Origin of the sequence: Streptomyces sp. TSRI0281 (assembly GCF_001905125.1) — a bacterium.
Lineage (GTDB): Bacteria > Actinomycetota > Actinomycetes > Streptomycetales > Streptomycetaceae > Streptomyces.
On record NZ_LWLE01000001.1, the window covers coordinates 294,826 to 352,496 of the forward strand.

The 57,671-nt window shown below is 70.3% G+C and carries 46 protein-coding genes and 3 pseudogenes (1 of these 49 running past the window's edge); 26 read left to right on the top strand and 23 right to left on the bottom strand.

Annotation, left to right across the window (positions count from 1 at the left end):
- The 6 genes from A6A29_RS01345 to A6A29_RS01370 form a co-directional block, all read right to left on the bottom strand.
- A partial coding sequence (locus tag A6A29_RS01345) for an ABC transporter ATP-binding protein (RefSeq protein ID WP_241838284.1) occupies positions 1-849 on the bottom strand: 849 nt, incomplete at its 3' end.
- A gap of 11 nt (positions 850-860) precedes the next feature.
- Positions 861-1,808: an ABC transporter permease gene (locus tag A6A29_RS01350; RefSeq protein ID WP_073718048.1), complete on the bottom strand. Its 948-nt coding sequence runs from the start codon at positions 1,806-1,808 to the stop codon at positions 861-863.
- Positions 1,801-2,733 (bottom strand): ABC transporter permease, encoded by a 933-nt coding sequence (locus A6A29_RS01355; protein ID WP_073718049.1) that lies wholly within the window; start codon positions 2,731-2,733, stop codon positions 1,801-1,803. Before A6A29_RS01355 ends, A6A29_RS01350 begins: the two co-directional genes overlap by 8 nt.
- 166 nt (positions 2,734-2,899) lie before the next feature.
- Complete coding sequence (locus A6A29_RS01360; protein WP_073718050.1) at positions 2,900-4,537, bottom strand: peptide ABC transporter substrate-binding protein; 1,638 nt, start codon at positions 4,535-4,537, stop codon at positions 2,900-2,902.
- Between the two features lie 439 nt (positions 4,538-4,976).
- Positions 4,977-6,851 (bottom strand): translational GTPase TypA, encoded by a 1,875-nt coding sequence (typA, locus tag A6A29_RS01365; RefSeq protein WP_073718051.1) that lies wholly within the window; start codon positions 6,849-6,851, stop codon positions 4,977-4,979.
- 345 nt (positions 6,852-7,196) lie between these two features.
- A complete protein-coding gene (locus A6A29_RS01370; RefSeq protein WP_073718052.1) occupies positions 7,197-9,668 on the bottom strand; it encodes an ABC transporter family substrate-binding protein in 2,472 nt (823 codons plus the stop codon).
- Between the two features lie 288 nt (positions 9,669-9,956).
- On the opposite strand from A6A29_RS01370, the gene A6A29_RS01375 reads away from it, so the two are divergent.
- From A6A29_RS01375 to A6A29_RS01395, 5 genes are all read left to right on the top strand, one after another.
- A complete protein-coding gene (locus A6A29_RS01375; protein WP_073718053.1) occupies positions 9,957-10,193 on the top strand; it encodes a hypothetical protein in 237 nt (78 codons plus the stop codon).
- A 192-nt stretch (positions 10,194-10,385) separates the two neighbouring features.
- Complete coding sequence (locus A6A29_RS01380) at positions 10,386-11,144, top strand: hypothetical protein (protein ID WP_073718931.1); 759 nt, start codon at positions 10,386-10,388, stop codon at positions 11,142-11,144.
- A 79-nt stretch (positions 11,145-11,223) separates the two neighbouring features.
- Positions 11,224-13,182 carry a fumarate reductase/succinate dehydrogenase flavoprotein subunit gene (locus A6A29_RS01385; protein WP_073718054.1) on the top strand — a complete coding sequence of 653 codons (1,959 nt, stop codon included), beginning with the start codon at positions 11,224-11,226 and terminating at the stop codon, positions 13,180-13,182.
- Positions 13,179-13,955, top strand: a complete 777-nt coding sequence (locus A6A29_RS01390; protein WP_073718055.1) for a succinate dehydrogenase/fumarate reductase iron-sulfur subunit — start codon at positions 13,179-13,181, stop codon at positions 13,953-13,955. Before A6A29_RS01385 ends, A6A29_RS01390 begins: the two co-directional genes overlap by 4 nt.
- A 30-nt stretch (positions 13,956-13,985) precedes the next feature.
- On the top strand, positions 13,986-14,780 hold the full coding sequence (locus A6A29_RS01395; RefSeq protein ID WP_073718056.1) for an SDR family NAD(P)-dependent oxidoreductase: 795 nt from the start codon (positions 13,986-13,988) through the stop codon (positions 14,778-14,780).
- Positions 14,781-14,891: 111 nt separating this feature from the next.
- Here A6A29_RS01395 and A6A29_RS01400 read toward each other — a convergent pair.
- Positions 14,892-15,245: pseudogene (locus tag A6A29_RS01400) on the bottom strand (isochorismatase family protein); the annotation flags it as partial.
- A 157-nt stretch (positions 15,246-15,402) separates the two neighbouring features.
- On the opposite strand from A6A29_RS01400, the gene A6A29_RS01405 reads away from it, so the two are divergent.
- The gene (locus A6A29_RS01405) at positions 15,403-16,497 is read left to right on the top strand and encodes a LacI family DNA-binding transcriptional regulator (protein ID WP_073718057.1); all 1,095 of its coding nucleotides are present in this window, start codon (positions 15,403-15,405) and stop codon (positions 16,495-16,497) included.
- Positions 16,498-16,613: 116 nt separating this feature from the next.
- On the opposite strand, the gene A6A29_RS01410 is transcribed toward A6A29_RS01405, so the two are convergent.
- Complete coding sequence (locus A6A29_RS01410; RefSeq protein ID WP_073718932.1) at positions 16,614-17,621, bottom strand: acetylxylan esterase; 1,008 nt, start codon at positions 17,619-17,621, stop codon at positions 16,614-16,616.
- Positions 17,622-17,877: 256 nt separating this feature from the next.
- On the opposite strand from A6A29_RS01410, the gene A6A29_RS01415 reads away from it, so the two are divergent.
- The 7 genes from A6A29_RS01415 to A6A29_RS01445 all read left to right on the top strand — a co-directional run bounded on the left by A6A29_RS01415 (position 17,878) and on the right by A6A29_RS01445 (position 27,271).
- Positions 17,878-19,122, top strand: coding sequence for a sugar ABC transporter substrate-binding protein (locus A6A29_RS01415; RefSeq protein ID WP_073718058.1), 1,245 nt, complete (start codon positions 17,878-17,880; stop codon positions 19,120-19,122).
- Positions 19,123-19,127: 5 nt separating this feature from the next.
- A complete protein-coding gene (locus A6A29_RS01420; RefSeq protein ID WP_073718059.1) occupies positions 19,128-20,120 on the top strand; it encodes a carbohydrate ABC transporter permease in 993 nt (330 codons plus the stop codon).
- Positions 20,117-21,019, top strand: a complete 903-nt coding sequence (locus tag A6A29_RS01425) for a carbohydrate ABC transporter permease (RefSeq protein ID WP_073718060.1) — start codon at positions 20,117-20,119, stop codon at positions 21,017-21,019. Before A6A29_RS01420 ends, A6A29_RS01425 begins: the two co-directional genes overlap by 4 nt.
- Positions 21,020-21,127: 108 nt before the next feature.
- The gene (locus tag A6A29_RS01430) at positions 21,128-22,330 is read left to right on the top strand and encodes a glycoside hydrolase family 1 protein (protein WP_073718061.1); all 1,203 of its coding nucleotides are present in this window, start codon (positions 21,128-21,130) and stop codon (positions 22,328-22,330) included.
- Positions 22,331-22,680: 350 nt separating this feature from the next.
- The gene (locus tag A6A29_RS01435) at positions 22,681-24,201 is read left to right on the top strand and encodes a glucoamylase family protein (RefSeq protein ID WP_073718062.1); all 1,521 of its coding nucleotides are present in this window, start codon (positions 22,681-22,683) and stop codon (positions 24,199-24,201) included.
- Positions 24,202-24,345: 144 nt separating this feature from the next.
- Complete coding sequence (locus tag A6A29_RS01440) at positions 24,346-26,448, top strand: TPM domain-containing protein (RefSeq protein WP_107468117.1); 2,103 nt, start codon at positions 24,346-24,348, stop codon at positions 26,446-26,448.
- Positions 26,449-26,557: 109 nt separating this feature from the next.
- Positions 26,558-27,271: a PspA/IM30 family protein gene (locus A6A29_RS01445; RefSeq protein ID WP_073718064.1), complete on the top strand. Its 714-nt coding sequence runs from the start codon at positions 26,558-26,560 to the stop codon at positions 27,269-27,271.
- Positions 27,272-27,335: 64 nt separating this feature from the next.
- Here the strand turns inward: A6A29_RS01445 and A6A29_RS01450 are convergent, their stop codons facing one another.
- From A6A29_RS01450 to A6A29_RS01475, 6 genes and pseudogenes are all read right to left on the bottom strand, one after another.
- Positions 27,336-29,891, bottom strand: a complete 2,556-nt coding sequence (locus A6A29_RS01450) for a SpoIIE family protein phosphatase (RefSeq protein ID WP_198952994.1) — start codon at positions 29,889-29,891, stop codon at positions 27,336-27,338.
- Between the two features lie 192 nt (positions 29,892-30,083).
- Positions 30,084-30,620, bottom strand: coding sequence for an ATP-binding protein (locus A6A29_RS01455; protein ID WP_073718066.1), 537 nt, complete (start codon positions 30,618-30,620; stop codon positions 30,084-30,086).
- A gap of 194 nt (positions 30,621-30,814) precedes the next feature.
- Positions 30,815-31,213, bottom strand: a complete 399-nt coding sequence (locus A6A29_RS01460; protein WP_073718067.1) for a (deoxy)nucleoside triphosphate pyrophosphohydrolase — start codon at positions 31,211-31,213, stop codon at positions 30,815-30,817.
- A 61-nt stretch (positions 31,214-31,274) separates the two neighbouring features.
- Positions 31,275-31,475: a hypothetical protein gene (locus tag A6A29_RS01465; protein ID WP_073718068.1), complete on the bottom strand. Its 201-nt coding sequence runs from the start codon at positions 31,473-31,475 to the stop codon at positions 31,275-31,277.
- A gap of 183 nt (positions 31,476-31,658) precedes the next feature.
- A pseudogene (locus A6A29_RS01470) lies at positions 31,659-32,533 on the bottom strand (hypothetical protein).
- 233 nt (positions 32,534-32,766) lie between these two features.
- The gene (locus tag A6A29_RS01475; protein ID WP_073718069.1) at positions 32,767-33,519 is read right to left on the bottom strand and encodes a GntR family transcriptional regulator; all 753 of its coding nucleotides are present in this window, start codon (positions 33,517-33,519) and stop codon (positions 32,767-32,769) included.
- Positions 33,520-33,842: 323 nt separating this feature from the next.
- On the opposite strand from A6A29_RS01475, the gene A6A29_RS01480 reads away from it, so the two are divergent.
- On the top strand, positions 33,843-35,276 hold the full coding sequence (locus tag A6A29_RS01480; RefSeq protein ID WP_073718070.1) for a glycoside hydrolase family 18 protein: 1,434 nt from the start codon (positions 33,843-33,845) through the stop codon (positions 35,274-35,276).
- A 158-nt stretch (positions 35,277-35,434) separates the two neighbouring features.
- Here A6A29_RS01480 and A6A29_RS01485 read toward each other — a convergent pair whose 3' ends face one another.
- Entirely contained in the window at positions 35,435-37,018 is a 1,584-nt protein-coding gene (locus A6A29_RS01485; RefSeq protein ID WP_073718071.1) for a S8 family peptidase, read from the bottom strand.
- Positions 37,019-37,253: 235 nt separating this feature from the next.
- Here A6A29_RS01485 and A6A29_RS01490 point away from each other — a divergent pair, with 235 nt between their 5' ends.
- From A6A29_RS01490 to A6A29_RS47425, 3 genes and pseudogenes are all read left to right on the top strand, one after another.
- Positions 37,254-38,366: a threonine synthase gene (locus A6A29_RS01490; protein WP_073718933.1), complete on the top strand. Its 1,113-nt coding sequence runs from the start codon at positions 37,254-37,256 to the stop codon at positions 38,364-38,366.
- Positions 38,367-38,638: 272 nt separating this feature from the next.
- Positions 38,639-41,275 (top strand): discoidin domain-containing protein, encoded by a 2,637-nt coding sequence (locus A6A29_RS01495; protein ID WP_073718072.1) that lies wholly within the window; start codon positions 38,639-38,641, stop codon positions 41,273-41,275.
- Positions 41,276-41,392: 117 nt separating this feature from the next.
- Positions 41,393-41,476, top strand: a pseudogene (locus tag A6A29_RS47425) (CPCC family cysteine-rich protein); the annotation flags it as partial.
- Between the two features lie 40 nt (positions 41,477-41,516).
- Here A6A29_RS47425 and A6A29_RS01505 read toward each other — a convergent pair.
- Positions 41,517-43,697 (bottom strand): M48 family metallopeptidase, encoded by a 2,181-nt coding sequence (locus A6A29_RS01505; protein WP_073718073.1) that lies wholly within the window; start codon positions 43,695-43,697, stop codon positions 41,517-41,519.
- Positions 43,694-44,560: a hypothetical protein gene (locus tag A6A29_RS01510; protein ID WP_073718074.1), complete on the bottom strand. Its 867-nt coding sequence runs from the start codon at positions 44,558-44,560 to the stop codon at positions 43,694-43,696. The genes A6A29_RS01505 and A6A29_RS01510 overlap by 4 nt, the downstream gene beginning before the upstream one ends.
- Before the next feature lie 372 nt (positions 44,561-44,932).
- On the opposite strand from A6A29_RS01510, the gene A6A29_RS01515 reads away from it, so the two are divergent.
- On the top strand, positions 44,933-45,142 hold the full coding sequence (locus tag A6A29_RS01515; protein ID WP_241838285.1) for an SflA family class IV lanthipeptide: 210 nt from the start codon (positions 44,933-44,935) through the stop codon (positions 45,140-45,142).
- A 2-nt stretch (positions 45,143-45,144) separates the two neighbouring features.
- Complete coding sequence (gene lanL, locus A6A29_RS01520) at positions 45,145-47,712, top strand: class IV lanthionine synthetase LanL (protein WP_073718076.1); 2,568 nt, start codon at positions 45,145-45,147, stop codon at positions 47,710-47,712.
- Between the two features lie 32 nt (positions 47,713-47,744).
- On the opposite strand, the gene A6A29_RS01525 is transcribed toward lanL, so the two are convergent.
- Positions 47,745-47,999 (bottom strand): Txe/YoeB family addiction module toxin, encoded by a 255-nt coding sequence (locus A6A29_RS01525; protein WP_073718077.1) that lies wholly within the window; start codon positions 47,997-47,999, stop codon positions 47,745-47,747.
- Positions 47,996-48,277 carry a type II toxin-antitoxin system Phd/YefM family antitoxin gene (locus A6A29_RS01530; RefSeq protein WP_073718078.1) on the bottom strand — a complete coding sequence of 94 codons (282 nt, stop codon included), beginning with the start codon at positions 48,275-48,277 and terminating at the stop codon, positions 47,996-47,998. The genes A6A29_RS01525 and A6A29_RS01530 overlap by 4 nt, the downstream gene beginning before the upstream one ends.
- 359 nt (positions 48,278-48,636) lie before the next feature.
- On the opposite strand from A6A29_RS01530, the gene A6A29_RS01535 reads away from it, so the two are divergent.
- Both A6A29_RS01535 and A6A29_RS01540 read left to right on the top strand, forming a co-directional pair.
- On the top strand, positions 48,637-48,903 hold the full coding sequence (locus tag A6A29_RS01535; protein WP_073718079.1) for a type II toxin-antitoxin system Phd/YefM family antitoxin: 267 nt from the start codon (positions 48,637-48,639) through the stop codon (positions 48,901-48,903).
- Positions 48,896-49,159 (top strand): type II toxin-antitoxin system RelE family toxin, encoded by a 264-nt coding sequence (locus A6A29_RS01540; RefSeq protein WP_073718080.1) that lies wholly within the window; start codon positions 48,896-48,898, stop codon positions 49,157-49,159. The genes A6A29_RS01535 and A6A29_RS01540 overlap by 8 nt, the downstream gene beginning before the upstream one ends.
- A gap of 132 nt (positions 49,160-49,291) precedes the next feature.
- On the opposite strand, the gene ychF is transcribed toward A6A29_RS01540, so the two are convergent.
- Complete coding sequence (gene ychF / locus A6A29_RS01545; protein WP_073718081.1) at positions 49,292-50,380, bottom strand: redox-regulated ATPase YchF; 1,089 nt, start codon at positions 50,378-50,380, stop codon at positions 49,292-49,294.
- Between the two features lie 301 nt (positions 50,381-50,681).
- Here ychF and A6A29_RS01550 point away from each other — a divergent pair, with 301 nt between their 5' ends.
- Positions 50,682-51,323, top strand: a complete 642-nt coding sequence (locus A6A29_RS01550; RefSeq protein WP_073718082.1) for a DUF6542 domain-containing protein — start codon at positions 50,682-50,684, stop codon at positions 51,321-51,323.
- 22 nt (positions 51,324-51,345) lie between these two features.
- On the opposite strand, the gene ppgK is transcribed toward A6A29_RS01550, so the two are convergent.
- Entirely contained in the window at positions 51,346-52,083 is a 738-nt protein-coding gene (gene ppgK / locus A6A29_RS01555; RefSeq protein ID WP_073718083.1) for a polyphosphate--glucose phosphotransferase, read from the bottom strand.
- Between the two features lie 38 nt (positions 52,084-52,121).
- A complete protein-coding gene (locus tag A6A29_RS01560) occupies positions 52,122-53,111 on the bottom strand; it encodes a 4-hydroxy-3-methylbut-2-enyl diphosphate reductase (RefSeq protein ID WP_073718084.1) in 990 nt (329 codons plus the stop codon).
- 87 nt (positions 53,112-53,198) lie between these two features.
- On the opposite strand from A6A29_RS01560, the gene A6A29_RS01565 reads away from it, so the two are divergent.
- The 4 genes from A6A29_RS01565 (at position 53,199) to A6A29_RS01580 (ending at position 57,208) form a co-directional block, all read left to right on the top strand.
- Positions 53,199-54,599, top strand: a complete 1,401-nt coding sequence (locus A6A29_RS01565; protein ID WP_073718085.1) for an APC family permease — start codon at positions 53,199-53,201, stop codon at positions 54,597-54,599.
- Between the two features lie 184 nt (positions 54,600-54,783).
- Positions 54,784-55,995 carry an exodeoxyribonuclease VII large subunit gene (gene xseA / locus A6A29_RS01570; RefSeq protein ID WP_073718086.1) on the top strand — a complete coding sequence of 404 codons (1,212 nt, stop codon included), beginning with the start codon at positions 54,784-54,786 and terminating at the stop codon, positions 55,993-55,995.
- Positions 55,996-56,163: 168 nt separating this feature from the next.
- Positions 56,164-56,418, top strand: coding sequence for an exodeoxyribonuclease VII small subunit (locus A6A29_RS01575; protein ID WP_073718087.1), 255 nt, complete (start codon positions 56,164-56,166; stop codon positions 56,416-56,418).
- A gap of 199 nt (positions 56,419-56,617) precedes the next feature.
- Positions 56,618-57,208: a malonic semialdehyde reductase gene (locus A6A29_RS01580; protein WP_073718088.1), complete on the top strand. Its 591-nt coding sequence runs from the start codon at positions 56,618-56,620 to the stop codon at positions 57,206-57,208.
- A gap of 319 nt (positions 57,209-57,527) precedes the next feature.
- Here A6A29_RS01580 and A6A29_RS01585 read toward each other — a convergent pair whose 3' ends face one another.
- Positions 57,528-57,671, bottom strand: partial view of a DUF4245 domain-containing protein gene (locus A6A29_RS01585; protein ID WP_073718934.1) — the end only. The gene runs 378 nt beyond the window's last position; the window shows 144 of its 522 coding nt (coding positions 379-522); its start codon lies off the right edge, out of view; its stop codon occupies positions 57,528-57,530.

The window sequence follows — 57,671 nt, forward strand, 5'->3', positions numbered from 1 at the left end:
CTGGTCCAGGCGCGGGATCGACTCCAGCAGACCCTTGGTGTACGGGTGCGCCGGGCGCTTGTAGATCTCGTGGACCGGGGCGGTCTCGACGATCCGGCCCGCGTACATCACGGCGATCTTGTCGGCGACGTCCGCGACCACACCGAGGTCGTGGGTGATCAGGATCAGGCCCATGTTGTACTCGCGCTGAAGCTCCGCGAGCAGGTCCATCACCTGGGCCTGCACCGTCACGTCGAGCGCGGTGGTCGGCTCGTCGGCGATGATCAGGTCCGGCTCCAGGGCCAGCGCCATGGCGATCATGATGCGCTGGCGCATCCCGCCGGAGAACTGGTGCGGGTAGTCCGAGACACGGGCCGCGGCGGCCGGGATCTTGACCTGGTCCATCAGCTCGATGGCCTTGGCCTTGGCCGCCTTCTTGGACAGGCCCTGGTGGACCCGGAACATCTCGCCGAGCTGGTAGCCGACGGTGAGGACCGGGTTCAGCGAGGACAGCGCGTCCTGGAAGATCATCGCGATCTTCTGGCCACGGATCTTGCGGCGCTCCTCGTAGGACATCTTCAGCATGTCCTGGCCGCGGAAGAAGATCTCGCCCTGCGGGATCCTGCCGGGCGGCATGTCGAGGATGCCCATGATGGCCTGCGCCGTCACGGACTTGCCGGAACCCGACTCACCGAGGACGGCGAGCGTCTCGCCGGCGTCCACGCTGTAGTTGACGCCGTTGACGGCCTTGGCCACGCCGTCACGGGTGTGGAACTCCACGTGCAGGTCGCGGACTTCGAGCAGCGGGCCGACATGGTCGTCACCCGAGCGCGCGGACGGGATCTCTGCGGTCTTGCTGACGGTGGTCACGTGCGCCCTCCTTATCGCGTCTTCGGGTCGAGGGCGTTGCGGACGGCTTCGCCGAGCATGATGAACGCCAGAACAGTGAGGCTGAGCATGATCGACGGGTAGATCAGGATGTGCTGGGCCACCCGGATCTGGCTCGAACCGCCGGAGATGTCCATACCCCACGAGACGGTCGGCGGAGCCAGACCGAGACCCAGGTAGGACAGGGTCGCCTCGGCCGAGATGTACACACCGAGCGAGATGGTCGCCACGACGATCACCGGGGCCAGGACGTTCGGCAGGATGTGCCGGAACAGGATCCGGGTCGTACCGGCTCCCAGCGCTCTGGCCGCCTGGACGAAGTCCGCCTGCTTGATCGTGATCACCGCACCGCGCATGACACGCGCGATCTGGGTCCAGCCGAGGAACGCCAGGGCGAAGACGACCACCCAGATCGTCCGCTCGGTGAACGCCTGGAGGACGACCATCGCGCCGAGCAGGAAGGGCAGGCCCAGGAAGATGTTGGTGAAGCCGGAGAGGAGCGCGTCGACCCAGCCGCCGAAGTAACCGGCCAGCATGCCGACCAGACCGCCGAACAGGGTCACGACGAGCGTCACCGAGACACCGACGATGACCGAGGCGCGGGTGCCGTAGATGACACGCGCGTAGACACTGCGGCCCTGGCCGTCGAAGCCGAACCACTCGGGCGAACCGATCTTGCTCAGCTCGGGCTTGCCCAGGAAGTGGTGCACCAGGTCACCCGTGGTGGGCGAGGCGCTGGTGAACAGGCTCGGGAAGATCGTGATCACGAGCAGCAGCAGGATCAGGACGGCCGAGATGATGAAGTACCAGTTGCGGCGCAGGTCCTGCCAGGCGTCGCCCCAGAGGCTGCGCGCCTTCTCGGCCTTGACGACGGCCGACGGGTCGGCGAGGGGAGCCTTGGCGTCGTCGGGCGCGGGAGCGGTCTTGGTCAGGTCAGGCATACCGGATCCTCGGGTCCAGGACCGCGTACAGCAGGTCGACGATAAGGCTCATGAAGAGGTAGACGAGCACCAGGATGGTGACCAGTCCGACCAGGGTCGTGCCCTCGCGGCGGACGATCGACTCGAAGATGGTGCCGCCGATGCCCTTCACGTTGAACAGGCCCTCGGTGACGACCGCTCCACCCATCAGAGCGCCGAGGTCGGTGCCGAGGAAGGTGATGACCGGGATCAGCGAGTTGCGCATCAGGTGCACACCCACGATGCGGCGCTTGGGAAGTCCCTTGGCCACGGCCGTACGCATGTAGTCCGAGCGCAGGTTCTCCGCCATGGTCGTACGGGTCAGCCGGGCGACGTACGCCAGTGACAGTGACCCGAGAACGACAGCGGGGGCGATCAGCTCGCCCCAGGTGGCGTCGTTCGAGACGTTCGGTGAGATCCAGTCGAGCTGGAAGGCGAACACCGACTTGACGATGAAGCCGAGAACGAAGACCGGGATCGAGATGATCAGCAGCGTCAGGACCAGCACGACGTTGTCGGTCAGCCGTCCGGCGCGCAGACCGGCGGCCATGCCGAGGCCGAGACCGAGGACGATCTCGATCACGAACGCCATGGCGGCGAGCCGCAGGGTGACCGGGAACGCGTCGCCGAGCACGTCGGTGACGGGGCGTCCACTGGCGATCTGGGTACCGAAGTCGAAGTGAAGGACGATGCCCTTCATGTACTCCCAGTACTGCACCAGGATCGGCTGGTCGAGCCCGAGCTTGTGCCGCATCGCTTCGAGGGTCGCCGGGTCGGCCCCCTTGTCCCCGAAGAGTCCCCGCACGGGATCACCGGGCAGTGTGTAGACCATCAGGAAGATCAGCAGAGTTGTCCCGATGAACACCGGGATCATCTGGAGCAGTCGTCGTGCGACATAGCGCCCCATCGTGCCTCCATGTAAATAGGCAAGCGGCAGCCGACGGGCCCTCCCCCGCCGCAGGCACCCAGTGGGTGGTCTGCGGCGCGGAAGGGCCCCCCGGCCACGGCGTGCAGGCGGGTGCGGGACCGATGTCAGTTTCGGTCCGGCACCGGCCCGCGGACTACGTCGGTGGTTACTTCTTGACCTGGACTTCGGTCAGGATCGGGTCGCCGTCCTGGGCGTACTGGACGTTCTGGACCTTCTCCGAGTAGCCGGCGTTGACCTTGTAGTACCAGAGCGGGATGGAGGGCATGTAGTTCACCAGCTCCTTCTCGATGGTCTGGTAGGCCTTCACCGAATCGTCGAGCGAAGCGGCCGAGTCAGCCTTCTTGATCTCGGCGTCGAGCGCCTTGTTCGAGAAGTCGCCCTGGTTACCGGCAGCACCGGTACGGAACAGGTCGCTGATGAAGTTGGCGTTCACCGGGTAGTCGAGCACCCAGCCGGAGCGGTACAGGGACTTGACCTGCTTGGCGTCACGGGCGTTCGTGTCGGCCTGGAAGTCGGCCTTCGAGTCGCCGGTGCACTTGACGCCGGTCGCCTGGGTGATGCTGTTGCAGACAGCCTCGACCCATTCCTTGTGACCGCCATCGGCGTTGAACTGGATGGAGATGGCGTTCTTGGGGACGCCACCACCCTCCGCGATCAGCTTCTTGGCCTTCGCCGGGTCGTACTTGGTGACGTCACCGGTGGCGTTCGGCTGGAAGCCGAGAACACCCTTGGCGACCCAGCCCGTGGCCGGCTCACGCGTGCCCTGCAGCACCGTCTTGGTGATGGTGTCGCGGTCGATCGCCATCGACAGACCCTGGACAACCTTGGGGTTGATGCCCTTGAACTGGTCCGTGTAGTACGCGACGGCGATCGTCTGGATGGCGGAGTACGCCTTGTCCACCGCGCGGTCACCGAGGTCGGCACGGTAGACCGGAAGGTCCTTCGGGCCGATCTGGCGCAGCACGTCGACGTTGCCGGACTTGAGGTCCTCGTAGGCGGTTTCGAGGGTGGTGTAGTTCTTGAAGGTCACACCACCGTTCTTCGCCTTGTCGAGACCCTTGTAGTCGTCGTTGCGGACGACCTTGATCTGCTTCTTGTGGTCCCAGCTGACGAACTTGTACGCGCCGTTGCCGACCGGCTTCTCGCCGGCGGCCTTCGGGTCCGCGTAGAAGGACTCGGGCAGCGGGGAGAAGACCGTGTAGCCGAGCTTGTACGAGAAGTACGGCAGCGCGCCGTTCAGCTCGATGGTGAAGGTGTAGTCGTCGACGACCTTCAGGCCCGACATGGCGTCGGACTTCGGCTTGGCCTTCTTGCCCTCGGGGTGGACGTCGGCGTAGCCCTTGATGTCGCCGAACCACGACGCGTTGGTCTGCGCGTTGTTGATGTTCGCGGCCCAGTTCCACGCCTTGACGTAGGAATTGGCCGTGACCGGGGTCCCGTCGTGGAACTTCCAGTCCTTCTTGAGCTTGACCGTCCACAGCTTCGAGTCGGTGGTCTCCACCGACTCGGCGTTGATCATCTCAAGCTTGCCGTCGGGGTCGTAGTCGACGAGCTGCGAGAAGACGGCGTCGGTGACGATGCTGCCGTTCGACTCCATCGTGTTCGCCGGCTGCAGCGGGTTCTGCGGCTCACCGACCTCGACGGAAAAGATGCCGTTGGCGTCAACAGCGCCCTTCGCGCTCTTGCCGCCGTCCTTGCTGTCGTCGCCGCCGCCACAGGCGGTCGCGGCCAGGGCGATGATTGCCGCTCCCGCGACCCACTTGGCGCTCTTGGCACCGCGCATGGGTTTCCTCCTCATGAGTCCACTTTTGACTACAAGAGGGGCACTGGAGAGATCTACCGACACCCCTGACGGCGATCGTTTCCGTGCCCCGAGTGTGCTCGTGAGTCGGCACTCCCCACAGTGCGTGACCCATTGACCCGAGCTCAATGGAGCCAACTATTAAGTACGCCCGGGCTGTAAACCACACTTAAAGGGTCTCGGTTTGACAACATCAGTAGGGGCCGTGTGCCCGAAATCCGGACAAAGTGATCCCAGACAGACACGCCCGAAACGGACCGTTAACACATGTTCCGGAGAGCGACGTCCGATATCCGGACACCCGGGGCAGAAAAACTCATTGACGAAAGGCCCGGCCTCCCACAATCTCTGCGGGGACCGGGCCTCATATTCGGCCTCGGATCGGACTCCTGCTGACGGATCGTCCGCCGGAGTGCTCGGCTCAGCCGTTCTTGGCGCGCGAAGCCGTACGGCCACGCTGCTTGGCGTCCAGGACGACCTTGCGGATGCGCACGGTCTCCGGGGTCACCTCGATGCACTCGTCGTCGCGGCAGAACTCCAGGGACTGCTCCAGCGAGAGCTTGCGGGCCGGCACCACGTTCTCCGTGGTGTCGGCGGAAGCCGCACGCATGTTGGTGAGCTTCTTCTCCTTGGTGATGTTCACGTCCATGTCGTCGGCGCGGGAGTTCTCGCCGATGATCATGCCCTCGTAGACCTCGGTGCCGGCCTCGGTGAAGATGACACCGCGCTCCTGGAGGTTGACCATCGCGAACGGCGTCACCGTGCCCGAACGGTCCGCGACCAGCGAGCCGTTGTGACGGGTGCGCAGCTCCCCGAACCACGGCTCGTGGCCCTCGAAGATGGAGTGCGCGATGCCGGTACCGCGGGTCTGGGTCAGGAACTCCGTACGGAAGCCGATGAGGCCGCGGGACGGGACGATCCACTCCATGCGGACCCAGCCCGAACCGTGGTTCGTCATGGTCTCCATGCGGCCCTTGCGGCTCGCCATCAGCTGCGTGATGGCGCCGAGGTGCTCCTCGGGCGAGTCGATCGTCATGCGCTCGATCGGCTCGTGGGTCTTGCCGTCGATCTGCTTGGTGACGACCTCGGGCTTGCCGACGGTCAGCTCGAAGCCCTCGCGGCGCATCTGCTCGACGAGGATCGCCAGCGCGAGCTCACCGCGGCCCTGGACCTCCCAGGCGTCAGGGCGCTCGGTGTCCAGGACGCGCAGCGAGACGTTACCGACCAGCTCGCGGTCCAGGCGGTCCTTGATCTGGCGGGCGGTGACCTTGTGGCCCTTGCCGCCCTTGCCGACCAGCGGCGAGGTGTTCGCACCGATGGTCATCGAGATGGCCGGCTCGTCGACCGTGATCAGCGGCAGCGCGATCGGGTTCTCGGGGTCGGCCAGGGTCTCGCCGATCATGATGTCCGGGATACCGGCGATGGCGCAGATGTCGCCCGGACCGGCCATCTCGGCCGGCTTGCGGGTGAGCGCCTCGGTCATCAGCAGCTCGGTGATGCGGACGTTGGACATCGTGCCGTCGCGCTTGATCCAGGTGACCGTCTGGCCCTTGCGCAGCTCGCCCTGCTCGACGCGGCAGAGCGCGATACGGCCGAGGAAGTTGTCGGCGTCCAGGTTGGTGACGTGAGCCTGCAGCGGGGCGTCCGCGTCGTACTCCGGGGCCGGGACCGTGGAGAGGATCGTGTTGAAGAACGGCTCCAGGTTCTCGCTGTCCGGCGGGACGGTGCCGTCCTCCGGCTTGGTCAGCGAGGCGACGCCGTCACGGGCGCAGGCGTAGACGATCGGGAACTCGATCTGGTCCTCGTCGGCGTCCAGGTCCAGGAAGAGGTCGTACGTCTCATCGATGACCTCGGCGATCCGGGAGTCCGGACGGTCGGTCTTGTTGATGCAGAGGATGACCGGCAGCTTGGCGGTCAGCGCCTTGCGCAGCACGAACCGGGTCTGCGGGAGCGGTCCCTCGGAGGCATCGACGAGCAGCACGACCGCGTCGACCATCGACAGACCGCGCTCGACCTCGCCGCCGAAGTCGGCGTGGCCGGGGGTGTCGATGATGTTGATCGTGATCGGGTCCCCGCCGGACTTGGGGTGATACTTCACCGCCGTGTTCTTGGCGAGGATCGTGATGCCCTTCTCACGCTCCAGGTCGTTCGAGTCCATCATGCGATCGTCGAGGTGCTCGGCGGCGTGCGCGGCGAACGCGCCGGCCTGCTTGAGCATGGCGTCGACCAGCGTGGTCTTGCCGTGGTCGACGTGGGCGACAATGGCTACGTTACGGATGTCGTGGCGCGTGGGCATGGGTGGCTTGCGCTTCTCTCGGATCGTGGGATCAGGCGTCTCAGTCGGTCTCGAGTCCTCGTACGCCCGCCGGGCGGACACGCCACGGCTCGTCCAATGGTACGGGCCCGGCGCGTCCCGGGCTTCCCGGCCCGATCCGCGAGACCGTTCTTCCGCTGGCATTCAGCCGATATTCAGCCCGTATTACGTCACCGAACAGCTGCTCGGCAGCCGGGTGACAGCGGGAAATCCGGGGGTGTGGGGAGAATCGAACAGCCCGGGTCGGGGCGGAAACCACCTTGCCCGCCGGGCATCCGGCGGGCAAGGGAATTGAGCTGCTTCTGAGCTTTGGCAGGGCTTGACCTGCTACTTCTTACGATTCGCGGGGGAACCTGCCGCTTGCGGCTTCTTGAATCCGATGTCCTGGTAGCGGGGAGCGGCGAAGCCGAAGGCGCCGACGTTCGCGAGCTTCCTGTCGACCGCCACGAGCTGTGGGCGCTGATAGAGGGGAATGGATCCGGCGGCCGCCCAGATCCGGGCGTCGGCCTGCTTCATCAGGTCCCGGGCGGCGCCCTCGTCCAGCTCGGAGGCCGCCTGGTCGAAGAGCTGGTCGATGTGGTCGGTGCCGACCCGGGTGTAGTTCTGCTCGACGAGCAGCGATCCGTCGGTGGCCGGCTCCGGCTTCGCGTAGATCGGGCGTCCGTCGGTCGCCGGGTAGGCGGTGGCGGGCCAGGAGTACAGCGCCAGGTCGTAGTCCCCCGAGGCGATGTGGTCCTTGAAGTAGCTGTCGTCGGCGACCTTCGTGATCTCCGTGCCGATGCCGATGGACTCCAGCATCGCCGCGATCTTGTCGCCGACGGTGCGCAGCGACTGGGAGCCGGGTCCGGAAGGGAGGACGAAGCGCAGGGTCAGCGGCTTGCCCTCCTTGCCGAGCGGTCCGCGCACCGAGGCGGGGGCCGGTGCGGCGGTGCCCGCGGGGGCGTACGCGCCCGCGGCGCCGCCGGGCTGCTTGTCCTGTGCGCTGACCTTGGCGGGCGTCTCGTCGGTGGCGCTGTCGGCCTTGGCCTCCGTGCCGGTCACGGGCCTCGCGTCCGCGAGGGCGCCGGCCTGGCGCAGCAGGGCGGCGCTCTGGGCGGCGGCTGCCGGGGCGAGGACGTGGACGGCGGTGGTGCCGTCGGTGAGGAGGGGGCCGTCGTTCAGGGCGGGGGCACGGCCGGGTCCCTGACCCGGCTTGTTGTCCTCGCCGACGATGTACGTGCCGTCGTCGGCCTTCTTCTCGTCCTTCTTCTCGTCCTTCTTCGCGGCATCGTCCTTCTCCGCCGCGGCGGCCTTCTCCTGCTCCGCCGTCCTCTCCTCCGCCTTCCCCGCGTCGGCATCCTCCTCGGCGGCCGAGCTGTCCCCCGCCGCGGCCTTCTTCTCCGCCGCCGCCTTCTCCGCCTCGCTGCCGGCCTTGGTGTCCTTGGGCTTCTGGGCCGCGCCGCCCCTCGTCCAGCCCGCGTCGGCCAGCAGCGCCTGGGCCTCCTTGGTGTTCTGGTCGCCGAGTGCGCCGCTGCCGTCCTTGTATCCCGGCTGCCCGGCGAGGCTCAGGTGGCTGCCGAGCGGAGTCGCGGGAAGCCCCAGCGGCCCGAGTACGGTGTCGGCGAGCTCCTGACGGTCCAGGGCGCGGGCCACGGCCCGGCGTACCCGGTCGTCCGCGAGCGGCCCGGACTCCCCGTTCAGCGCGAGCTGGGTGTAGGCGGGCTCCAGGGACTTGCGTACGACGTAGCCGCGCAGGGCCTTCTGCTCGGCGCTGTACGCCGCGACGGCCGCCGTGTTCCTGTCGCGGGCCGCCTGGGCGCTCTCCGCCTCGTCCTCGTCCGAGCCGTGGGCCAGCGCCCAGGAGCGCAGGGCGGCGGCGGGCGTGATGTCGGATCCCGGGCCGTGGGCGGGCGGCTGTCCGGCCGCGCCCCTGTCACGCGCGGCCAGGGCGATACGGTTCGCCGCGGAGGCGTCGACGTCCGCGATGTCGACGGTGCCCGCGGCGAGGGCCTCGGTGCGGTCCTGGGGCTTGACCGCGTGGAAGACGAGCGTTTCGAGCTTGGCCTCGTCGCCCCACCAGCGGGGGTCGCGCACCAGGGTGACGGTGCCCTCGTCCTTGCTCACGCTGCGCAGCCGAAACGGTCCCGCCGAGGTCTTGAGCGTGGTGCGCGCGCCGTCGTTGAAGGCGTCCGGGGAGCCGGTGATCTCCTTCGGGTACAGCGGCGAGAAGAGCGCGCGCCAGTCCGCGTACGGCTTGGAGAAGGTGACCCGGACCTGGAGGTCGTCGGAGCCGCGCTCGATCTTCTCGATCCGCTCGTAGCCCGCGTTGCGGGCGGTCCAGAACGCCGAGTCCTTGCCGCTCAGCGCCCGCCACTGGGCGACGAAGTCGGGAGCTCCGATCTCCCGTCCGTTGCTCCACACGGCCCGCTGGTTGAGCTTGTAGAGCACGACCTGCTTGGGTTCGCGCCCGATGACCTTCGCGGACTCCAGGAAGTCCGGGTTGAGCCGCGGCTTCCCGGTCGCGTCCAGGGGGAAGAGGGTCGGCAGCACGGCTCCGGTGACGCGTGCCGTGGAGCTGTCGGCATCCGCCTGGAAGGCGTTGAAGGTGGCGGGCACCGTGTCGATCGCCCAGTTCACCGAGGAGCCGTCGGCGACCCGGTCGCGGGCGGCGCGGGCGATGTCCTGCGGGAAGGGCCGCGCGCTGTCGTCGGCGCCCGAGCTGCAGCCGGCCAGCACCGGGATCGTGAGCACACCCGTCGTGAGGAGCGCGAGTGAGCGGCGCTTGCGGACCGTCCCGCGCGGGACGCCGACGTGGGACATGGCTGATACCTCCGGGGCCGGCCCGGACCACCCCGTACCGGAATGGACCGGATTCTGCGTTATTGGTGGCATTTGCAGTTGATCACACTGGTTCCGTCCGTCCACTGAAGGCGCCCCCGCGCGGGAGGCGGCGCAGACACGGCGGACGGGACCCGCAACCTCACCCGAGCGGAGGAACGTTTCAGCAAGACAGCACGCCCCCACTCCCTTCACAAAGGGGATGTGACGCGCGACACTCGCATGCGCATGAGCATTGCCACCCGCCCCCCGCGGAAGTGAGGGCAAGTCATGTCCCTGCACGAGGAATTGACGGCAGTTCAGCGCTGCCTCGACGATCTGGCCCGCACCGTCGGACGACTGGAACAGAGCCTCGCGCAGCTGCGCGAGGCCGATGCCGCGGACCGCTCACCGGCGCCGGACCACCGCGCCGGCATGGTCACCATCACCGAAGCGCCGTACGACGCCACGCTGTGGACGGACTCGGACGACGAGGGTCTGGGCGTCCGCGGCCGGCACGCCCCCTAGGAGAGTTCCTTGGCCACCGGTACGGATTCAGGAACGGAACCAGGCACAGGACCAGGCACGGGACCGGGTACGGGACCGGGTACGGGACCGGGCCCGGGTACGGAACGAGGCGCGGGACCGGCGGTCGCGACCGCCCGGACCGACCCGGCCGGACGCCTCGCGGGAGGCGTCCGGCACGACTCCCGCGCCGCCATCCCCGCCCGCCATCTGCGGACCGACCGCTGGTGGTCGGCGCCCGCCGTGACCGCCGCGGGCCTCCTGGCCTTCATCGTCTACTCGACCTGGCGGGCCTTCGCCAACGCCGACTACTACGCCGCCCCCTATGTGTCGCCGTTCTACTCGCCGTGTCTGGCGGAGAACTGCGCGCCCATGCGGTCGGGACCGAACTGGGAAATATTCGGCAGCTGGTGGGGCCTCTCCCCCGCCCTGCTGATCCTGATCTTCCCCCTGGGCTTCCGGCTGACCTGCTACTACTACCGCAAGGCCTACTACCGGGGCTTCTGGGCGTCGCCCCCGGCCTGCGCGGTCGCCGAGCCGCACACCGCGTACAGCGGCGAGACCCGCTTCCCGCTCGTCATGCAGAACATGCACCGGTACTTCTTCTACGCCGCGGTTCCGGTCGCCGGAATCCTCACGTACGACACCGTGCTGTCCTTCCGCGACGAGCACTACGCCTGGGGCCACATGGGGCTCGGCTCGCTGATCTTCCTGGTCAACATCGCGCTGATCTGGGCGTACACCGTCTCGTGCCACTCGTGCCGGCACATCATCGGCGGCCGGCTGCGGCACTTCTCCCGGCACCCCGTGCGCTACCGGCTGTGGGGGTGGGCCGGGAAGCTGAACGCCCGGCACATGCAGCTCGCCTGGGCCTCCCTGATCAGCGTGGCGGTGGCCGACTTCTACGTGTATCTGGTCGCCTCCGGGGCCTTCGACGACCCGAGGTTCTTCTAGCGACCGCGCGCTCCGGCCCCCGACCGTGCGCCCCGTCCCCCGACCGTGAGGTGTTTCCCGTGACCGTGAGGTTCTTCCTGTGACTCAGCTCGAACGGCAGCAGTGGGACGTCGTCGTGGTCGGTGCCGGCGGCGCCGGGCTGCGCGCCGCGATCGAGGCCCGGGAACGCGGCGCCCGTACGGCGGTCATCTGCAAGTCGCTCTTCGGCAAGGCCCACACCGTCATGGCGGAGGGCGGAATCGCCGCCTCCATGGGCAATGTGAACGCCGGGGACAACTGGCAGGTGCACTTCCGCGACACCATGCGCGGCGGCAAGTTCCTCAACCAGTGGCGGATGGCCGAGCTGCACGCCAAGGAGGCGCCCGACCGGGTCTGGGAGCTGGAGACCTGGGGTGCGCTCTTCGACCGTACGCCCGACGGGAAGATCTCCCAGCGCAACTTCGGCGGCCACGAGTACCCCCGGCTCGCGCACGTCGGGGACCGTACCGGCCTCGAACTGATCCGCACGCTCCAGCAGCGGATCGTGGCGCTCCAGCAGGAGGACTTCCGGGAGACGGGCGACTACGAAGCCCGGCTGAAGGTGTTCCAGGAGTGCACGGTCACCCGGATCCTCAAGGACGGCGAGCGGGTCTCCGGCACCTTCTGCTACACGCGTGAGTCCGGCCGCTTCTTCGTCCTCGAAGCCCCTGCCGTGGTCCTCGCGACCGGCGGTATCGGCAAGTCCTTCAAGGTGACGTCGAACTCCTGGGAGTACACCGGCGACGGCCATGCGCTGGCCCTGCTGGCGGGCGCGCCCCTGCTGAACATGGAGTTCGTGCAGTTCCATCCGACGGGCATGGTCTGGCCGCCCTCGGTGAAGGGCATCCTGGTCACCGAATCGGTGCGGGGCGACGGCGGGGTGCTGCGCAACTCCGAGGGCAAGCGGTTCATGTTCGACTACGTCCCCGAGGTGTTCAAGGAGAAGTACGCGCAGTCGGAGGCCGAGGGCGACCGCTGGTACGAGGACCCGGACCACAACCGCCGCCCGCCCGAGCTGCTGCCGCGCGACGAGGTCGCCCGCGCCATCAACTCCGAGGTCAAGGCGGGCCGCGGCTCACCGCACGGCGGGGTGTTCCTGGATGTGTCGACCCGGATGCCCGCGGAGACGATCCGGCGGAGGCTGCCGTCGATGTACCACCAGTTCAAGGAGCTGGCCGATGTCGACATCACGGCGGAGGCGATGGAGGTGGGCCCGACCTGTCACTACGTGATGGGCGGCATCGCCGTGGAATCCGACACCGCCGCCGCCCTCGCCGTGCCCGGTCTGTACGCGGCGGGCGAGGTCGCGGGCGGCATGCACGGCTCCAACCGGCTCGGCGGCAACTCTCTCTCCGACCTGCTGGTCTTCGGCCGGCGGGCGGGCCTACACGCCGCGGAGTACGCGGCGGGGCTCACCGCCCTCCCCGCGGTGGAGGAGGAGCAGATCGACGCGGCGGCGGCGGAGGCGCTGCGCCCGTTCAGCGCGGAGGACCCCGCGGCGGCCGGGGAGCCCGCGGAGAATCCGTACACCCTGCACCAGGAACTCCAGCAGACGATGAACGACCTGGTCGGCATCATCCGCCGCGAGCCCGAGATGGCCGAGGCCTTGAAGAGACTGGCCGCACTGCGCGTACGGGCGGGACGCGCCGGGGTCGAGGGCCACCGGCAGTTCAACCCGGGCTGGCACCTCGCCCTGGACCTGCGCAACATGCTGCTGGTCAGCGAGTGCGTCGCACGGGCCGCGCTGGAGCGCACCGAGAGCCGCGGCGGTCACACCCGCGAGGACCACCCGGTGATGGAGAGCTCCTGGCGCCCGGTCAATCTGCTGTGCCGGATCGCCGACGAGACCGCCGCACCGCCGGCCGGCCACGCCGTCTCCCCGGTCGGCCGCGCCGCATCGCCGGCCGGCCGCATCGAGCTCGTACGGAGAACGACCGAACCCATCCGTCCGGACCTGCTCTCCCTGTTCGAGAAGGAGGAGCTGGTCAAGTACCTCGCCGAAGAGGAGCTGTACGAATGAGCGGCTACGAGGCCCGGTTCAGGGTGTGGCGCGGCGACACCGAGGGCGGCGATCTGGCGGACTACACGGTCGAGGTGAACGACGGCGAGGTCGTCCTCGACATCATCCACCGGATCCAGGCCACCCAGGCGGGCGATCTCGCGGTGCGCTGGAACTGCAAGGCGGGCAAATGCGGTTCGTGCAGCGCGGAGATCAACGGACGGCCGCGGCTGCTGTGCATGACCCGGATGTCGGTGTTCAGCCGGCAGGAGACGATCACGGTCACCCCGCTGCGGGCCTTCCCCGTCGTCCGTGACCTGGTGACGGACGTGACCTTCAACTACACGAAGGCGCGCGAGGTGCCCGCCTTCGTGCCGCCCGAGGGGGTGAAGGCGGGCGACTACCGGATGCAGCAGGTCGATGTTGACCGGTCGCAGGAGTTCCGCAAGTGCATCGAGTGCTTCCTGTGTCAGGACACCTGCCATGTGGTGCGCGACCACGAGGAGAACAAGGCGGCCTTCGCCGGGCCGCGCTTCCTGATGCGGGTCGCGGAGCTGGACATGCACCCCCTGGACGCCGCCGCCGAGGCGGGCCTGGACCGGAAGGCGAGCGCCCAGGAGGAGCACGGCCTCGGCTACTGCAACATCACCAAGTGCTGTACGGAGGTGTGCCCCGAGCACATCAGGATCACCGACAACGCGCTGATCCCGCTGAAGGAACGCGTGGTGGACCGCAGGTACGACCCGCTGGTGTGGCTGGGCAACAAGATCGGCCGCCGCCGGGAGGGCGGCTGATCCCGGCTGACAGCCCTTAGCCTCGAACGCATGGATCTCGAACTGGCGGGACGACGCGCGTTCGTATCGGCGAGCAGTGGGGGTATCGGAGCGGCGGTCGCCGGACGGCTGGCCGCCGAGGGATGCGCGGTGCTGGTGCACGGCCGCGACGCGGAGCGCGCGAACCGGGTCGCGGAAGAGCTGCGGGCCGCGGGCGGGACGGCACAGGTGGTGCTCGGCGACCTCACGGACGGGGCGGCGGCCGACGAGGTGGCCGACCGGGCGCGCGCGTGGGGGACGGAGGTGCTGGTCAACAACGCCGGTCCGTACGCCGAGCACGACTGGGACACCGTGACCCCGGCCGCGTGGACGGAGGCGATGAACGGCAACGTGGTCTCCGCAGCGCGGCTCGTCCAGGCCCTCGTGCCGTCGATGCGCGAGCGCGGCTGGGGCCGGGTCATCCATGTGGGCAGCCGCGCGGCGACGACTCCGCTGCCCCACATGGTCGAGTACTCGGCGGCGAAGGCGGCCGTGGTCAACATGACCACGAGCCTGGCGCAGCACCTGGCCGGGACCGGGGTGACGGCGAACACGGTCAGCCCGGGAGTGATCGCCACGGCGGGCCTGCGGCAGATGTTCGAGGACCGGGCCGCCGCAGCGGGCAGCACCGAGTCCTGGCCGGAGCTGGAGCCCCGGGTGGCGGCCGAGTACGCCCCGAATCCCAGTGGCCGCCTGGGCACCGGCGCCGATATCGCGGCCGCCGTGGCGTTCCTGGCCAGCCCGCTGGCGGGCTACATCAACGGGATCGACCTCCGGGTCGACGGCGGCATCGCACGGGTGCCGTAGGGGCGGTGCGTGGGGGGGGCGTGGGGCGGCCGGGTGAGCGGGTCCCCGGTCCCTGCGGCACAGGCCCTGCCGCACAGGCGGCCCTGCGGCACAGGCCCTGAGGCGCGTCTCTCAGGCCGGCAGCGCGATGACGGCCTGGGTGGTGTCGGTCTCGCCGAGCCTCGGGAAGATGTTCTCGACGCTGTTGCGGTGGGCGTCGGCGTGGAGGTCCGTCACCGCGTCGGTGACGACCGTGACGTGGTAGCCGTGCTCGTGGGCGGCGCGGGCGGTGGACTCGACACCGATGCTGGTCGCGATTCCCGCCACCACGACCTGGGTGATGCCCCGGCGGCACAGGTGAAGGTCGAGGCCGGTGCCGTAGAAGGCGCCCCACTGCTGCTTGGTGACGACGGTGTCGCCGTCCTCGGGTGTAAAAGATGCACAGGGCCTCTTGCAAGGTTGCCTGTCGATATCCACCGGTGGCGTGATCCGGTGCACGCCGTACCGAGTGGCCTTGCCCGCGCGACAGCCCACGATCTAGGGTGAATGCGCTTTCAAAACGCCAGAATGAACTGCATCAATCAGGACAAGTCAGCACGAGTCAGCACACGCAACAGCACACGCATCAGGCGCGTCGCTACGAATGAAGAAGCGGACGGTCGGTCGAGTGAGCGCCCCCACGGTGTACGACGTCGCCGAGCGATCGGGCGTCTCCATTGCCACGGTTTCGCGGGTCTACCGCAACCCGGATTCCGTACGTATCCAGACCCGTGAGCGGGTCCTGGAGGCGGCCCGTGAGCTCGGTTACGTACCGAGCGGCAGCGCCCGGGGCCTGGCCAGCCGCACCACCGGTGTGCTGGGTCTGTGCTTTCCCGACTACGCCGACCCGGACACCGAGACCGCCGCGGCGATGAGCGACGCCGACGACGACCAGGCCGTCATGCTCTACTCCGACCAGATCATCCGGGGCATGGAGCGGGCGTCCCGCCGGCACGGCTACGCGCTGCTGATCGCCGCTTCGCTGGACGGCGGGCCCGAGAGCCTGGTCGCGAAGGTCGCGGGGCGGGTCGACGGCTTCGCCGTACTGGCGCAGACGGTGCCGACCGAGGACCTGGAAGTGATATCGCGCCGGCTGCCCGTGGTGATGCTGGCCGGGCCGCGCGAGATCGACCACCTGGATCACATCGTGGTCGCCAACGCCGACGGGGAACGCGAGCTGGCCCGCCACCTGATCGAGGACCACGGGCTGCGCAGGCTCGCGTTCATCGGCGGCGAGGTGAAGTCGCCGGACGCCGGAGCACGGTTCCACGGGTTCCGGGAGGCGTGCCGGGAGGCCGGACTCGCGGTGCCGGAACAGCCGGAGCTGCGGGCCGAGATGATGACGCAGGCGGAGGGCGCCCGGACCGCGCAGGCCCTGCTGGACCGGGCGGACGCGGCCGGCCTGCCCCGCCCGGAGGCGATGCTGTTCGCCAACGACCAGATGGCGGTGGGCGCGCTCCAGGCGCTGGAACGGCGCGGGGTGCGGGTGCCGCACGACATCGCCGTGACCGGCTTCGACGGGATTCCGCTCAGCCGGATCGTCCGCCCGCCGCTGACGACCGTGCGGCAGCCCATACGGCAGCTCGGCGAACAGGCGGTGGAGCTGCTCGTGCAGCGCCTCGCCGACCGGGACCGCCCTCCGGTGTCGCTGGAACTCCCGGTCTCCATGGTCCGCCGGGCCAGCTGCGGCTGCGGCTGAGAGCGGCGGGGGAGGGCGCCGGGCCGGATCGCACCGCCCGCCCACGCCCCGCGCCTCGATCTCTCCGTCCCTCCACCGCTCCGCGTCCCGAGAGCGGCCACGCACCCCCGGGGCGCCTACCGCCCCAGATGCTCGCCGAAGAACCGCGTCCGGTGCGCACACAGCTCCTCCTTCTCCTCCGCCAGACCGTCGTACGTGAAGTGCCCCGCGCTCAGCACCTGGAGCTCCCGCACCCCGCCCAGCGCGTTGTACACGGCGAACTGTCCCGGCGGCGGCACCGAAGGGTCGAAGCGGGCAGCCGCCACGAGCGTCGGCAGCTCCACCCGCGCCGCTGCCGTCGCCGCGTCGAAGTACCGCAGTACGCCGGTGACTTCGGGGTGCTCGCGGTGGTACGCCCGTACCGATTCCCCGCTGCCCGCGCACGGCAGCGTGAGCCGCAGCGGGTGGTTGCCGAACGTCGGCACGGTGAGCTGCGCCGCACCGAAACGGTCGTCCCACGGCAGCGCGAGGGCCCCGAGCCCGCCCCCGAAGCTCTCCCCCAGAAGGCCGAGGCGCGGTGCGCCCTCCTCCGCGAGCTCCGGTACGAGTTCCCGCAGCGCCGAGGCCGCACACCAGAGGTCGGCCACGCAGTCGCCGATGACGTACGTGTCGCGGGACGCGATGCCGTGCAGGACGTGCGCGGCGGCCTCGTCCGGGATTCCGGCGCACAGTCCGCGGCGGCCCATCCCCCGTACGGACGGCAGGATCGCGGCGGACCCCGGCAGCGGCAGCGGCACATCGGGGCCGGGTGCCTGGCGCCCGCCGTAGCCGTGTCCGATCACGAAGCCGTGTCCGGCGGGCCCCTCGGCGGGCAGGGCGAGCCAGCCGCCCAGCCGCACTCCTCCCACGGAGGTGTAGGTCACACCGTGGATCCGCACACCGTCGCGCTCCTCCTCGACCGGGCCGAGCTCCGGCTCCGTGGCGACCTCGCGGGCCGCCGCGTGGCGGGCCCTCCAGAAGTCCTCGAAGTCGTCGGGGGCGGGCGGTGCGGGGACGCCCAGCAGGTCGTCGAGCGTGTACCCGTAAGCCGGGTCGAACGGGAAGTCATGTGCGTACGAAGGGACGCCATGTGCGTGCGAGGCCATGATCACGACAATAGTCCGGCGTTCCGGCACCTCCCATAAGCACTCCAGCACCCCCCATAAGGGAGCGAAATCGGTCACATCTGCTGTTTTTCCGCAAACCGTGCGTTTACCGTTCAACTGCGGGACATCGAGATGTCGAGCACGTTGCGCGAGTGTGACCTAGCACCCTCTTGCGGATTCCCGATCGTCTGCCGCAGAGTGATGTATGCGCTTACAGGCAGCGCATACATCCGGATTGCTCAAGGAGGAGCCCTCCATGTCCCGCACCGCCAGAAACGCCTCCATCGGCATCGCAGTCGCGCTCGCCTTCGGCATCACCGCTTGCGGCAGCTCCGGAGGCGACGACGTCGCCGCGGACAAGAAGCAGACGCTCACCGTCTGGGCCATGGGGGCCGAGGGCGAGAAGCTCGCGGATGTGGCCAAGGTCTACGAGAAGGCCAACCCGAACATCACCGTCAAGGTGACCCCGGTGGGCTGGGACGTCGCCCACCAGAAGCTGGTCTCCGCCGCCGCCGCCGGCACCATGCCGGACGTGGCGCAGATGGGCGGCAGCTACATGGGCGAGTTCTCCGAGCTCGGTGTGCTGGAGCCGGTCGACACCAAGACCTTCGACAAGAAGGACTTCTTCGAGTCGGGCTGGAACCAGGGCGAGGTGGACGGCACCGCCTACGGCGTGCCGTGGTACGTCGACACCCGCGTCCTCTACTACCGCACCGACCTCGCCGAGAAGGCGGGCATCGACAAGGCTCCGACCAACTGGAAGGAGATGCAGGACCTCGCGACCGCGTACCAGAAGAAGGCCGGTACCAAGTGGGGCCTGTCCATCCAGCCCAGCGGCCTGGACACGGTGCAGAACTTCTACTCCTTCCTGTACTCGGCCGGCGGCGAGATCGTCAATGACAAGGGCGAAGCCGTCATCGACAGCCCCGCGGCGGTCAAGGCGCTGAAGGAGTACGGCTCGTACTTCGACAAGGGCCTCTCCAACAAGTCCATCCAGCCCGGCTACGACGTCGTGAAGGACTTCGGCAACGGCCGCGTCCCGATGTTCTTCGGCGGCCCCTGGCACGTGACCCTCCTCGACGAGGGCCAGCCCCAGATCAAGGGCAAGTGGGCCGTGGCCAACGTCCCGACGGACAAGTCCTCCGTCTCCATGGCGGGCGGCTCCTCCCTGGCGATCTCCAAGGACAGCGAGCACAAGGCCGCCGCCAAGGAGTTCATCAAGTACCTGACCGACACCAAGGGCCAGGCCGACTGGTACAAGCGCACCAAGGACCTCCCGGCCAACACCTCGGCCTGGACCTCCGGCACGCTCGCCGACGACACCAACCTCCAGATCTTCAAGAAGCAGATGGACACCGCCAAGTCCTCGCCGTCCATGGCCAAGTGGACCGAGATCACCGACAAGGTCGACCAGGCCATCGCGAAGGTGACCCAGGGCAAGGCTTCCGCCGAGGACGCGCTGAAGACCGCGCAGTCCGAGATCGAAGGCCTCGTGAAGTAGGAGCCATGAGCACCACGACCGGAAAGGCCGCGCAGCCGGCCAAGGTGTCGGCCGGGCCGGGGACCGTACAGTCCCCGGCCGCCGGGCCGAAGGATCGCCGGGGTCGTAAGAAGTCGACGATGGGTGTGCAGAACGCGGCCGGCTGGCTGTTCTCCACCCCCTTCATCGTCCTCTTCACCGTCTTCATGGCGTTCCCGATCCTCGCCACGCTGGTGATGAGCTTCACGGACTTCGGGCTGCGCAATGTCACGCGCCCGTGGGAAGCGAACTTCATCGGCTTCGAGAACTACGTCAAGCTGTTCGGCGACGAGAAGTTCCTCAAGTCGCTGTTCAACACGGCGTACTTCGTCGTCATCGGGGTCCCGCTGACCATCGGTATCGGGCTCGTCGTCGCGGTACTGCTGAACAACGGCATCGACCGCGCGCGGACCTTCTTCCGCGTCGGTTTCTACGCCCCGGTGGTCACCACCATCGTCGCGGTCGCCGTGGTCTGGCGGTTCGTGCTCGACCCGAGCGACGGGCTGATCTCCGGCCTCTTCGCCGAGGTCGGCCTCACCTCGCCGGACTTCCTCGGGTCCGAGACGCTCGCGATGCCCTCGATGATCGCGATGGCGGTCTGGCGCAACGTCGGCACGGTCATGGTGCTCTTCATCGCGGGTCTGCAGGCCATTCCCACCGAGGTCCGGGAAGCCGCCAAGCTCGACGGCGCCGGGCTCTGGCAGGAGTTCAGGGGCATCACGGTGCCGCTGCTGCGGCCCACGCTCCTGTACGCCACGGTGATCACCACCATCGGCTACCTCAATGTGTTCGAGGAGCCGTTCGTGATGACCCAGGGCGGTCCCTCCGACTCCACCCTCACCGTCTCGCTGAACATGTACCGCGAAGGCTTCAACTTCTTCCACATGGGCTATGCGAGCGCCATGGCGTATGTCCTCTTCGTAGTGATCATGGGCATCACGGTGCTCCAGCTCCGACTGCTGAAGGACAACACCAAATGAGCGCCAGCAATGCACCCGGTGCCGTGCGGACGGCGCCGTCGAAGAAGCCCGAGCAGTCGTCCGTACCGAGGAAGAAGCGGAATCTGCGGCGTCCGCTCGTCTACGTCCTGCTCTCGTTCGGCCTGCTGATCATGTCGGCGCCCTTCCTCTGGATGGGGCTCTCCGCCTTCAAGACGACCAGCGAACTGTCGGCCAGCCCGCCGGTGTGGATTCCCACCGAGTGGACCCTGGAGAACTTCCGGCAGCTGCTCGACAAGCTGGATCTGCCGCTGTACTTCATGAACTCCGTGATCGTCGCGGTGCTGGTCACCGTCTCGAACCTGGTGTTCTGCTCGATGCTCGGCTACGCGCTGGCCAAGCTGAACTTCGTCGGCAAGAACAAGATCTTCGGTCTGGTTCTCGGCGCTCTGATGGTCCCCGGCAACCTGATGCTGCTGCCGCTCTTCGTGCTGATGAGCAAGCTCCAGCTGATCGACTCGTACGCGGGTCTGGTGCTGCCGTTCGCCGCCGGAGCCTTCGGGGTCTTCCTGATGCGGCAGTTCATGCAGTCGATCCCGGACGAGCTGCTGGAAGCGGCGCGGATGGACGGCGCCGGTGAGTGGTACATCTTCTGGCGGATCGTGATGCCGCTGGTGAAGCCCGCTCTCGCGACGCTCTCGATCTTCACCTTCCTCGGCTCCTGGAACAACTTCGTCTGGCCGCTGATCGCGACCAACGATCCCGACAAGTACACGCTCCCGGTCGCTCTCGCGACGTTCGCCACGGACCCCAACAAGGCCGGTGGCTCCAACGGGATGCTGATGGCCGGAGCGTTCCTGGTCGTGCTGCCGGTGCTGATCCTCTTCATCGCACTGCAGCGGCACTTCACCCAGGGCATCGCCACGGCGGGCATGAAGTAGCCCGCCCGACCCGAACGCCCCCTCCGGAACACCCCGGACATGTACGAGGCCCCGCCCCACACCCCGGCGGCGGCCACACCCCTTCACGCAGCAGAAAGACATTTCGTGATGACTCACACCACGGTCCCGTTCCCCGAAGGCTTCCTGTGGGGTGCCTCCACGGCCGCCCACCAGATCGAGGGCAACAACACCAACAGCGACTGGTGGGTCAAGGAACACTCCACCGGCACGCACATCCAGGAGCCCAGCCTGGACGCCTGTGACAGCTACCACCGCTGGAACGAGGACATGGACGTCCTGGCCGGTCTCGGCTTCACGGACTACCGGTTCTCCATCGAGTGGGCGCGGATCGAGCCCGCCGAGGGCCAGTTCTCCCGGGCCGAGCTCGCCCACTACCGGCGCATGGTCGACGGTGCCATCGAGCGCGGCCTGCGCCCGATGATCACCCTGCACCACTTCACCGTGCCGCAGTGGTTCGAGGCGCGCGGCGGCTGGACCGCCGACGGCGCCGTCGAGCTCTTCGCCCGCTACGTCGCGGCCTGCGCACCGGTGATCTCCGAGGGCGTCAGCCACGTCTGCACCATCAACGAGCCGAACATGATCGCCGTGATGGCCGGCCAGGCCAAGCGCGGTGACATCGGCTTCCCGCCCGCCGGTCTGCCGACCCCGGACGACGAGACGACCCAGGCCGTCATCGCCGCCCACCACGCGGCCGTCAAGGAGGTCCGGGCGATCGACGCGGGCATCCAGGTCGGCTGGACCATCGCCAACCAGGTCTACCAGGCGCTCCCGGGGGCCGAGGACGTGACCGCCGCCTACCGCCACCCGCGTGAGGACATCTTCATCGAGGCGTCCCGCGGCGACGACTGGATCGGCGTCCAGTCCTACACCCGCACCATGATCGGCGCCGAGGGCCCGATCCCGACCGCGGACGACGCCGAGCGCACCCTGACGCAGTGGGAGTACTACCCCTCCGCCGTGGGCCACGCCCTGCGCCACACCGCCGGGATCCTCGGCAACGGGGTCCCGCTGATCGTCACGGAGAACGGCATCGCCACCGATGTCGACACGCGCCGCGTCGACTACTACACCGGTGCGCTGAGCGAGGTCGCCTCCGCGCTGGAGGATGGCCTCAACATCCAGGGCTACCTGGCATGGAGCGCCCTGGACAACTACGAGTGGGGCTCCTACAAGCCCACCTTCGGTCTGATCGGCTGGAACCCGGAGACGTTCGAGCGGCTGCCGAAGCCGTCCGCCGTCTGGCTGGGCGAGATGGGCCGCAGCCGCACGCTGCCGCACATCACCGGCTGACCGACCACCCCTGACCGGGAGCCACCTGACGGCTCCCTCCGGTACGGGAGCCGGCGCACCTGACGGCCGCCGGCTCCCGTACCTCCCCGGCGTCGTCGGCGCTTGTCGCCGATACCGCCGTCCGCCGTCCGCCGTCCGGTGCGGCCGGAGCCCCACAGCTCCGGCCGCCCGCGCACATCCGGGGCTCCGCCGCCCGCCGGGCCGCACTGCGTCACACCCCCGCACGCCCCCGCACCACCCCCGCGTCATGCCCCGCCCTGTCACACCTACGGCCGCCGCCGTCGCGCGGCCGTCGCCGAGCACGCCACGAATTCCCCCTTCCCCCTTCTGCCACAGGGAGCTGGACCTTCATGGACCGTCGCACGTTTCTCGCCGCCACAGGGACAGGGGCCGCGGCCCTCTCCCTCGGGCCCGTAGCCACGCCCGCCACCGCCGCACCGTCGCCCGCCCGCACCGCCGGGTCCGCGGCCGGAGCGGGCCGCGGCGCCCATTCCCTGCACTCCGTCGACAGCGGGCAGCTGCTGCGCTGGTTCCGCGACACCTACCGCTCGATCGAGGCGATGACGACCGACTTCGGTCTCGCCACCGACAAGATCGACGTCAGCGGCTCCGGCGCTCCCGTGCGGTCCCGCCAGACCTCGCCCACCAACATCGGCTGCGGTCTGTGGTCGACCGTCGCCGCCGCCGGGCTCGGGGTGATCGGCGAGGGCGCGATGCTCCGCAAGCTGGAGCGCACCGTCGCGGCCGTCGAGAAGCTGGAGCGCCACCACGGCTTCTGGCTCAACTGGTACGACGCGCACGACGGTTCGGTGCTGACCCAGTGGCCCGGCACCGGCGACCCCGTCCGCCCGTTCCTCTCCTCGGTCGACAACGCCTGGCTGGTCACCGGACTGCGGATCGCCGCCGACGCCGCGCCGTCGCTGCGCCCGCGCATCGCGCGCATCCTCGCGGACGCCGACTGGTCGTACTACTACACGCCCTTCGACCCGGCCGACCCGGTCGCGGGCCCCGGCCAGTTGCGCGGCGGGTTCTGGACCGACACCGAGGAGCCCACGGGCCACCACTACGGGGCGCTCAACACCGAGCCCCGGATGGCCAGTTACCTGGGCATCGCGGACGGCTCGCTGCCCGGTGACCACTACTGGCACCTGCTGCGCACGATGCTTCCCGAGCACGGGCAGGAGCAGTATCCGCAGGGCGGTTACGTCGCCATGGACGGCGTACGCGTCTGGCAGGGGCACTACACCCACCGCGGCCGGAAGATCGTCCCCACCTGGGGCGGCTCGATGTTCGAGGCGCTGATGGTGCCGCTGTTCGTGCCGGAGCCGGAGTGGTCGCCGCGGTCCTGGGGCCGTAACCACCAGCGCTACGTCCGGAGCCAGATCGAGCACGGTATGCGGGAGGCGGAGTACGGGTACTGGGGCTTCTCCCCCTCGAACATCCCCGAGGGCGGCTACCAGGAGTACGGCGTCGACGCGCTCGGCATGCAGGTGGACGGTTACGCCTCCAACACCGACCGGACGTACACCACCGACGGCGAGCCGCTGCCGCCCGCGTCCGCGTTCACCAATGGCGTGGTCACCCCGCACGCCTCGTTCCTCGCCCTTCCGTACGCCCCCCAGGAGGCGGTCGCCAACCTGCGGGCGCTGGACCGGGACTTCGGCGCGTACCACGACGGTTACGGCTTCCGGGACTCCGTGAACGTCGGCACCGGCCGGGTCAGCGACTTCATGCTCGCCCTCGACCAGGGCATGATCGCGGCGGCGCTGGCCCAGGCGATCCGCCCCGGTCTGCTGCAGGCGCCGTTCCGGACCGGCGGTTTCCGCTCCCGGGTGCGCCCGCTGCTCGCCAAGGAGCGTTTCTCCATCTGAGGGTGCGGGTCGGCCGGCCGGGGCCTCGTTTCCCGGCCGGCCGGTCGGTCGGCCGGTCGGTCGGCCGGCTCCGGGGGCAGCGGGGCCTCCGGGTAGCGGGTCACCGAGGGTGGACATAGCCTCACAAAGGTGATGCCGCCTGTGATGCGTATCCGGAGTCCGATACCCGGCAGGGCCCTGCTCACCGCCTTGCTGGCGGTGTGCTGGCTCGCACTGCCCGCCGCTGTGACCGCACGGGCCGACGGCCCTGCCACGCTGTCCCGCGACGGGCAGATCACCGACAAGGTGGGGGCGCTCGGCGATCGTCGGGCGCCGGTCGCGGCGGCCCTCGACCGGCTCTACGCGGACCGCCGCGTCCAGCTCTTCGTGGTGTACGTACGTGATTTCTCCGGCCGGTCCGCGCAGACCTGGGCCGATGAGACCGCGAACCGCAACGGTCTGGGCCAGGACGACGTGCTGCTCTCCGTCGCCACCCACGACCGGCAGTACGCCTACTCCGTCGACGCGGGTTCCCGGCTCACCGACTCCCAGCTCCATGACGTGGCGGCCACCGCGATCGAACCCGCCCTCCGGGAGAACGACTGGGCCGGTGCCGCGATCGGAGCGGCCGACGGCTACTCCGCCGTGCTGGCCGGGCAGCCGATACCGACCCCCGCCCTCACACCGGGCCCCGCCGACCCCGGAACGGGCTCCTCCAACTCCACGAGCGCCGGGGATCTGGTCCTGCCGGTGGCCCTTGTCGTCGGTGCGGGCGCGGTCGCCGTCTATGCGTACACCCGGCGCAAACGGCGTATGACGGGCCGCACGACCCCCGCCGCGAGCGGGTGGGGCGGCGGGGGCAGTGCGCCGGAGCCGCCGACGCCCCTGCCCGAACTCGACGCACAGGCGAAGGGAGTGCTGGTGGACACCGATGACGCGGTGCGCACCAGCGAGGAGGAACTCGGCTTCGCCACCGCCCAGTTCGGCGAGGAGGCCGCCGCGCCCTTCACCGAGGCCGTCACCCGGGCGAAGACCGAGCTGACCGCCGCCTTCCGGCTGCGCCAGCAGCTCGACGACGCCTTCCCCGAGGACGACGCGACGCGCCGCCGGATGCTCGACGAGATCATCAGCCGCTGCGCGGACGCCAATGAACGGCTCGACACGGTGTCCGAGGACTTCGACCGGCTGCGCGCCCTGGAACGTACCGCTCCGCAGGCCCTGGCCACCGTCGAGACCACGTTCCGCGAGCTCACCGGGCGGATCACGGCCGCCGAGGGGACCCTGACCGGACTGCGCGGCCGGTACGCGGACTCGGCCGTGACTCCCGTGGCGGACGGCATCGAGCAGGCCAAGGACCGGCTCGTCTTCGCCACGGCGAGCCTCAACCAGGCCCGCCAGGCGGTGGACGACGGCGACAACGCCAAGGCCGCGGTGTACGTCCGGGCCTCCGAGGGGGCGGTCGGGCAGGCGGCCACCCTGGCCGACGCCGTGGACCGGCGGGCCGCGGAACTCGGCGAGGCGGCGGACAGGCTCCCGGCGGCGCTCACCGAGACGGAGACGGACCTGGCCGACGCGGGCGGTCTGCTGGAAGGCACCGCGGAGGGGGTCCCGACCGCGGATCTGCGCGGCCGGATCGCCCGCGCCGAGTCGGTGCTCACCGATGTGCGCGGTGAGGTGGCGGCCGGTCGTCACGACCCCATCGACGCGCTGCGCAGGGTGGAGGAGGCGGACACCGCGCTGGACGAGGCGCTGGCCGGGGCCCGCGAGCAGGAGCAGGGCCACCGGCGGGCGCGGTCGCTCCTCGATCAGGCGATGCTCACCGCCCGTTCCGCGATCGCGGCGGCGGCCGACTACATCACCACGAACCGGGGCGCGGTCGGCAGCCAGGCCCGCACCCGTCTCGCGGAGGCCCAGCGGCGCTGGGAGCGGGCCGGGGAACTGGCGGGGACAAACGACGCGCAGGGCGCGCTGGCCGAGGCGCAGCAGGCGGACGCGCTGGCCGGGCAGGCGCGGAGCCTGGCCGAACAGGACGTACGCGGCTTCGGTAACCAGCAGGGTCCGGGTGGCGGCATGGGCGGAGGGAGCGGCGGCATGGGCGGGGCGGTGCTCGGCGGCATCATCCTCGGCGGACTGCTCGGCGGGGGCGGTCGGGGCGGGGGCATGGGCGGCGGCATGGGCGGGGGCTTCGGGGGCGGGTCCCTCGGCGGGCCGGGCAGTTTCGGCGGCGGGGGCACCCGTGGCCGGCGGGGCGGCGGAGGCCGCTTCTGACCCCTTCCGCTCCCCTCCCCCGTTCTCGTACCTCTCGCCTCTCGCCTCTCGCTTCTCACCTCTTCCCGCCCTCTGTTCGTCCTCTGTTCGTCGTCGAAGGAGCAGCGCCATGACCAAGCAGACCATTCTCGGCCGCGTCACTCAGCTGGCGAAGGCCAACATCAACGCCCTGATCGACCAGGCGGAGGACCCGCAGAAGATGCTGGATCAGCTGATCCGGGACTACACGAACAACATCGCGGAGGCCGAGCAGGCGGTGGCCGCCACCATCGGCAACCTCCGGCTGATGGAGCAGGACCACCGGGAGGACGTCGACGCGGCGGCCGAGTGGGGCGGGAAGGCGCTCGCGGCCAGCCGGAAGGCCGACGAGCTGCGCGCGGCGGGCTCGGCGGCCGAGGCGGACACGTTCGACAACCTGGCCAAGGTCGCCCTGGGCCGTCAGCTCCGGTCGGAGCAGGAGGCGAGGACGGCGGAGCCGACCATCGCCTCGCAGACGGAGGTGGTGGACAAGCTCAAGTCGGGCCTGGACCAGATGAAGGGCAAGCTGACGGAGCTGACGTCCAAGCGCGACGAGCTGGTCGCACGCGCCAAGTCGGCCCAGGCGCAGAACCGGATGATGGACGCCGTCAAGAACATCGACGTGCTCGACCCGACGAGCGAGCTGAGCCGCTTCGAGGACAAGGTCCGGCGCGAGGAGGCCAGGGCACTGGGAAAGCAGGAGCTTGCCGCGTCGTCGCTGGACGCCCAGTTCGAGCAGCTGGACAGCCTGGGCGAGAGCGCGGAGGTGGCAGCGCGGCTGGCGGCCCTGAAGGCGGGCTCGTAACGCGAGGCCACAGACCGCGGCACCCGACCGCGGTCCGGCTTCCCCTCCCGCCCGCTCCCCCGGCTCAGTACATGCTCAGCAGCTGCTCCACCGAGAGCTCACCGGCCGGGGCGCCGTCGGGCAGGGGCAGTTCGAACCAGACGGTCTTGCCGCGCGGTGTCCGCCTGGACCCCCAGGCCGCGCTCAGCAGTCCGACCAGTTGCAGCCCGCGCCCGCCCTCGTCGGTGTCGCGGGCCCGGCGCCGCCGGGGCTGGACGAGCCCCGCGTCCCAGACCTCGCACACGAGCGTACGGTCACGGAGCAGCCGGAGCCGGATCTCGCCCTCGCCGTACCGCAGGGCGTTGGTGACCAGTTCGCTGACGAGGAGTTCGGTGGTGTCCACCAGGTCGTCCAGGTCCCAGGCGAGCAGCTGGGAGCGGGCCAGTTCACGGGCGCGGCCCACGGAGCGGGGCTCGGGCGGCAGCCGCCAGTCGCCGACCGCCTCCACCGCCAGCCCCTGGACACGTGCCATCAGCAGGGCGATGTCGTCCTCCCCGTGCCCGGTGTCCAGGGTGCTCAGGACGTGGTCGCAGACGTTCTCCAGGGGCTGCTCGGGTGCGGTCAGGGCCGCGCGGAACGCCTGGAGCCCCTCTTCGAGCGGATGGTCGCGGGACTCGACGAGGCCGTCCGTGTAGAGGGCGAGGAGGGCGCCCTCCTTCAGCTCCACCTCGACCTCCTCGAAGGGCTCGCCGCCGACACCGAGCGGCATCCCCGGCGGTACGTCGAGAAGTTGGGCCGGCCGGCCCGGCTCGGCCACGAGCGGAGGGAGGTGACCGGCGTTGGCGAAGGTGCAGCGCCGGGTGACCGGGTCGTAGACGGCGTAGATACAGGTCGCCAGATAGACCTCGGACAGGTCCGCCTCGCGGGACTTGTGCGCGAAGCGGGAGGGCCACTGGGCTCCGCCGCCCCCGCCGAAGCCCCCGCCGCCGGGGGTGCCGAGCCCCCGGGCGACCTCGTCGAGGGCGGAGAGCACCTCGGCGGGTTCCAGGTCGAGGAGGGCCAGGGTCCGTACCGCGGTGCGCAGTTCGCCCATGGCGACGGCGGCCCGCAGCCCGCGGCCCATGACGTCACCGACGACCAGGGCCGTGCGGTGTCCGGGCAGTTCGATCACGTCGAACCAGTCGCCGCCGACCTCGGTGGCGGTGTTGCCGGGCAGATAGCGACAGGCGATGTCCAGGCCCGCGGCCTCGGGGTCGCCGGGCGGGAGGAGGCTGCGCTGGAGTATCAGCGCACGCTCGTGTTCGCGGCGGTAGAGACGGGCGTTGTCGATGCAGACGGCGGCGCGGGCGGCGAGTTCGGTGGCCAGCGCCCGGTCGCGCTCCCCGAAGGGTTCGCTGCCCTTCGTGCGGGAGAACTGGACGAGGCCGACGACGGTGTCGTGGGCGACCATCGGCACGGCGAGCGTGGACTGCACGAAGCCGAGGCCGTCGCCGGGAACGTCCTCGACGTGGCCGGTGCGCAGGGCGACGGCACACGGGGAACCGTAGGGGAAGCGGTGCACCGAGCCGAGTGCGGGAGACTTGTCGGCCGTCCCGGGGGCGGTGATGCCGGACACGGCGGCCGGCATCGCGTCGACGACGGCGCTGGCATGGGCCACCCTGCGCAGTTCGGCGGAGCCGCCGCCGGACTCGCCGTGCGGTGCGCCCCCGCTGCCGGGCGGGGCCTCGTCACCGGAGAGCAGTCCCTGGTACAGGTCGACGGAGGCGAGGTCGCAGAAGCCTGGGACGGCGACGTCGAGCAGCTCGCGAGCGGTGGTCTCCAGGTCGAGGGAGGTGCCGATACGGGCGCCCGCCTCGTTCAGGAGGGCGAGATTGCGTCGGGCGCTGGCCGCCTCGCGGGCGGCCGTCTGGCGGCGGGTGACATCGGTGGCCAGCCCGGCGATACCGACGGGCCGGCCCGACCCGCTGTGCACCCGGTACAGGTTCATGGACCAGTGGCGGCGGTCGGTGTCGCCCGGTGCGGTGCCGATCAGCTGGAGGTCGGTCACGGATTCGCCGGTCTCCAGGACCCGCTTCAGGGTGGCGGAGAGCCGCTCGGCCTCGGGCCGGGCGAGATAGTCGTCGACCGTACGGCCCCGGTGGTCGTCGGCGGCTCCGCCGAAGACCGTCGCGAAGCGCTGGTTGGCCCGGACGACGGTGAAGTCCGTGCCGAACAGTACGAAGCCGAAAGGAGATTGACCGAATATCGCCTGCGAGGCGGCGAGGTCCGTCTCGATGCGGCGCAGCGCCCGGACGTCCACGACGATACAGAGCGCGGCCCGTTCACCCGCTGCCGTCAGACTCGGCATGACATAGATCTCCGCCAGCCCGTGCGCACCGCCCTCACCCGGCATCCGGAACGGGACGAGTCCCGTCCACTCCTTGCCGTCGAGGATTTCGCCGACCCGCCGATGCCCCTCCGGGCGCAGCTCGGCGGGCATGAACGCATCGACCGGATCCCGGCCGACCGCCTCGTGCGAGGCCATGCCGAACAGACCGGCGGCCCGCCGGCTCCACTGCTCGATCAACCCGTCGGGCCCGATCGAGAACGAGGCGACCCTGATGTAGTCGTAGATCGAGCCAGGCGGGCTGCTCTGCCACACGATGTCGCCCGCTGTCCCAGGTATTTCGCTCACGCGACCGTCCCCTCCAGCTCACACACCGGACCGGTCCTGCACGCAGTATTCAGTACTACGGCCCCGACCGACACGGCGTTCACGATCACAGCAAGGTCTCGGTCCCTTTCAGCCAGGGTTCTGCCCGACCTCCGGTGATCGCTGCGCGTCTCCCCACTCCTAACCGGGGAGAGCCAGCTCGAACCACACCGTCTTGCCGTTCTTTCCGCGCCGGGTCCCCCAGCGACGTGCGGAACAAGCCACGAGCTGCAGCCCTCGGCCCCCTTCGTCGTCGGGTCCCGCACTGCGTTCGGTGGGTGGATCCGGAAGCGGATCAGAGACTTCCACGAGGAGTCCGTGGTGGGCGGACGGGGAACCGGTGACGCTCTCGGAACCGTTCCCGCCGACGTCTTCGAGGGCGCTCCGGCCGGACCCGCCGGAGCTACCGGAACCGCCGATTCCGCCGAGCCCCGACCCGGCGTACGCCCCGTCGGGGCTCGGCCGCACCAGGCGTACGCCGATGGGACCGGAGGCGTACCGCAGGGAATTGGTCACCAGCTCGCTGACGAGCAGCACGGTCACATCGCCGAAGACCTCGTCGAGCCCCCAGCCGCGCAACGCGTCGCGGACCGCATGCCGGGCGCTGCGCACGGACCCCGGCGCCGCCGGAAAGGCCCACTCGGCGCAGTCGCCTTCGGTATCGATCACGCCGATCACTTCCCAAGACCAGCAACGAGGGCGCACCCCCGCACAGAAGATTACTAACCGGCCCATACCCGATATACGGGCTGGACTATCCCGCATCATGATGTATGGGTCGTACGGGTGCATCACCGCAGGCAGACGGCCGTCGTCATGGGCGCGCGCGCATCCGGCGCGGCGTCACCGGCGTACGGGAATCCGGCGCGGCGTCACCGGCGTGCGGGAATCCGGCGGACGGCCTCCGCGACGGCGGGCCGGTCCTGGTCCAGCCAGTCGACCTGGTCCACCTCGTCGGGCGCGAGCCAGCGCAGTTCGTCGTGGTCCTCAAGCGGCCGGGGAACTCCGGACAGCAGGCGCACGGTCCAGACATGGAGTACGCATCCGGCCTTCAGCGGCCAGGCGCCCGGAATGCGCTCCAGCGCCTCCGTCTCCACACCGAGCTCCTCGCGGAGCTCCCGTACGAGCGCCTGCTCGTCGGTCTCGCCCGGTTCCACCTTGCCGCCCGGCAGTTCCCAGCGGCCGGCCAGCTCGGGCGGTGCGCTGCGGCGGGCGGCCAGCAGCCGCCCCTGGTCACAGACGGCTCCGGCCACCACCACAGAATCGTTCATACGGCGGAGCGTAGCCGCCCGCCGTCCCCACCCCGGTGCGGACCGATCCGGGCCGGGGCCGCTACGGCCGCGCGCGCCGGTCCATACGCTCCACCCAGTACAGCTGCTTGTGTCCTCGGGTGTCGAGGCCGTCCGCTATCCTCTGGGCCTCGTCCTGCGTGGCGTACCTGCCGACGCGGTAGCGATTGCCGTTGTCGTCCTGCCGTATCACCAGCCACGCCAGCACGGCACCGCTGTCGCTCATCGTGTCGCTCCCCCGCATTTCGCCCCTCTCCCCACCGGCGTGCACGTCTCTAAGGATCCCCAGGAAACCGCAGTACGCATATGCCCGAGCCTACGCCTGACCTTCACGCTGCGGAGGCGTCTTTACACAAAGAGATACACACCCGGACCTCGCGAGGGGGCGCATCCTCTCGGATGCGCCCCCTCGCGAGGTCCGGCCCGGTCAGCCGGCCGTTCCGCGCACGGTCGGCATCGGCATCAGGACCGGACCGGACGCCGGTTCCTTGCGGCAGACGTCACCGCATCCGTCGTCCAGCGAGCAGCACAGGGAGCAGATCGGTCCCGACCGCACCGGGCAGTCGGCGATGTCCGGCAGCTCGTAGGCGGTCTCACAGACCGCGCAGGTGTGGGTGGCGGTGATGTCGGGGACCTCGACGTCGGGTCCATTCACCGGGTTCGGGCGGGCCAGGCAGTACTTCCCCTTCGTCGCCCAGGCGATCAGCGGGCACAGGACCAGCGACGGTCCGGCCGCGATGAAGGCGAGCAGGGCCCCGCCGAGCTGTTTGGCGGCGCCGATGATCACCCAGCCGGGCCCGGCCGCGAGCACGGCGAGGTTCCACCGCCGCTTGTTGGCCTCCGTTCTGGCCGGCAGGAAGCGCAGATAGTCGGCCTGCTCGCCGATCTGGGCGATGAGTGAGAGCGCGACGCCCGTACCGAGCCCGAAGGCGACCCAGGAGAAGCCCGGACCGGCCCCTTCCGTGCCGCCGAAGGAGCCGAAGGCGCCCCAGGCGTCCGGGGCTTCGAAGGCGAGCACCACGAACGGCAGCACCATGCCGATGATCCACTGGTGAATCCGTAGGTGAAGACGATCGAGGCGCCGATCGCGAAGTCGGCGAGATACGCGATCCCGCCGAGCGCGGTGCCCACGACCGTGACGGGCGACCAGCGCCGGAAGGAGTGCGGGGCGTAGCGGGGCGAGTAGCCCTCGCGGCTCTCGTCCGCCGCGAGCCTCGCGTAACTGCGCGCGGGTGCGCCGGGGCCGACCTGGGGCCCCGCTTCCGGCACGTCGGCCGTCGTGGGGGTGGCGGTGTCCGTCATCGGTGACTTCCCGTTCGTCAGTCCGGTGTGTGGGGAACGAACGGGAAGTCAGGAGCCGGACATGACAAGTCACTGATGCCGGTCGTTGCCCGGGGGTTACGGGTTCCGAGGGGGCGTTAACTCGGCATCACGCGTGGCGGACGGGCCGTCCTGATATCGGTCACCCGACACAAGCGCCGTTCAGGCGGCACTTCCGCACCACTGCGGCGTCGCCCGGCGCGGGTGCCGGGGAGTCATTTGACCGGCAGATGGTACGCAACTCGGTAGCGGTCGGCCGGAATCACGACGTCCGCCGTCTCGACGGCTCGTCCCGACGCGTAGTACGTCCGCCCGATCACCATGACCACATGGCCCGGTACGCCGCCGAGCGCCAGGAGCTCCTCCGCCAGCCCCGGGCGTGCGCCGACCTCTTCGGCCACGTTGTCCACGACGACGTCGATCGCCGCCATCCGGTCGACGACCCCGCAGCCGCCCAACGGGCCCTCCTCCGGCAGCATCACCGGCGTACGCCCGGTGACGGCGAGCGGCTCCCAGGAGGTGGAGAGCATCATCGGCTCACCCGCCTCGCGGAAGACGTAGTGCGTACGCATCACCCGGTCGCCCTGCTCGATGCCGAGCCGTTCGGCGATCTCCGCGCTCGCCTCCTCCTGCTCGCTGCGCGACTCCCAGGTCCCGCGCACCCCGTCCGCCGTCTGTTCCTGGCGGAACGGGCTGGCCCCGGCGCCCGGCCGGTAGCCGGAGCGGGCGATCGGACGCGGCACGGGACGCTCGCGCACATACGTGCCGGAACCGGAGCGCCCCTCGACCAGCCCCTCGGCCATGAGCACCTTCCGCGCCTCCAGGGCGACGGTGTCCGATACCCCGTACTCCTCGCGGATACGGGCCTGCGACGGCAGGCGCGTATGGGGCGGCAGCGCGCCGTTGACGATCTTCTCTCTGAGATCGCTCGCCACGCGCAGATAGGCGGGCTGCTCACCGAAAGTCACAGGCCACTCCCAACAGGTTGACAGTCTGCAACAGACTGGCAACCGTGGGTTGTGGACCGCAAGCAATGGCCAAAGTTTCACTCGAAGTGATGATTTGGCGGCGCCCATTGCATATTTCGAACATGAGCGCCACAGGGGTCTCGGCCTTCCTCTGCCCCCGATTTCCCCCTGCGACACGATCCGGACGATCGGTCATCACCAAACCCTTGACCGCTTTTGGTCCAGACCAATAACTTCCTGTGCACGGCACAGCACGGCACAGCACGGCTCTCGCACTCTCCAGCCGCATCCCCAGCTCCAGTTCACGCACAGGAACGAGCCTCATGCGTCGAAGAACCCTGTCCAGAATGACCGTTGCCGCCTGCGCCCTCACGCTGCTGGCAGGCATCGCGCCCGCGGCCACGGCCGGCGCCGACCGCTCCGGCGACCGCCCCTCCGACAGCGGCACGGCGGGCGACGCCGACCGCGCCCAGGGGCACCACCGCCCCGCGTACAGGAGCGTCGGCTACTTCACCCAGTGGGGCGTCTACGGGCGCGACTTCCAGGTCAAGGACCTGGACACGAGCGGCACCGCGGCCAAGCTCACCCACGTCAACTACGCCTTCGGCAACGTCAGCGCCGACGGAAAGTGCTTCACCGGCAATGTGCCGGGTCAGTCCGACGCCTGGGCGGACTACGCCCGTCCGCTGGACGCGGCGGGATCGGTGGACGGCGTCGCCGACACCGACACCCAGCCCCTGGCGGGCAACTTCAACCAGCTGCGCGAGCTCAAGGCCAAGCACCCCGGCCTCAAGGCGATGGTCTCGCTGGGCGGCTGGAGCTGGTCCACCCACTTCTCCGACGCGGCCCGCACCGCGGCCTCCCGCAAGGCACTCGTCTCGTCCTGCGTCGACCTGTACATCAAGGGCAATCTGCCGGTGGACGGGGCCCGCGGCGGCGACGGGGCCGCGGCCGGTCTCTTCGACGGCATCGACATCGACTGGGAGTGGCCCGGCTCCGAGGGCAACACCGGCACGGTCTTCCGCCCCGAGGACAAGAAGAACTTCACCGCGCTGGTGCACGAGTTCCGCAAGCAGCTCGACGCCTACGCCAGGACTTCCGCCAAGGCCACGAGGGCCACCGAGGGCAAGGGCAAGGGGCACGGCCACACGCCCCGGCCCCGGCACTACGAGCTGTCGGCCTTCGTCCCCACCTCCCCCGCCAAGATCGACGCGGGCTTCGACGTCCCGCGCATCATGCGGGACTTCGACTTCGTGAACCTTCAGGGTTACGACTTCCACGTCTCCGGGGAGAAGACCACCGCCCAGCAGTCCGCGCTGTACGCGAAGGGCGACCACAGCGTCGACCAGACCGTGCGCGACTGGATCAGGCGCGGTGCCCCGGCCCGCAAGCTCGTCGTGGGCATGCCGTTCTACGGGCAGGGCTGGACCGGGGTGACGGGCGGCGGCGACGGCCTCGGCCGGCCGGCCGCGGCACCGGCGCCCGCCACGTACGCCGCCGGTTACGAGGACTACAAGGCCCTCAAGAAGCTGGCCGGCTCCGGAACGTACACGCTCCATCGGGACACCCGTAACGGCCACGCTTGGCTGTTCGACGGCACCACCCTGTGGACGTACGACGACCCCCAGGTGCTGCGCACCAAGGCCGCGTACGTACGGAACCGCGGGCTCGGCGGCGCGATGTTCTGGTCGCTGGACGGGGACACGGAGAACGGCGAGCTGATCACCGCCGTCGACCGCGGCCTCAACCGCCGCTAGCCCGGCCGGACAGTCGGGCCCTGTCCGGACCGATCCGGACAGAGACGGACAGGGGTGCGGGGCGGTCGCGTGATGCGACCGCCCCGCACTCGTCATTTCTTCACTCACTCATGCACTTACTTGCCGTCTCCGCTTCCACCGCGGCGGCCGGACACGTGTCAGAACTGCAGCGCCCAGGTGTTGATCCGCCCGGTGTCCGCGGACGCGTTGTCGCTGACCCGCAGCTTCCAGATGCCGTTGGCCACCTCGGAGGACGCGTTCACCGAGTAGGTGGTGTTCACGTTGTCGGTGCTGCCGCCCGTCCCGTACGCCTTCAGGTTGTAGACCGAACCGTCGGGCGCGACCAGGTCGATCTTCAGGTCGCCGGAGTAGGTGTGCGTGATGTTGACCGGCACGCTCAACGCGGCGGGAGCGTTGCCGCTGATGCCCGTGACGGTGACCGGCGCCTCGACCGTGGCGTTGTCGGCGATCGCGTAGCCGGTGGTGTTCTCGAACTTCTTGCCGGGCGGCGTGGTGGTGCCGGTGCCGACGTTCAGCAGCCGGTTGGGGGAGCCGGTGCCCGGGTTCGTCACCACTCCGGTGCTCGCCGCCGCGACCAGACCGGCGGAGACCTGCGCCGGGGTCTCGCCCGGGTGGTCGGCGAGGTAGAGGGCTGCCGCACCGGCCACGTGCGGGCTCGCCATCGACGTACCGGAGATGGTGTTGGTGGCGGAGTCGCTGGTGTTCCACGACGAGGTGATCGAGGAGCCCGGCGCGAAGATGTCCACCACGGTGCCGTAGTTGGAGAAGCTGGAGCGGGCGTCGGTGCTGGTGGTGGAGCCGACCGTGATGGCCTCGCCGACGCGCGCCGGGGACTTGGTGGAGGCGTCGGTCGACTCGTTGCCCGCCGCGACGGCGTAGGTGATGCCGGACGCGATGGATTTGCGCACGGCGGCGTCGAGCACGGAGTCCGCTCCGCCGCCGAGGCTCATGTTGGCGACGGCCGGCTTGACGGCGTTGGCCGTCACCCAGTCGATGCCCGCGACGACCTGGTCGGTGGTGCCGGAGCCGCTGTTGTCGAGGACGCGGACGCCGACGATCTTCGCCTTCTTGGCGACGCCGTACGACGACCCGGCGACGGTGCCCGCCACGTGCGTGCCGTGGCCGTGCCCGTCCTGCGCGGTGTTGTCGTTGTCGATCGCGTCGTAGCCGTTCGAGGCCCGGCCGCCGAAGTCGCCGTGGCTGATCCGTACACCGGTGTCGATGATGTACGCGGTGACGCCCTCGCCCGCCTTGTCGGGGTAGGTGTAACTCTGGTTCAGCGGCAGGGTCTTCTGGTCGATCCGGTCCAGGCCCCAGGAGGGCGGCGAGGGCTGGGTGCCGGAGATCCTGAAGGTCCGGTTCTGCACGACGGACGCGACGGCCGGGTCGGCGGCGAACTTCCTCGCCTCGGCGGCCGAGAGCTCGACCGCGTAGCCGTTGAGGGCCGAACGGTAGGTCCTCTTGATCTCGGCGCCGTACTCCTCGGCCAGTGCCTTGCCGCGTGCGGAGCCCGCGTCGGGAGCCGACTCGTCGAGAGTGACGATGTAGCTGCCGCTGATCGCGCCCGGGGCGCCCGCGTTCTCGATCACGCCTTCCGCCGCGCGCTCGGTCGCGGTGGCCGGGAAGGCCGCCGCGGTGGAGAGAGCGAGGGCGGCACCGGCTATCACGCTCGCCGCGGCGAGTCTTCGACGGGCGTGCGGGGTGTGACGCGTGGCTGACATGTGAGGGGTCCTCCTCATGGGCGGGTGCTGGTGGGGGCACTGGAGCCGGACAACGGATCCAGTCAGGGACATGACAAACCAGACAACGGGGCGCCACGTTCTCCGCGCCACCCGTGAACGGCCTGCCGTGCTGCCAGGCGAAACTTTGACCGATCCATGGCAAACCCACAAGGGTGCCTTGGGGCGCGCCATGCATTCGACATTCATCTGCCATCCGCCTGACATGCTGGCGGGCATGACCATGTATCTCTGCCCGCAGGACGGGACCCGCACCGCCGACACCGATCTGACCTGGTGCTGCCCGGTCTGCCAGGGCCCCTGGGACCTCGACTTCGACCCGCTGCGGGCGCCGGCCGGGCTCTCGCTCAACTCCCTTGCCGGGCGTGTTAATTCACTGTGGCGTTACGAAGAGGTACTGCCCCTCTCCTCCCCCGCGGTCTCCCTCGGCGAGGGCCGCACCCCTCTCGTCCCGCTCACGGACACCGTCTCGGCCAAACTCGACTTCCTGATGCCGACGCTCTCGTTCAAGGACCGCGGCGCGGTGATGCTCGCGGAACTCGCCCGTCGGCTGAACCCCGCCCGCGTCGTCGCGGACAGCAGCGGCAACGCGGGCACGGCCGTAGCCGCCTACTGCGCACGGGCCTCCCTGCCCTGCACGGTGTACGTCCCCGAAGGGACCTCCGCGAAGAAGACCGAACAGATCCGGGCCCACGGCGCCCGGCTGGAGACCGTCCCCGGCGACCGGGAGGCCACGGCGCTGGCGGCCCGCGCCGCCGCCGACGAACCCGGCACCTTCTACGCCTCGCACGTCTTCAACCCGTACTTCCTGCACGGCACGAAGACGTACGTGTACGAACTGTGGGAGGACCTCGGCGGCCGGCTGCCGGACGCGATCGCCGTCCCCGTCGGCAACGGCACCCTGCTCCTCGGCGCGGCCCTCGCCACCGCCGAACTCCACGCCCTGGGCCTCATCGAGCGGCGCCCGGCTCTGATCGCCGTCCAGGCGGAGGCGGTCTCCCCGCTGGCCTCGGCGTTCCACGCGGGCGCGCGGGAGCTGCCCGCCGCCACCACCGACATGGCCCCCACCCTCGCGGAGGGCATCGCCATCCCCCGCCCGCCGCGCGCCCGCCAGATCCTCGCGGCCGTCCGCGCGTCGGGCGGCACCTTCCTCACCGTGTCGGAGGACCGGATCCGGGACGCCCAACTGGACCTGGCGGCACGGGGGTTCTACGTGGAGACGACCGGGGTTGCCTGTTGGGCGGCGGTGGGCGGCTGGACGGACCGCAGCGTCGTCGTACCGCTGTGCGGCGCGGGCCTCAAGACGGGGCTGGCAGCACCGCGCGAGTGACGGAGCGAGTGGGGCGCCGGGAGCGAGCGGGGCGCCGGCCGGTCGGTCCGGTACACATCCCGCAAGGACGCGCCCCCGCGTGCGTCCCGTACGCGTAGCGCCGTACGCGTAGTCCCGTACGCGTAGCGCCGTACGCGTAGCGCCCGATGAAGCCCCCTCCACTGCTCCGCTCCTCCGCTCCTCTGCTCCATCCGGCGCTTCGTCGTGCGGCCGTGGGCCGATCGCGCGCGCCGCGCACCCGCCCGCGCCACCGTCTTCCCTACCTTCGTACGGTGAGCCTCTCGCGCATCCCTCTCCTCGCCTCCTTGGCCGCGGCCGCCCTGATCGCGCCGCTGCCGCCCCTCTCGTACGCGGCGGAACTCCCGCACGGCGCCGCCCCGCCCCCGGCCTGCGGCCGGACGGGTGATCAGGACGCCTCCTGGGCGCCGACGTCCACCCGCTTCGGTGAGGCCGAGAGCTACGACCCCTATGTCGGCAACGGTTATCTCGGACACCGGGTACCCGCGACCGGCGCCGGATACGACGCCCGGGGCGAGAAGACCGGCTGGCCCCTGTACACCCCCCGCTACGACGGCGCCTTCGTCTCCGGGCTGTACGCCAGGGAGAAGGGCACCGCCGAGGGCCGCGAGGTCATCGCCGCGCTGCCGAGCTGGACGACCCTCGACGTGCGCGTCGGCGAGGAGACCTACGGCACCGGCACACCGGCCGGCCGGATCTCGGACTACCGCCAGACCGTGTTCCTGGCCTGCGGACTGGTCCGTACGTCGCTGCGCTGGACCACCGCCGACGGCCGGGCGACCGACCTGACGTACGAGGTGCTGGCCAACCGCTCCGATGTGCACACCGGCGCCGTACGCCTGCGCATGACCCCGCACTGGAGCGGCACGGCGACCGTCACCGGACGGCTGGACGAGCGGGGCGCACGCCGGGTCACGGTCGCCGCGGACGGCACGTTCCGCACCCTGGGCACCGGGACGGAGGGGGCCATCGCGCAGACCATGCGGCGCGGCGCGGGCGTCGTGGAGACGCTGCGGCCGGAGTCCGGGAAGCTCCCGCGGCCCACTCCGGTACGTGACGGTGCCACGTACACCTTCGAGAAGTACGTCGGCGTCGACACCACGCTCACCTCCCGCACCCCGCTGACGTCCGCCCGCGACGCCGCGCACCGCGCGGCCCGGCGCGGCTGGGCGGGTGTCCTCGCGGAGAACGCCGCGGCGTGGCGGCGGGCCTGGGCCTCCGACGTGAGCGTGCCGGGCCGCCCCGAACTCCAGGGATGGCTGCGCTCCGCACAGTACGGACTGCTCGCGAGCAGCCGTACCGGCTCCTCGGACAGCATCGCCCCGGCCGGTCTGACCAGCGACAACTACGCGGGCATGGTGTTCTGGGACGCCGAGACCTGGATGTACCCCGGACTGCTGGCCACCCGTCCCGAACTCGCCCGTTCGGTCGTCGAGTACCGCTACCGCACGCGCGACGCCGCCCGCGCGAACGCGAAGAAGCTCGGTTACGAGGGCCTGTTCTACCCCTGGACCAGCGCGAGCAAGGGCCTGCTCGACTCCGAGTGCCAGAGCTGGGACCCGCCGCACTGCCTGACCCAGAACCACCTCCAGGGCGATATCGCGCTGGCCGTCTGGCAGTACTACCTGGCCACCGGCGACCGCGACTGGCTCGCGACGCGCGGCTGGCCGCTGCTCAAGGGCATCGCCGACTTCTGGCGGTCGCGTGCCACCGAGAACAGCGACGGCAGCTACTCCGTGCGGAACGTGGCGGGCCCGGACGAGTACAGCAACGGGGTCACCGACGGGGTCTTCACCAACGCGGTCGCCGTCACCGCCCTGCGCCACGCGACCCGCGCCGCCGAACTCCTCGGTCACCCGGCGCCCGCCGCCTGGGCGCGGGTCGCGGACGGTCTCCGTATCCCGTACGACGCGGAGCGGAAGATCTTCCTCCAGTACGCGGGTTACCGCGGCTCGACCATCAAGCAGGCGGACACGGTGCTGCTGATCTATCCGCTGGAGTGGCCGATGGAGCCGGGCGCGGCCGCCGCCACGCTCGACTACTACGCCGCCCGGACCGATCCGGACGGCCCTGCGATGACCGACTCGGTGCACGCGATCGACGCCGCCACGATCGGGGCCGCGGGCTGTGCGACGTACACCTATCTCCAGCGCGCCGTGCGCCCCTTCGTCCGCGGGCCGTACGCCCTGTTCTCCGAGGCGCGCGGCGAGAAGTCCGGTGCGCAGGACCCTCTTTCGGGTTTCCCCGCCGAGGATTTCCTCACCGGCAAGGGCGGCTTCCTCCAGGTGTTCACGCACGGCCTGACCGGGCTACGGCTGCGGGAGGACGGGGTGCGGCTCGACCCGATGCTGCCGCCGCAGCTTCACGAGGGCGTCACGCTGACGGGCCTGCACTATCAGGGCCGTACGTACGACGTGGCCATCGGCGCCCGGACGAGCACGGTGCGGCTGACCTCGGGGACCCCGTTCACCGTCCACACCCCGACGGGCCCGCAACGGCTGTCCACCACCCTCACCCTGCCGACCCGCCGCCCCGACCTGACCCCGACGGCCGACGCGGCACGCTGCCGCCCGGCGACGGCCACCTCCGAAAGCCCCGGCCTGTACGCGGAGGCGGCGGTGGACGGCAGCCCGGCGACGTTCTGGTCGCCCGCCGGGGCGACGGGCTCCCTGACGGTGGACCTGGGGCGGGAGCACCGGGTCACCTCCGTCGTACCGGACTGGAGTGACGTACCGCCCGTCTCGCACCGCCTGGAGACCTCGCTCGACGGCCGGTTCTGGCGGCCGTACCTGGCCGGGGACAATGCCCGGAAGGTACGGGTGACGGTCACCTCGGACGACGCGGACAAGCCTGCGGGAATCACCGAACTCCGGATCGGCACGACGCGCTGACCACGGACGCGGCAGGCGCGGGCGCGCCTTCCCGACCGGTTCCTCGATGTGCGGCGGGTGTGCCGGGGGCGCGGAAACCCCTGGCACACCGGCCGGCCCGTGAACAGGACTGCACGGGTGACCGACCGCTGCCTCTGCCCCTGCCCCTGCTGCGGGCACCGCGTGCTCGACGACATACCCGGCTCGTACGAGATCTGCCCGGCCTGTTTCCGCGCTGCCCGCCGTTTCCTCACCCGCTCGGTCAGCGGCGGAGGCGGACCACGACGGCATGGGGGATCCAGGCCACAACGGTGCCCACGGTGGCCGTCATCAGAGCCAGACGGAACTGGCCGAGGTCGGGGACCGGGGTGCACGGGGTACCGCCCGGGACGAGGCAGCCCGACACGACCTCCACCAGCACCACCCAGACCAGCATGCCGAGCAGCCCCGCGCTGTACGCGGCCACGGCACCCCTGGCCAGCGGGAGCGGAGCGTAGCCCCGGCCGGCCCACAGCGCCGCCGCCGACTGCCCGGCGACCAGCACCCCGAGCACGCTCAGCTCGGAGCCGGGGATGCCGATCAGCAGGGGCAGCACTCCCAGCACGGCGGCGGCCGGCGCGACCGGGATTCCGAAGCGGACGAGAAAGCCCGGCGGCGGTCCCGGTGGGCCGAACCCCGTGAAGGTGTGCCGGGCGCCGCGACGCCATGACACGTACTGGCCGACCAGCGGCGCCACCGCGGCCGTCAGGACCACCGGCATCACCACGGACAGCCCTTCGGCGAGCGCCAGGTAGCCGGTACCGCCGATGAAGACCACCGCGCCCGGCAGCGTGGGCGCGATGAACACCGCCGCGTACAGCGTCATCGTCGGAAGCGTCACCAGGAAGCCGAACACCGGCAGCAGCCCGGCCGCGCACAGGCCCAGCACCGCCCACAGCACCCGGCGCGGCCGGCGCCCGCGGGCCAGGACCGGTCCCCATGCCCCGGCGACCAGCACCAGCCACCGCAGGAGGGCCCAGCCGCACCCGGCCGTCAGCGCCAGGTACGGGATCGCCAGTGACATCCCTTGCCCGCCCACCGACACCAGGTTGAAGGCCCACGCCGGGGACACCAGCAGAAAGACGCCGAAGCCGAGGCCGAGGCCCAGGCCGGCCTGCCGGGTCCGCGCCGGGGTGAGGGCACCCGGTGTGTACGCCACCACCTGCCACACCACCGTCCCCGCCGCGCCCACCAGCAGGCCCCCGGACAGGACCGTTGCCACGAGCTCCGTCACCCACCCGGTGCGGCTGCCGCCGCCGATCGGCCCCAGCCGCACCGTCCCGTGCAGGAAGGCCGCGGCTGCCCCGACCGCCCACATGTCCCAGAAACCGATCCGGCACAGGCTGCGGTGGTCGGCCAGCGCCGTGAGCCGCCGGGCGGCGGACGGATGGACGCTCAGCAGCTCCCGCAGACCCGGCCCCGGTCCCGGCCCCGGCACCGGTCCCGTGGCCGTGGCGCCGGTTCTGCCCGGCCGGCTCGGATCCTCGGGCCGGCCGCCGAAGAGCCTGGACAGGCCGTCCGCGGAGCCCTCCCATTCCGTGACCCTCGCATCGGCGTACAGCTCACGGCTGCGCAGCACCGCGTTCTTCAGCAGAGTCACCAGCACGGCGAGCAGCGGCAGTTGTACGCCGAAGGCCAGGACGGGGGCCGCGAGTGCGGCGGATCCCAGGTAGAGGGAGGCCGGGGCCCCGATGGCGGTGAGGACGAGGAGCGTCGGCATGCTCGCCCGCCACAGGATCAGGGTGAGGAAGGCGATGTCCAGGTCCCGGTTGCGGATATGGGCGAGTTCATGGAAGACGATGCTCCGGAACGCCGCCCGGTCGCGGGTGTACAGGGTGAGGAGTCCTCCGCTCAGCAGCACGCGGCGCTGCCCCACCCGCCCGAAGGCCAGGGCATGCACCGCCGGGTTCAGTGGCTCGGTGAGGAAGGAGACCCGGGCACGCACACCCGACTCTTCGAGCAGGCCCGCCAGATACACCGACAGTTCCGGCATCCCGGTGAGCGGGCGGTAGCCGCGCCGCCGGGTCCGCCAGCCCGGGAGCACGGCATGGACGGCGAGGAGTGCCAGCAGCAGGCCGGCCGAGATGGCCGCGGTGACCAGCAGGCTCGCCCCGGCGCGTGGGTCCTCGCAGTCCGAGAACTGGGCCTCGGCGGGGATGCGGACGCCTGGGTCCGAGCCGCGCTCGCGGGCTGCTTCCTCCGTCGCCAGGGCCTGGCAGGTCTGGTAGTCCTGCACCTCTTCCCACCGCACCGCGGACAGGAGGACGGACGAGGCACCGTTCACCAACAGCGCCGACATGGCGGCCATGGCGGCGATCAGTAGCCCGAAGCGCACCGAGGTGCCGGAGGGAAGGGCGAACGGGCCGGGAAGACCACGCGCGGGAACCGACGCCGTACGCGTCACCGAGCGGCCTCGGCCGACCCGTCTCCGCCGGGATCACTGCCGCCCGGGGCGCTGCCGGCCGGGTCCCTGTCGGCCGGGTCGCTGTCGGCTGGATCGCAGCCACCCGGGGCGCTGCCGCGCGGGCCGTTACCGCGCGGGTCACCGTCGGCCGGATCGCAGCCACCCGGGCCGATACCGCGCGGGCCGTTACCGCGCGGGCCGTTACCGCGCGGGCCGTTACCGCGCGGGTCACCGTCGACCGGATCGCAGCCACCCGGGCCGTTACCGCGCGGGTCACCGTCGGCCGGGTCGCAGCCACCCGGGCCGATACCGCGTGGGTCACCGTCGACCGGGTCGCCATCACCGGGATCACTGCCGCTCCGGCCGCTACGGCCCGGGGCACCACCACCCGGCTCTTCCTGGGACAGCGTGGCGAGTTCCGCGACGATCCCGTCCGCGATGGCCAGCGCCTCCTGCTCGGGGACCCGCCACCGGATCGCTGCCCGCGCGGCCACTTCGCGCAGCTGGGCCAGCTGCTCGGCGGTCAGCCGCTCCACCCGCGCGGGGCCCTCCGATGGCTCCGCGTCCCGCCGGGTACGACGGCGCAGCAGCCGCGGCACAAGCCGGTTCCGGGTGGTGTCCACCACGTGCGCGGAGGCCTGCTGCGCGAGGTGGTCCAGGACCTGAACCGCTGCCGCGAGAGCCGCCGTGCTGATGACCATGGCCACCGCCTCAAGGCCGATCGCGAGCGGCTCCCGGCGGTTGACGGGCCACTGCCTGGCCTGAGCCGGGGCACGGTGAAAGGCATCGGCCGTCAACGGGAATTGCGCCAGCTCGTGCGGAGCCGTCAACTCCACCGCACGGCGGGCCAGTCCGGTCGCCATCGCACAGTCGTAGCGGCCGTTGCGATCGTCGCGGCCACCTGCCCCCCGATATCCACGCATGCCCTCGGACGCCTCCCCCGGTCGCGCCACAGGTCCATCAAGTACGCATCATGTCAGGGTAGTTACTGATCCGTCAGATGTTGGCCGGGTACGCCCCGAAGTAACTTGCCACCGACCGAAGAACGATGGGCGGCGCCTCGCGCCCCCCGCCGCGGAGGTCCGGCCCCCGACCCCCGGCCCCCGTGGCCGACGTACAGAACCAGCCGTATCTGACCTCTTGTCACCCAGATCGTTTCTGCCTACCTTCTGGATCAGCACCTTGACTCAGCGGGCTCACCGGCCCCGGCCGGTCACGTCCCGCACCATCAGCACATGCTCGACGAGACACGGAGGCGTCACATGCCCATAGCCATGCTGGAACTCCCGAAGGTCGACCAATTCCGCGACGCGGGACCGCTGGAACTCGATGACGAGGCAATCGTGTTCGAGGACGACGACCGAAGCGACCGCGAGCACACGGCGTGTCTCTCCGACCCGTGGGTCACCGCCACCACCCGCTTCAGCTGCGACAAGAACTCCTAGCGGTGGCCGAGTCCATCGCCGGCCCCGGCGGACCGTCGGACGACACCTGGTCGTACCTGAACGATCCGCGGATGCCGGCGGTGGACCACGGCTGGAAGCTGCACATCTCGGCCCGTCCCGGCGATCTGGAGGACGTGACCGCTCTCGTACTGCCGGTGCTGCGGCGGCATGTCTGTCACGCGAAGTTCGCCAGGGATGCGGAGACGCTGCGGGCCATCAATTCCGGGGTGTCGAGCGCGGGCGTCGTCGGCAAGGCGATCACGGTCTACCCGCCGCCCGGCGCCATTGTCGAGATCGCCGGGGAACTCGTCGCCGTACTGCGCGGCCGGGAGGGTCCACAGGTCGTCAGCGACCGGCGTGTTGATCCGCAGGCCCCCGTCTACTACCGCTACGGGCCCTTCACGGGCGACTACCGGACCGGCCGGAGCGGGCGGCTGGAGTCGGTCATGGCCGGACCGGACGGGCAGGTCTTCGACGGACTGGCCGACGGCTCGTACCGATGCCCGCCCTGGGCCGAGGACCCCTTCGCGAGCGAATCCGGACGCGGCGGCAAACGGCCCTCACGCGGATTAGGCGGCGGACGCTACGCGGTGACCGTCGGCATCGTGCGCAAGCCGCAGGGGAACGTCTACCGCGCTGTCGACCGGCTTTCCGGGCGGCCGGTGGTGGTCAAGCAGGCGAGGGCCTTCGTGGCCGAGGACGAGTCCGGTACGGACACCCGTGACCGGCTGCGCAATGAACGTACGGTCCTTGAGGCACTGGACTCCGTCGCGGGTGTACCCCGCGGGCTGGACTATTTCCGGCACCGTACGGACGAGTACCTGGTGATGAGCAGCTGCGGCGAACGGGACCTGCGCCGGGATGTCCAGGACAACGGCCCCTACCGGGACGACGACGCTCACGCATCGCGCACGCTTTCCGGTCTCGCCACCGGGCTGCTGCGCATAGTGGACGACATCCACGGCCGGGGCGTGGTCGTCCGCGATCTCAAGCCCAACAACGTGGTCCTCGACGACGCGGGGCGCTGCCACGTGATCGACTTCGGGATCAGCGAGCTGGCCGGCGTCGGCCCGAGCGGCGCGACCCCCGGCTACAGCGCACCGGTTCTGCGTAAAGCGGGACCGGCCGAACCCGCCGACGACTACTACGCGCTGGGCGCGACCCTGTTCTTCGCCGCCACCGGCCTGGACCCGGTGATCGTGGACCCCGACTCCGCGGTGAACCGGGAGCGGACCCTCGACGGCCTGGCATGGGCGCTGCCCGGCCACGGTCACCGGGAGATGCGGGCATCGATCGCCGGGCTGATGAGCTTGGACGCGGCCGTACGCACCACGGGCGCCGCCCGGCTCCGCACCGGGGCGGCCCGTGCGTCCGGACCATCCCGGCGGCCCCGGCCGCCCCGGCTCGACGACGGCCTGCTCCAGGAGATCATCGAGCACACGACCGCGTTCTGCGCCGACGAGGCACGCAGGATCGCGGACCCGGTACTGGCCGCCCGCTCGCACATCCCGACGCCGATCGATGTCTACGGCGGCAGCTCGGGACTGGGACTGGAACTGCTCCAGCATCTCCACCGCCCCCGGGTGCGCGAGACGGTCGACGCACTGGCGCGGTGGACGGCGGAACAGTCCCGGACCATGTCACCGGGCTTCTACTCGGGCCGCACCGGCGTCGACGTATTCCTCGCGGAGGCACATACGGCGACGGATACGACAGCGCCGTACGTGCACGACTCCACCCACTCCACCCACCCCGCCCTGCCCGCCCGGACGCCGGGCGGCGGACCGCCGGAAGCGGACCTGATCGAGGGCACCGCCGGAATCGGCCTCGGCCGGCTCCGGCTCGCCCGGCACGCCCTCGCGGCAGGCGACCGCCATGCCGCCGACCGGCACCTCGCCATCGCCACCGAATGCGCGCGGATGTGGACGTCAGGCGAAGCCCGGCTGACGCCCGCCGGCTCCGGCACACCGGGCGACGCCGCACTCCGCGAAGGCTTCGCACACGGGGAGGCGGGCGTCGCCTATTTCCTGCTCGAATACGGCAGCGCGACGGGCGACCCGGCCGCCATCGCCGGATCCAGGGAGGCCTGCGCACGCCTCGCCTCGGTCACACCCGGCATCATCACGGCGGCGACCGAACCACGGGCGACTCGCCGCTACGGCTCATGGTGCCGCGGCCTCGCCGGAATCGGAGCCGTACTCGTCCGGTCCGCCGCCCGCCTCGACGAACCCGACCACCTCGCCCTCGCGGAACAGGCCGCCCGCACCTGCGCCGCACTGGCACCGCGCATGCCGCTGGTCACGCAGTGCTGCGGGCTGGCGGGAGTCGGCGACTTCCTGCTGGACATGGCGAAAGCGTCCTCATCCGCGTCCGAGGAGTTCCGGGACACCGCCGAAACCGTCGCGATGATCATCCTGAGCCGCAGCGGCGGCACCCGGCCCCACCCCGTATTCCCGGACACCGGCCTGACCGGCCCGAGCGCCACCTGGGCCGGCGGCTCCGCCGGAGTCCTCGGCTTCTTCAGACGCCTGCACGACGGGGGCGGCCCCCGCCTCGGCCTGCTCGACTGACCGCTCACACTCCCCTGAAGGCAGCCTGGAGGTCAGTAGTAATAACGAGCCGCGAGGATGACGATCTCCTTGTCCGTGACCAGATAGACGAGACGATGCTCGTCATCGATCCGCCGCGACCAAGCACCGGGCAAGTGGTACTTCAACGGCTCAGGCTTACCGATCCCCACAAAGGGGTCCCGCTTGACGTCCTCGATGAGTTTGTTGATCCGAGCAAGCATCTTGCGGTCGTTCCTGAGCCAGGACGTGTAGTCCTCCCAGCCCTGATCCTCGAAGACCAGCCTCACGCGGCCCCCGCAGCAGGACCCGCCACATCCGGATCAATCAGCTCGCGCTCAGACACGTTGATGTTGCCCAGAGCGTTCTCGTATGCCTTGAGCAGTCTGCGGGCGTTCGCAGGCGAGCGCAGCAGGTACGAGCCCTCGCGCAGCGACGCATAGTCCTCAGCCGAGACGAGCACGGCATTGCCGTGCTTGGAGACGATCTCGATGGCCTCGTGATCGTCATTGACCTTCTTGATCAGCGGAAAGAGAGCCTTGCGGGCTTCGCTCGCGGTTATGGACATGACCTGACCCCTTCCATCAAGTGGTACCTAATAACGTACCACTTCGATACCTGCAACGAGACCGAAGAGCTCATGAAGGGGCAGGCGCCCCAGCGCGGGAAACAGCCAGGGGTCCGACTCCGAAGAGACGGACCCCAACTGAACCGCACATCTACCCGGACACCGGCGAGGCGCCGAGCCACCCGCTCACACGTTGAAGCGGAACATTCAGTACAGGGCTCTTACCTGCGGAAACGCCGACTCCGAAGATTCCATCCAGCACGCATCCAGCACAGTGAAAAGTCATCCAGTACAACCTGAGATCCATCCGAGGCCATCAGCCATTGTGTACACATGAGACATTCGGTACCTTTGAGCGTATGACGCAGATGCCTATAGAGTCCATCCGCGACGTCCGCGCGCACTTGGCCGAGGTCGTCGAACGCGCCGATCGCGACGACACTCCCACAGTCATCACGCGACGAGGCAAAGAAGTCGCCGCCGTCGTATCGATCGAGGTGCTCCGCAAGTACCAGGAATGGGAAGAGCGCGAGATCAACCGCCTCATCGACGAGCGCCTGGCGACCCGGCCGGTCGGCATTCCGATCGAGGACGTCATGAAGGAGACGCTGGCGCGAAGTGAGTGAGTACCGCACCGTCTTCCACCCGGAAGCCCGAGCCGAACTCCGCAAGGTTCCGCGCGACGCCGCGCTCCGCATCCTGACCAAGCTGACGGAACTGGAAACCAACCCGTTCGGCTTCAACACCACCGCGCTCGTTTCCCAGCCCGAGCGCCGCCGCCTCAGAGTCGGCGACTACCGCGTCATCTACACCGTCGACAACGGCGAACTGATCGTGTGGGTCATCCGCGTCGGACACCGCTCCACGATCTACGACACCTGAATCATCCTGACGGGCAATCAGAATATCCAGCACCCATCCAGCACGGGAAAACGAAGGGGTCCGCCTCCGAGGAGGCGGACCCCTTTCGACCTGCACGCTTGACGAATTACCTAACGTAAAGCATTGACACGACTACACGTTGAAGCGGAACTCCACCACATCGCCGTCCTGCATGACGTACTCCTTGCCCTCCATGCGGGCCTTGCCCTTGGCGCGGGCCTCGGCGACCGAGCCTGTCTCGATCAGGTCGTCGAAGGAGATGATCTCGGCCTTGATGAAGCCCTTCTGGAAGTCGGTGTGGATCACACCGGCCGCCTCGGGGGCCGTGGCGCCCTTCTTGATCGTCCAGGCGCGGGCTTCCTTCGGGCCTGCCGTGAGGTAGGTCTGGAGGCCCAGGGTGTCGAAGCCGACGCGGCCGAGGGTGGCCAGGCCGGGCTCTTCCTGGCCCATGGACTGGAGGAGCTCCAGGGCCTCGTCGTCGTCCAGCTCGATCAGCTCGGACTCGATCTTGGCGTTCAGGAAGATCGCCTCGGCGGGGGCGACCAGGGCGCGCTGCTCGTTCTTGAAGTCCTCGTCGACCAGTTCGTCCTCGTCGACGTTGAAGACGTACAGGAAGGGCTTGGTGGTGAGGAGGTGCAGCTCGTGGAGGAGCCGGCCCTTCTCGGTGCCCGCCGTGATGCCCGCGGAGAAGAGGGTCTCGCCGGACTCCAGGATCTTCTGGGCCTCCTCGACGGCGGCGAGTACCGCCACCTTCTCCTTCTGGAGGCGGGACTCCTTCGTCAGGCGCGGGACGGCCTTCTCGACGGACTGGAGGTCGGCCAGGATCAGCTCGGTGTTGATCGTCTCGATGTCGTCCTTGGGCGAGACCTTGCCGTCGACGTGGACGACGTTCTCGTCCTTGAACGCGCGGATGACCTGGCAGATCGCGTCGGACTCGCGGATGTTCGCGAGGAACTTGTTGCCCAGGCCCTCGCCCTCGCTCGCGCCGCGCACGATGCCCGCGATGTCCACGAAGTCGACGGTGGCCGGGAGGAGCTTCTGCGAGTTGAAGATCTCCGCGAGCTTGTTCAGGCGCGGGTCCGGGACGCCGACCACACCGACGTTCGGCTCGATCGTGGCGAACGGGTAGTTGGCCGCCAGCACGTCGTTCTTGGTCAGGGCGTTGAACAGGGTCGACTTGCCGACATTCGGCAGACCGACGATTCCGATCGTGAGCGACACTTTGGCGACTTCCTGGAGTGAGGAGGTGAGGAGGGGTCGTGCTGTTCGGGCCGGGCCTCGGAGCGGACCGATTCTCCAGTTTACGGGCGGCGGCGGGCGGCCCGTCACGGGTCCGTCGCGGCCCTGCCCCGGCTCGGTCGTGGGTACGTCGTGGGTACGTTCCCGGGTCCTCCCGGGTCGGCGGCCGGGACGGGTCGAACAGGGCGGAATTCAGCCGTGTGACATCGAACTCAACCCCAAGGTCGGCCAAAGCGCGTGTCCAACGCCTGCTTCTTCCCGCCTTCCGCCCTACGTTGTGCACGTGGAGCAGCACAGGACACGTACCCCGCAGCGCAGGCAGCCCCAGCAGGCTCCGCCGGCCCCGTCCCCGCAGGGCGCCCCCGGCGAGAGTGCCGCCGTCCACCGGGTGGTGGGTGCGCCCGGAGTCCGGGCGCGCACCCTGCCGCCCGTGGTGCTCGCCCTGCGCAGGTTCCCCAATCCCCGGCTGACGGGCATCGGGGCGGGTCTCTTCGCCGCCCTCACCATGTTCGTGCTGGCCTGCGTCGACCGGCTGCTCCTGGACAGCTCGGAAGTCGTGTACGGGCTGCTGTTCCTGCCGGTCAGCGCCCTGACCGCGCTCTGGGTGCGGCCCGCGGACCTCGTCACCGCGCCGATCAGCGTGCCGATCGCCTTCGCCGTCGGCGTCATCCCCATCTCCGGGGGCAGCGGCGGTCTGGGCGGGCAGACGATGGCCGTCATCACCGCGCTCGCCGTCCATGCGGGCTGGCTGTACGGCGGCACCCTCATCGCCGGGAGCATCGCGAGCGTCCGCAAGGTCCGGCACATGCGGGCGCGACGGCTTCATCCGGCGCAGGCCGCCCCGTCGGCCCCGAACGCGCAGGCCGTGGCCGCCCGTGGCGCGAAGGCCGCCGCGGGCGGAGCGCGCCGCCCCCGGCGCCCGTAGGTCCGGAGCCTCGGCGGGCCGGCTACCTGCCCGCCGCCGCCATCGCCGCGCCCACGATCCCCGCGTTGTTCTGCAGCTCCGCCGGGACCATCTCGGCCCGTACGTGTTCGATCAGCGGCAGGAACTTGTCCGCCTTACGGCTGACCCCGCCGCCGATGATGAACAGCTCGGGCGAGAACAGCATCTCCACATGGGCCAGGTACTTCTGCACCCGGTGCGCCCAGTGGTGCCAGCTGAGGTCCTCGTCCTCCTTGGCCTTCGTGGAGGCGTGCTTCTCCGCGTCGTGGCCGTGCAGCTCCAGGTGGCCGAGTTCGGTGTTGGGAACGAGCCGGCCGTCCGTGAAGACCGCGCTGCCGATGCCCGTACCGAAGGTGAGCATGATGACCGTGCCCTTGCGGCCCCGGCCCGCGCCGAACGACATCTCGGCGATGCCCGCCGCGTCGGCGTCGTTGAGGATCGTGACGGGCTGCCCGATCCGCTCGCCGAGCAGCGTGCCCGCGTCCGTGTCGATCCAGCCCTTGTCGACATTGGCCGCAGTGCGGGTGATGCCGTCGGTGACGACGCCCGGGAAGGTGATGCCGACCGGTCCCGACCAGTCGAAGTGGCCGACGACCTCGGCCACGCAGTCGGCCACGCCCTTGGGCGTGGCCGGGTGCGGTGTCAGTACTTTGTGGCGCTCCTGCGCCAGTTCTCCGCGGTCCAGGTCCACGGGAGCGCCCTTGATCCCGGATCCGCCGATGTCCACGCCGAAGATCTGCATGGCAACCACCGTACGGGCAGCTCGGGCGCCTCGCCCGGCTACTCGGCGGAAAGGGCGGCCGCCTCGGCCCGCAGATCGCGGCGGAGCTCCTTGGGCAGCGAGAACGTGATCGACTCGTCCGCCGTCTTCACCGTCTCGACGTCGCCGTAACCCCGCTCGCCGAGCCATTCCAGTACCCCGTCGACCAGCACGTCGGGGACCGAGGCGCCCGAGGTGAGGCCGACCGTGGTGACGCCCTCCAGCCAGGCCTCGTCGATCTCGTCGGCGAAGTCCACCAGATGCGCGGCGGGGACGCCCGCGTCGAGGGCGACCTCCACCATGCGGATCGAGTTCGAGGAGTTCTTGGAGCCGACGACGATGACCAGCTCGGCGTCCTCGGCCAGCTTCTTCACCGCGATCTGGCGGTTCTGCGTGGCGTAGCAGATGTCGTCGCTGGGCGGCGAGAGGAGGTTGGGGAACTTCTCCTTGATGGCACTGACCGTCTCCATCGTCTCGTCGACCGAGAGAGTGGTCTGCGAGAGCCAGACGACCTTCGACTCGTCGCGGACCTGCACGTTCGCCACGTCTTCGGGGCCGTCGACCAGCGTGATGTGGTCCGGCGCCTCGCCGCTCGTGCCGATGACTTCCTCGTGGCCCTCGTGGCCGATCAGGAGGATGTCGTAGTCCTCCTTGGCATACCGGACGGCTTCCTTGTGGACCTTGGTGACCAGGGGGCACGTGGCGTCGATCGTGGCGAGCCTGCGCTCGGCGGCCTCGGCGTGGACGGTCGGCGCGACGCCGTGCGCGGAGAACATCACGATGGAGCCCTCGGGGACCTCCGCGGTGACGTCGACGAAGATCGCACCCTTCTTCTCCAGGGTCTGCACGACGTACTTGTTGTGCACGATCTCGTGGCGCACGTAGATCGGGGCCCCGTACTGCTCCAGAGCCTTCTCGACGGCGATCACGGCACGGTCCACGCCCGCGCAGTAGCCACGGGGAGCGGCGAGCAGGACACGGCGGGCAGGAGTTGCAGTCATGCGTCCCATCGTAAGGCCGTACCGAACAGGCGCCGGTACGGCTTGGTCGGGAGACTGTTGGCGACGTGGATGTGCACGGTCGGCGATGGAGGTCGGATGTCGGGGAGCAGCAGCACGGATCGGCCCACCTTGCGGCGCACGCTCGGCTTCCGGGACCTGGTGGTCTACGGCCTGCTGTTCATCGCCCCCATGGCCCCGGTCGGCGTGTTCGGGACACTCGACGCGAAGTCGGACGGCGCGGTCGCCCTGGTCTATGTGGTGGCGACCGTCGTCATGGCGTTCACTGCCTACAGCTACGCCCAGATGGTGCGGGTCGCTCCACTGGCGGGTTCGGTCTTCGCGTATGCCCGCAAGGGGCTCGGGGAAGGGCCCGGGTTCATCGCCGGGTGGATGGCGATGCTCGACTATCTGCTGATTCCGGCGGTCGCCTACCTCTTCTCCGGGATCGCGATGAACGCGCTGGTCCCGGAGGTGTCGCGGTGGGTGTGGACGACGATCGCGGTCGTGGTGACCACGCTCCTCAACCTGTGGGGCGTTCGGGCCGCCGCCCGGGTCGGCTTCGCCGTGCTGGCCATGGAGATCGTGGTGCTGCTGGTGTTCCTGGTGTCGGCGGTGGTGGTGCTCGCCCGCGACGGCGCGCAGCGCGGCTGGCTGTCGCCGTTCACCGGCGATTCCGGGTTCTCGATGACGGCGGTGATGGGGGCCGTGTCCGTGGCCGTGCTCTCCTATCTGGGCTTCGACGCCATCGCCTCGTTCGCCGAGGAGGTGACCGGCGGCTCGGCGAAGGTGGCGCGTGCGCTGTTGTTCTGCCTGGTCCTCGCGGGCGTGCTGTTCATCGCGCAGTCCTATCTGGCCGCGCTGCTGGAGCCGGTCAGCTCGGCGGAGCTGGCGGCCGATCCGGCGAAGCAGGGGTCCGCGTTCTACGACGCGGTGGATGCCTCCGTCGGGAGCTGGCTGCACGATCTGGTGGCGGTCAGCAAGGCGATCGGCGCCGCGTTCGCCGCGCTGGCGGGGCAGGCGGCCGCGGGGCGGCTGGTGTTCGCGATGGCGCGGGAGCGGCGGCTGCCGCCGTTCCTGTCGAGGGTCGACGCGAAGTCCGGGGTGCCGCGGGTCGCGATCCTGGGTGCGGCGATCGTGACGCTGGTGGCCGCGGTGTGGGCGGCCCGGCGCGACGACGGCCTGGACCATCTGGTGTCGGTCGTGGACGTGGGCGCGCTGACGGCGTTCGTGCTGCTGCACGCGTCGGTGGTCGGCTGGTTCGCCGTACGCCGGATGGAGGGCGAACCCAGCTGGTGGCGCCATGTCCTGATCCCGGTGGTGGGTGCGGCGGTGCTGATCGCGGTGATCGTGGAGGCGACGACGAGCGCGCAGGTGGTCGGGCTGTGCTGGCTGGCGGTGGGGCTCGTGGTGCTCGCGGTGCAGTGGGGGCGGCGGCGTCCGGGGGCCGGTGGGGCGGATCCGATGGAGAGGGAGTCGGGCGGCCCGGGAGCCGGGTGAGCGGGGTGAGTGGGGTGAGGTGAGTGGGCGCCGCCGGTCGAGCGGGGAGGCGTGGGGGTGGCCCCGCGGAGGGGGCGGAGCGCCTTGCGGCGGGGCACGGCACGGGTGACCGAGTCCGGGAACCGGGGGCTTCCCGTCGTGCTGCCCGCCCCTCCTGTCGGCGCCTGCCGATACGCTCGTCCGCATGGCTCTCAACACATCCGCGGAAGCGCCGCTGCCCGTCGGTGAGGTGTCACGGCTCATCGGGGGGTGGATCGACCGGCTCGGGGCGATCTGGGTCGAGGGGCAGATCACCCAGCTGTCGCGGCGGCCCGGTGCCGGAGTCGTCTTTCTGACCCTGCGCGATCCGTCCCACGACATCTCCGTGAGCGTCACCTGCTACCGGCAGGTCTTCGACCGCATCGCGGATGTCGTGACGGAGGGTGCGCGGGTCGTCGTCCTCGCCAAGCCCGAGTGGTACGCGCCCCGGGGGCAGCTGTCCCTGCGGGCGACGGAGATACGGCCGGTGGGCATCGGGGAGCTGCTGGTCCGGCTGGAGCAGTTGAAGAAGTCGCTCGCCTCGGAGGGGCTCTTCGCGCTGGACCGCAAGAAGCCGTTGCCGTTCCTGCCGCAGCTGATCGGGCTGGTCTGCGGGCGGGCCTCGGCGGCCGAGCGCGATGTCCTGGAGAACGCCCGGCGCCGCTGGCCCGCGGTGCGGTTCGAGGTGCGCAACACCGCGGTGCAGGGCGTGCACGCGGTGAATCAGGTGGTCAAGGCCGTCGAGGAGCTCGATGCCCTGGACGAGGTCGATGTGATCGTGGTCGCCCGGGGCGGCGGCAGTGTGGAGGACCTGCTGCCGTTCTCCGACGAGCAGTTGATCCGGGCGGTGGCCGCGTGCCGTACGCCGGTGGTCTCCGCGATCGGGCACGAGCCGGACTCCCCGCTGCTCGACCTGGTGGCGGACCTGCGGGCGTCGACGCCGACGGACGCGGCGAAGAAGGTCGTACCGGACGTGGGCGAGGAGCTGGACCGGGTGCAGCAGTTGCGGGACCGGGCGCTGCGCACCGTACGGGGCATGCTCGACCGGGAGGAGCGGGGGCTGGCGCACGCGCTGGGCCGCCCGTCGATGGAGCACCCCCAGCGGCTGGTGGACGAGCGGGCCGCCGAGGTGGACGCGCTGGCCGGGCGGAGCCGCCGGGTGCTCGGGCATCTGCTGGACCGGGCCGATTCGGAGCTCGCGCACACCCGGGCCCGGGTGGTCTCGCTGTCACCCGCCGCCACGCTGGAGCGGGGTTACGCGGTGCTCCAGCGGCCCGACGGCCATGTGGTGCGCTCCCCCGCCGACGCCGGTGCGCCCGGCGAGCCGCTGCGGGCGCGGGTGTCGGAGGGCGAGTTCACCGTACGGGTGGAGGGGTGACCGGTACGGGACCTGCGACGCCCGGCCGGGCACGTACGGGTCATGCGGGTCCCGGCCCCGCGGGTACGGGTCACGCGGATCCCGGCCCCGCGGGTACAGGTTCCGCGGGTACGGGTTCCGTGGGGTCCGCTCACGGTGTTTTCTCAGCTCACGAATAGGGTGGATCACATGACGGACGACGGGACGGCGACGGCTGCCGCGACAGGCACGCTCGGGTACGAGCAGGCGCGGGACGAGCTGATCGAGGTCGTGCGCCGCCTGGAGGCGGGCGGCACGACGCTGGAGGAGTCGTTGGCCCTGTGGGAGCGGGGCGAGGAGCTGGCGAAGGTGTGCCGGCACTGGCTGGAGGGTGCCCGCGCCCGGCTGGACGCGGCCCTGGCCCGCCCGGAGGAGCCCGCGCGGGACCCGGGCGCCGACGACTGAGGCGTCCACCGGGTGCCGTACGCGGACGACAGGGCCCATCGGCCGGCCGCTCGGCTCCTGTGCCGCGGGGGCTCCGCTGGGTGGCCCTGCTGTGGGGTGGCTCACTCCCGCCCCGTTTTAGTTGAAAGTTAACCTACCTCTCCGTTACGGTGATCTCATCGCTTGATCCCCCCTGTTCGTCCGGAAGGTAATTCGCAAGATGTCCCTCGCTCTTGACCCCGCCGCCCAGGACCTCCTCTTCCGTGAGGCCCGCACCGCCAACACGTTCACCGACGAGCCGGTGACCGATGAGCAGGTCCAGGCGATCTACGACCTGGTCAAGTACGGCCCCACGGCCTTCAACCAGTCGCCGCTGCGCGTCGTCCTGGTCCGCTCCGCCGAGGGTCGCGAGCGCCTCGTCCAGCACATGGCCGAGGGCAACCGGCCGAAGACCGCCACCGCCCCGCTCGTCGCGATCCTCGTCGCCGACAACGAGTTCCACGAGGAGCTGCCGGCCCTGCTGCCGCACTTCCCGCAGGCCAAGGACGCGTTCTTCTCCGAGCGCCCGGTCCGCGAGTCGGCCGCCCTCCTCAACGCCGCGCTGCAGTCCGCGTACTTCATCATCGGTGTCCGCGCCGCCGGTCTGGCCGCCGGCCCGATGACCGGTTACGACGCCGCGGGCATCCAGAAGGAGTTCCTGGACGACGACCACATCCCGCTGATGGTCGTCAACATCGGCAAGCCGGGCGAGGACGCCTGGTTCCCGCGTTCGCCGCGCCTGTCGTACGACGAGGTCGTCACGACCGTCTGATTCCGCGACTTCCGCAACTTCCGCGACTTCCGCGCATACGGCGATCGCCCGTGGAAAGCCGCTTGTACATGCGCCCGGCCAGGGTTTCCCGGCCGGGCGCTGCGCGTGTGCGGCCGGGCGCTGCGCGTGTGCCGTCAGCCGGTCGCGGCCGTCTCGCGGGGGATGCTGTCGGCGTACAGACCGAAGAGGCGCGGGCTCCCCGCAGCCCCGCCACGCCGACGACCTCGCCGCCGACGAGCGCCACGACGGCCCGGTCGTTGCGCAGGTGCGCGGCGATGGACCGCCTGCCCGGCCGTGGACCGGGCCGGGGGGCGTCAGGTCAGGGGGTGGTCTTCAGGGCGGCGGCCATCTCCACGAGCCGTCCCTTGGGTGCCGAGCCCGTGACCACCGTGGTCGAGCCCTTCTCCCGCAGGACGAGGGCGTCGTACTTCGGCCCTTCCCAGTGCTCCCACGCGCGGCCCCC

Coding starts and splice junctions, on each gene's coding strand:
- A6A29_RS01350 (WP_073718048.1), bottom strand. CDS start 1,808: ATGCCTGACCTGACCAAGACCGCTCCCGCGCCCGACGACGCCAAGGCT.
- A6A29_RS01515 (WP_241838285.1), top strand. CDS start 44,933: ATGCTCGACGAGACACGGAGGCGTCACATGCCCATAGCCATGCTGGAA.
- A6A29_RS01425 (WP_073718060.1), top strand. CDS start 20,117: ATGAGCGCCAGCAATGCACCCGGTGCCGTGCGGACGGCGCCGTCGAAG.
- A6A29_RS01360 (WP_073718050.1), bottom strand. CDS start 4,537: ATGCGCGGTGCCAAGAGCGCCAAGTGGGTCGCGGGAGCGGCAATCATC.
- A6A29_RS01440 (WP_107468117.1), top strand. CDS start 24,346: ATGCGTATCCGGAGTCCGATACCCGGCAGGGCCCTGCTCACCGCCTTG.
- A6A29_RS01490 (WP_073718933.1), top strand. CDS start 37,254: ATGACCATGTATCTCTGCCCGCAGGACGGGACCCGCACCGCCGACACC.
- A6A29_RS01410 (WP_073718932.1), bottom strand. CDS start 17,621: ATGGCCTCGCACGCACATGGCGTCCCTTCGTACGCACATGACTTCCCG.
- xseA (WP_073718086.1), top strand. CDS start 54,784: ATGGCTCTCAACACATCCGCGGAAGCGCCGCTGCCCGTCGGTGAGGTG.
- A6A29_RS01445 (WP_073718064.1), top strand. CDS start 26,558: ATGACCAAGCAGACCATTCTCGGCCGCGTCACTCAGCTGGCGAAGGCC.
- A6A29_RS01405 (WP_073718057.1), top strand. CDS start 15,403: ATGAAGAAGCGGACGGTCGGTCGAGTGAGCGCCCCCACGGTGTACGAC.
- A6A29_RS01485 (WP_073718071.1), bottom strand. CDS start 37,018: ATGTCAGCCACGCGTCACACCCCGCACGCCCGTCGAAGACTCGCCGCG.
- A6A29_RS01415 (WP_073718058.1), top strand. CDS start 17,878: ATGTCCCGCACCGCCAGAAACGCCTCCATCGGCATCGCAGTCGCGCTC.
- A6A29_RS01375 (WP_073718053.1), top strand. CDS start 9,957: ATGTCCCTGCACGAGGAATTGACGGCAGTTCAGCGCTGCCTCGACGAT.
- A6A29_RS01510 (WP_073718074.1), bottom strand. CDS start 44,560: ATGGCGACCGGACTGGCCCGCCGTGCGGTGGAGTTGACGGCTCCGCAC.
- A6A29_RS01370 (WP_073718052.1), bottom strand. CDS start 9,668: ATGTCCCACGTCGGCGTCCCGCGCGGGACGGTCCGCAAGCGCCGCTCA.
- A6A29_RS01535 (WP_073718079.1), top strand. CDS start 48,637: ATGACGCAGATGCCTATAGAGTCCATCCGCGACGTCCGCGCGCACTTG.
- A6A29_RS01390 (WP_073718055.1), top strand. CDS start 13,179: ATGAGCGGCTACGAGGCCCGGTTCAGGGTGTGGCGCGGCGACACCGAG.
- ppgK (WP_073718083.1), bottom strand. CDS start 52,083: ATGCAGATCTTCGGCGTGGACATCGGCGGATCCGGGATCAAGGGCGCT.
- A6A29_RS01420 (WP_073718059.1), top strand. CDS start 19,128: ATGAGCACCACGACCGGAAAGGCCGCGCAGCCGGCCAAGGTGTCGGCC.
- A6A29_RS01580 (WP_073718088.1), top strand. CDS start 56,618: ATGTCCCTCGCTCTTGACCCCGCCGCCCAGGACCTCCTCTTCCGTGAG.
- A6A29_RS01435 (WP_073718062.1), top strand. CDS start 22,681: ATGGACCGTCGCACGTTTCTCGCCGCCACAGGGACAGGGGCCGCGGCC.
- A6A29_RS01465 (WP_073718068.1), bottom strand. CDS start 31,475: ATGCGGGGGAGCGACACGATGAGCGACAGCGGTGCCGTGCTGGCGTGG.
- A6A29_RS01355 (WP_073718049.1), bottom strand. CDS start 2,733: ATGGGGCGCTATGTCGCACGACGACTGCTCCAGATGATCCCGGTGTTC.
- A6A29_RS01565 (WP_073718085.1), top strand. CDS start 53,199: ATGTCGGGGAGCAGCAGCACGGATCGGCCCACCTTGCGGCGCACGCTC.
- A6A29_RS01430 (WP_073718061.1), top strand. CDS start 21,128: ATGACTCACACCACGGTCCCGTTCCCCGAAGGCTTCCTGTGGGGTGCC.
- A6A29_RS01560 (WP_073718084.1), bottom strand. CDS start 53,111: ATGGGACGCATGACTGCAACTCCTGCCCGCCGTGTCCTGCTCGCCGCT.
- typA (WP_073718051.1), bottom strand. CDS start 6,851: ATGCCCACGCGCCACGACATCCGTAACGTAGCCATTGTCGCCCACGTC.
- A6A29_RS01480 (WP_073718070.1), top strand. CDS start 33,843: ATGCGTCGAAGAACCCTGTCCAGAATGACCGTTGCCGCCTGCGCCCTC.
- A6A29_RS01460 (WP_073718067.1), bottom strand. CDS start 31,213: ATGAACGATTCTGTGGTGGTGGCCGGAGCCGTCTGTGACCAGGGGCGG.
- A6A29_RS01575 (WP_073718087.1), top strand. CDS start 56,164: ATGACGGACGACGGGACGGCGACGGCTGCCGCGACAGGCACGCTCGGG.
- A6A29_RS01530 (WP_073718078.1), bottom strand. CDS start 48,277: ATGTCCATAACCGCGAGCGAAGCCCGCAAGGCTCTCTTTCCGCTGATC.
- A6A29_RS01395 (WP_073718056.1), top strand. CDS start 13,986: ATGGATCTCGAACTGGCGGGACGACGCGCGTTCGTATCGGCGAGCAGT.